The 55,416-nt window shown below is 70.4% G+C and carries 55 protein-coding genes and 2 pseudogenes (1 of these 57 only partly in view); 30 read left to right on the plus strand and 27 right to left on the minus strand.

Annotated features, from left to right (window positions below):
• Both AB0E02_RS15035 and AB0E02_RS15040 read right to left on the minus strand, forming a co-directional pair.
• Nucleotides 1–274: pseudogene (locus tag AB0E02_RS15035) on the minus strand (hypothetical protein); the annotation flags it as partial.
• Nucleotides 271–804 (minus strand): sigma-70 family RNA polymerase sigma factor, encoded by a 534-nt coding sequence (locus AB0E02_RS15040; protein WP_362139078.1) that lies wholly within the window; start codon nt 802–804, stop codon nt 271–273. The gene AB0E02_RS15040 and the pseudogene AB0E02_RS15035, both read right to left, overlap by 4 nt.
• A 279-nt stretch (nt 805–1,083) precedes the next feature.
• Here AB0E02_RS15040 and AB0E02_RS15045 point away from each other — a divergent pair, with 279 nt between their 5' ends.
• From AB0E02_RS15045 to AB0E02_RS15055, 3 genes are read left to right on the plus strand one after another with little or no spacing between them, the layout of a single operon-like run.
• The gene (locus AB0E02_RS15045; protein WP_362139080.1) at nt 1,084–2,526 is read left to right on the plus strand and encodes a family 2B encapsulin nanocompartment shell protein; all 1,443 of its coding nucleotides are present in this window, start codon (nt 1,084–1,086) and stop codon (nt 2,524–2,526) included.
• Between the two features lie 17 nt (nt 2,527–2,543).
• A complete protein-coding gene (locus AB0E02_RS15050) occupies nt 2,544–3,602 on the plus strand; it encodes a family 2 encapsulin nanocompartment cargo protein terpene cyclase (RefSeq protein WP_362139082.1) in 1,059 nt (352 codons plus the stop codon).
• A 31-nt stretch (nt 3,603–3,633) separates the two neighbouring features.
• The gene (locus AB0E02_RS15055; protein WP_362139084.1) at nt 3,634–4,509 is read left to right on the plus strand and encodes a geranyl diphosphate 2-C-methyltransferase; all 876 of its coding nucleotides are present in this window, start codon (nt 3,634–3,636) and stop codon (nt 4,507–4,509) included.
• A gap of 55 nt (nt 4,510–4,564) precedes the next feature.
• Here the strand turns inward: AB0E02_RS15055 and AB0E02_RS15060 are convergent, their stop codons facing one another.
• Both AB0E02_RS15060 and AB0E02_RS15065 read right to left on the minus strand, forming a co-directional pair.
• The gene (locus AB0E02_RS15060) at nt 4,565–5,845 is read right to left on the minus strand and encodes an amidohydrolase (RefSeq protein WP_362139421.1); all 1,281 of its coding nucleotides are present in this window, start codon (nt 5,843–5,845) and stop codon (nt 4,565–4,567) included.
• 214 nt (nt 5,846–6,059) lie between these two features.
• Nucleotides 6,060–6,740 (minus strand): DUF899 family protein, encoded by a 681-nt coding sequence (locus AB0E02_RS15065; RefSeq protein WP_362139086.1) that lies wholly within the window; start codon nt 6,738–6,740, stop codon nt 6,060–6,062.
• A 262-nt stretch (nt 6,741–7,002) separates the two neighbouring features.
• On the opposite strand from AB0E02_RS15065, the gene argG reads away from it, so the two are divergent.
• The 3 genes from argG to AB0E02_RS15080 all read left to right on the plus strand — a co-directional run bounded on the left by argG (nt 7,003) and on the right by AB0E02_RS15080 (nt 9,752).
• A complete protein-coding gene (argG, locus tag AB0E02_RS15070) occupies nt 7,003–8,448 on the plus strand; it encodes an argininosuccinate synthase (RefSeq protein ID WP_362139089.1) in 1,446 nt (481 codons plus the stop codon).
• A 203-nt stretch (nt 8,449–8,651) separates the two neighbouring features.
• Entirely contained in the window at nt 8,652–9,281 is a 630-nt protein-coding gene (locus AB0E02_RS15075) for a dihydrofolate reductase family protein (RefSeq protein ID WP_362139091.1), read from the plus strand.
• A gap of 39 nt (nt 9,282–9,320) precedes the next feature.
• On the plus strand, nt 9,321–9,752 hold the full coding sequence (locus tag AB0E02_RS15080) for a GNAT family N-acetyltransferase (RefSeq protein WP_362139093.1): 432 nt from the start codon (nt 9,321–9,323) through the stop codon (nt 9,750–9,752).
• A 49-nt stretch (nt 9,753–9,801) separates the two neighbouring features.
• Here the strand turns inward: AB0E02_RS15080 and AB0E02_RS15085 are convergent, their stop codons facing one another.
• The 9 genes from AB0E02_RS15085 to AB0E02_RS15125 all read right to left on the minus strand — a co-directional run bounded on the left by AB0E02_RS15085 (nt 9,802) and on the right by AB0E02_RS15125 (nt 17,630).
• Complete coding sequence (locus AB0E02_RS15085) at nt 9,802–10,926, minus strand: hypothetical protein (protein ID WP_362139096.1); 1,125 nt, start codon at nt 10,924–10,926, stop codon at nt 9,802–9,804.
• Nucleotides 10,927–11,030: 104 nt separating this feature from the next.
• Nucleotides 11,031–11,579 (minus strand): FABP family protein, encoded by a 549-nt coding sequence (locus tag AB0E02_RS15090; RefSeq protein WP_362139098.1) that lies wholly within the window; start codon nt 11,577–11,579, stop codon nt 11,031–11,033.
• Between the two features lie 102 nt (nt 11,580–11,681).
• Entirely contained in the window at nt 11,682–12,464 is a 783-nt protein-coding gene (locus tag AB0E02_RS15095; protein WP_362139100.1) for an aminotransferase class IV family protein, read from the minus strand.
• A 95-nt stretch (nt 12,465–12,559) separates the two neighbouring features.
• On the minus strand, nt 12,560–13,447 hold the full coding sequence (locus tag AB0E02_RS15100; protein WP_362139102.1) for a GNAT family N-acetyltransferase: 888 nt from the start codon (nt 13,445–13,447) through the stop codon (nt 12,560–12,562).
• A gap of 104 nt (nt 13,448–13,551) precedes the next feature.
• Entirely contained in the window at nt 13,552–14,403 is an 852-nt protein-coding gene (locus AB0E02_RS15105; RefSeq protein WP_362139105.1) for an RNA polymerase sigma-70 factor, read from the minus strand.
• Nucleotides 14,400–14,978: a carboxymuconolactone decarboxylase family protein gene (locus AB0E02_RS15110; RefSeq protein WP_362139107.1), complete on the minus strand. Its 579-nt coding sequence runs from the start codon at nt 14,976–14,978 to the stop codon at nt 14,400–14,402. The genes AB0E02_RS15105 and AB0E02_RS15110 overlap by 4 nt, the downstream gene beginning before the upstream one ends.
• 166 nt (nt 14,979–15,144) lie before the next feature.
• Entirely contained in the window at nt 15,145–16,143 is a 999-nt protein-coding gene (locus tag AB0E02_RS15115) for a TIGR03620 family F420-dependent LLM class oxidoreductase (RefSeq protein WP_362139109.1), read from the minus strand.
• Between the two features lie 475 nt (nt 16,144–16,618).
• Complete coding sequence (locus AB0E02_RS15120) at nt 16,619–16,966, minus strand: DUF1330 domain-containing protein (protein WP_362139423.1); 348 nt, start codon at nt 16,964–16,966, stop codon at nt 16,619–16,621.
• Nucleotides 16,967–17,213: 247 nt separating this feature from the next.
• On the minus strand, nt 17,214–17,630 hold the full coding sequence (locus AB0E02_RS15125; RefSeq protein WP_362139112.1) for a Fur family transcriptional regulator: 417 nt from the start codon (nt 17,628–17,630) through the stop codon (nt 17,214–17,216).
• Nucleotides 17,631–17,795: 165 nt separating this feature from the next.
• Between AB0E02_RS15125 and AB0E02_RS15130 the strand changes: the two genes are divergently transcribed.
• From AB0E02_RS15130 to AB0E02_RS15165, 8 genes are all read left to right on the plus strand, one after another.
• Nucleotides 17,796–18,131, plus strand: coding sequence for a hypothetical protein (locus tag AB0E02_RS15130; protein ID WP_362139455.1), 336 nt, complete (start codon nt 17,796–17,798; stop codon nt 18,129–18,131).
• Between the two features lie 176 nt (nt 18,132–18,307).
• Nucleotides 18,308–20,530 (plus strand): catalase/peroxidase HPI, encoded by a 2,223-nt coding sequence (katG, locus tag AB0E02_RS15135; RefSeq protein WP_362139114.1) that lies wholly within the window; start codon nt 18,308–18,310, stop codon nt 20,528–20,530.
• Nucleotides 20,531–20,762: 232 nt separating this feature from the next.
• Nucleotides 20,763–20,846, plus strand: a complete 84-nt coding sequence (locus tag AB0E02_RS15140) for a putative leader peptide (protein WP_362139425.1) — start codon at nt 20,763–20,765, stop codon at nt 20,844–20,846.
• A gap of 236 nt (nt 20,847–21,082) precedes the next feature.
• A complete protein-coding gene (locus AB0E02_RS15145; RefSeq protein ID WP_362139116.1) occupies nt 21,083–22,195 on the plus strand; it encodes an ABC transporter substrate-binding protein in 1,113 nt (370 codons plus the stop codon).
• A 2-nt stretch (nt 22,196–22,197) separates the two neighbouring features.
• Entirely contained in the window at nt 22,198–23,064 is an 867-nt protein-coding gene (locus AB0E02_RS15150) for an ABC transporter ATP-binding protein (protein WP_362139118.1), read from the plus strand.
• A gap of 32 nt (nt 23,065–23,096) precedes the next feature.
• On the plus strand, nt 23,097–24,032 hold the full coding sequence (locus AB0E02_RS15155; protein ID WP_362139428.1) for an ABC transporter permease: 936 nt from the start codon (nt 23,097–23,099) through the stop codon (nt 24,030–24,032).
• Between the two features lie 42 nt (nt 24,033–24,074).
• Nucleotides 24,075–25,454: an LLM class flavin-dependent oxidoreductase gene (locus AB0E02_RS15160; protein WP_362139120.1), complete on the plus strand. Its 1,380-nt coding sequence runs from the start codon at nt 24,075–24,077 to the stop codon at nt 25,452–25,454.
• Nucleotides 25,455–25,542: 88 nt separating this feature from the next.
• Nucleotides 25,543–26,475 (plus strand): TauD/TfdA family dioxygenase, encoded by a 933-nt coding sequence (locus AB0E02_RS15165; RefSeq protein WP_362139122.1) that lies wholly within the window; start codon nt 25,543–25,545, stop codon nt 26,473–26,475.
• Between the two features lie 69 nt (nt 26,476–26,544).
• Here AB0E02_RS15165 and AB0E02_RS15170 read toward each other — a convergent pair whose 3' ends face one another.
• A complete protein-coding gene (locus tag AB0E02_RS15170; protein ID WP_362139125.1) occupies nt 26,545–27,171 on the minus strand; it encodes a hypothetical protein in 627 nt (208 codons plus the stop codon).
• Between the two features lie 270 nt (nt 27,172–27,441).
• On the opposite strand from AB0E02_RS15170, the gene AB0E02_RS15175 reads away from it, so the two are divergent.
• Both AB0E02_RS15175 and AB0E02_RS15180 read left to right on the plus strand, forming a co-directional pair.
• On the plus strand, nt 27,442–28,632 hold the full coding sequence (locus tag AB0E02_RS15175; protein WP_362139128.1) for a histidine kinase: 1,191 nt from the start codon (nt 27,442–27,444) through the stop codon (nt 28,630–28,632).
• Nucleotides 28,629–29,333, plus strand: a complete 705-nt coding sequence (locus tag AB0E02_RS15180) for a response regulator transcription factor (RefSeq protein WP_362139130.1) — start codon at nt 28,629–28,631, stop codon at nt 29,331–29,333. The genes AB0E02_RS15175 and AB0E02_RS15180 overlap by 4 nt, the downstream gene beginning before the upstream one ends.
• A 5-nt stretch (nt 29,334–29,338) precedes the next feature.
• On the opposite strand, the gene AB0E02_RS15185 is transcribed toward AB0E02_RS15180, so the two are convergent.
• A complete protein-coding gene (locus AB0E02_RS15185) occupies nt 29,339–30,256 on the minus strand; it encodes an SMP-30/gluconolactonase/LRE family protein (protein ID WP_362139132.1) in 918 nt (305 codons plus the stop codon).
• Nucleotides 30,257–30,356: 100 nt separating this feature from the next.
• On the opposite strand from AB0E02_RS15185, the gene AB0E02_RS15190 reads away from it, so the two are divergent.
• A complete protein-coding gene (locus tag AB0E02_RS15190; protein ID WP_362139430.1) occupies nt 30,357–30,794 on the plus strand; it encodes an Lrp/AsnC family transcriptional regulator in 438 nt (145 codons plus the stop codon).
• 55 nt (nt 30,795–30,849) lie between these two features.
• Here AB0E02_RS15190 and AB0E02_RS15195 read toward each other — a convergent pair whose 3' ends face one another.
• Nucleotides 30,850–31,332 carry a hypothetical protein gene (locus AB0E02_RS15195; protein ID WP_362139134.1) on the minus strand — a complete coding sequence of 161 codons (483 nt, stop codon included), beginning with the start codon at nt 31,330–31,332 and terminating at the stop codon, nt 30,850–30,852.
• A 162-nt stretch (nt 31,333–31,494) separates the two neighbouring features.
• On the opposite strand from AB0E02_RS15195, the gene AB0E02_RS15200 reads away from it, so the two are divergent.
• Nucleotides 31,495–32,076 (plus strand): hypothetical protein, encoded by a 582-nt coding sequence (locus AB0E02_RS15200; protein WP_362139136.1) that lies wholly within the window; start codon nt 31,495–31,497, stop codon nt 32,074–32,076.
• Between the two features lie 52 nt (nt 32,077–32,128).
• Here the strand turns inward: AB0E02_RS15200 and AB0E02_RS15205 are convergent, their stop codons facing one another.
• Complete coding sequence (locus AB0E02_RS15205; RefSeq protein ID WP_362139138.1) at nt 32,129–33,355, minus strand: cytochrome P450; 1,227 nt, start codon at nt 33,353–33,355, stop codon at nt 32,129–32,131.
• 203 nt (nt 33,356–33,558) lie between these two features.
• Nucleotides 33,559–33,737, minus strand: a pseudogene (locus AB0E02_RS15210) (amidohydrolase); the annotation flags it as partial.
• Between the two features lie 117 nt (nt 33,738–33,854).
• On the opposite strand from AB0E02_RS15210, the gene AB0E02_RS15215 reads away from it, so the two are divergent.
• Nucleotides 33,855–35,048 (plus strand): lycopene cyclase family protein, encoded by a 1,194-nt coding sequence (locus AB0E02_RS15215; RefSeq protein ID WP_362139140.1) that lies wholly within the window; start codon nt 33,855–33,857, stop codon nt 35,046–35,048.
• A gap of 28 nt (nt 35,049–35,076) precedes the next feature.
• Nucleotides 35,077–36,645 carry an FAD-dependent oxidoreductase gene (locus tag AB0E02_RS15220; RefSeq protein WP_362139142.1) on the plus strand — a complete coding sequence of 523 codons (1,569 nt, stop codon included), beginning with the start codon at nt 35,077–35,079 and terminating at the stop codon, nt 36,643–36,645.
• Nucleotides 36,646–36,692: 47 nt separating this feature from the next.
• Here AB0E02_RS15220 and AB0E02_RS15225 read toward each other — a convergent pair whose 3' ends face one another.
• The 4 genes from AB0E02_RS15225 to AB0E02_RS15240 all read right to left on the minus strand — a co-directional run bounded on the left by AB0E02_RS15225 (nt 36,693) and on the right by AB0E02_RS15240 (nt 40,974).
• Entirely contained in the window at nt 36,693–37,706 is a 1,014-nt protein-coding gene (locus tag AB0E02_RS15225; protein ID WP_362139144.1) for a DUF5914 domain-containing protein, read from the minus strand.
• Nucleotides 37,703–38,692, minus strand: coding sequence for a phytoene/squalene synthase family protein (locus AB0E02_RS15230; protein WP_362139146.1), 990 nt, complete (start codon nt 38,690–38,692; stop codon nt 37,703–37,705). The genes AB0E02_RS15225 and AB0E02_RS15230 overlap by 4 nt, the downstream gene beginning before the upstream one ends.
• The gene (gene crtI, locus AB0E02_RS15235) at nt 38,689–40,221 is read right to left on the minus strand and encodes a phytoene desaturase family protein (RefSeq protein ID WP_362139148.1); all 1,533 of its coding nucleotides are present in this window, start codon (nt 40,219–40,221) and stop codon (nt 38,689–38,691) included. Before crtI ends, AB0E02_RS15230 begins: the two co-directional genes overlap by 4 nt.
• Before the next feature lie 519 nt (nt 40,222–40,740).
• Nucleotides 40,741–40,974, minus strand: a complete 234-nt coding sequence (locus AB0E02_RS15240; protein WP_362139150.1) for a hypothetical protein — start codon at nt 40,972–40,974, stop codon at nt 40,741–40,743.
• Nucleotides 40,975–41,452: 478 nt separating this feature from the next.
• Here AB0E02_RS15240 and AB0E02_RS15245 point away from each other — a divergent pair, with 478 nt between their 5' ends.
• Nucleotides 41,453–42,229, plus strand: a complete 777-nt coding sequence (locus tag AB0E02_RS15245) for an alpha/beta hydrolase (RefSeq protein WP_362139152.1) — start codon at nt 41,453–41,455, stop codon at nt 42,227–42,229.
• Nucleotides 42,230–42,331: 102 nt separating this feature from the next.
• Here AB0E02_RS15245 and AB0E02_RS15250 read toward each other — a convergent pair whose 3' ends face one another.
• Nucleotides 42,332–43,234 carry a hypothetical protein gene (locus AB0E02_RS15250; RefSeq protein ID WP_362139154.1) on the minus strand — a complete coding sequence of 301 codons (903 nt, stop codon included), beginning with the start codon at nt 43,232–43,234 and terminating at the stop codon, nt 42,332–42,334.
• A 670-nt stretch (nt 43,235–43,904) separates the two neighbouring features.
• Between AB0E02_RS15250 and AB0E02_RS15255 the strand changes: the two genes are divergently transcribed.
• The 3 genes from AB0E02_RS15255 (at nt 43,905) to AB0E02_RS15265 (ending at nt 47,185) form a co-directional block, all read left to right on the plus strand.
• On the plus strand, nt 43,905–44,774 hold the full coding sequence (locus AB0E02_RS15255; RefSeq protein WP_362139157.1) for an MBL fold metallo-hydrolase: 870 nt from the start codon (nt 43,905–43,907) through the stop codon (nt 44,772–44,774).
• Between the two features lie 243 nt (nt 44,775–45,017).
• A complete protein-coding gene (locus AB0E02_RS15260) occupies nt 45,018–45,713 on the plus strand; it encodes a helix-turn-helix domain-containing protein (RefSeq protein ID WP_362139159.1) in 696 nt (231 codons plus the stop codon).
• Nucleotides 45,714–45,739: 26 nt separating this feature from the next.
• Nucleotides 45,740–47,185, plus strand: a complete 1,446-nt coding sequence (locus tag AB0E02_RS15265; protein WP_362139433.1) for an MFS transporter — start codon at nt 45,740–45,742, stop codon at nt 47,183–47,185.
• A 71-nt stretch (nt 47,186–47,256) separates the two neighbouring features.
• Here the strand turns inward: AB0E02_RS15265 and AB0E02_RS15270 are convergent, their stop codons facing one another.
• Complete coding sequence (locus tag AB0E02_RS15270; protein WP_362139161.1) at nt 47,257–48,348, minus strand: zinc-binding dehydrogenase; 1,092 nt, start codon at nt 48,346–48,348, stop codon at nt 47,257–47,259.
• Nucleotides 48,349–48,675: 327 nt separating this feature from the next.
• Between AB0E02_RS15270 and AB0E02_RS15275 the strand changes: the two genes are divergently transcribed.
• The 4 genes from AB0E02_RS15275 (at nt 48,676) to AB0E02_RS15290 (ending at nt 52,202) form a co-directional block, all read left to right on the plus strand.
• Nucleotides 48,676–49,146 carry a DUF5959 family protein gene (locus AB0E02_RS15275; RefSeq protein WP_362139163.1) on the plus strand — a complete coding sequence of 157 codons (471 nt, stop codon included), beginning with the start codon at nt 48,676–48,678 and terminating at the stop codon, nt 49,144–49,146.
• 25 nt (nt 49,147–49,171) lie between these two features.
• Nucleotides 49,172–49,474, plus strand: coding sequence for a hypothetical protein (locus AB0E02_RS15280; protein WP_362139165.1), 303 nt, complete (start codon nt 49,172–49,174; stop codon nt 49,472–49,474).
• Between the two features lie 656 nt (nt 49,475–50,130).
• Nucleotides 50,131–51,255: a hypothetical protein gene (locus tag AB0E02_RS15285; RefSeq protein ID WP_362139168.1), complete on the plus strand. Its 1,125-nt coding sequence runs from the start codon at nt 50,131–50,133 to the stop codon at nt 51,253–51,255.
• 101 nt (nt 51,256–51,356) lie between these two features.
• Nucleotides 51,357–52,202, plus strand: coding sequence for a barstar family protein (locus AB0E02_RS15290; protein ID WP_362139171.1), 846 nt, complete (start codon nt 51,357–51,359; stop codon nt 52,200–52,202).
• A gap of 190 nt (nt 52,203–52,392) precedes the next feature.
• Here AB0E02_RS15290 and AB0E02_RS15295 read toward each other — a convergent pair whose 3' ends face one another.
• A complete protein-coding gene (locus tag AB0E02_RS15295) occupies nt 52,393–52,695 on the minus strand; it encodes a hypothetical protein (RefSeq protein ID WP_362139173.1) in 303 nt (100 codons plus the stop codon).
• Between the two features lie 289 nt (nt 52,696–52,984).
• On the opposite strand from AB0E02_RS15295, the gene AB0E02_RS15300 reads away from it, so the two are divergent.
• On the plus strand, nt 52,985–53,656 hold the full coding sequence (locus AB0E02_RS15300) for an AAA family ATPase (RefSeq protein ID WP_362139175.1): 672 nt from the start codon (nt 52,985–52,987) through the stop codon (nt 53,654–53,656).
• A 168-nt stretch (nt 53,657–53,824) separates the two neighbouring features.
• Here AB0E02_RS15300 and AB0E02_RS15305 read toward each other — a convergent pair whose 3' ends face one another.
• The gene (locus tag AB0E02_RS15305) at nt 53,825–54,535 is read right to left on the minus strand and encodes a hypothetical protein (protein WP_362139177.1); all 711 of its coding nucleotides are present in this window, start codon (nt 54,533–54,535) and stop codon (nt 53,825–53,827) included.
• 260 nt (nt 54,536–54,795) lie between these two features.
• Here AB0E02_RS15305 and AB0E02_RS15310 point away from each other — a divergent pair, with 260 nt between their 5' ends.
• Nucleotides 54,796–55,197: a VOC family protein gene (locus AB0E02_RS15310; RefSeq protein ID WP_362139179.1), complete on the plus strand. Its 402-nt coding sequence runs from the start codon at nt 54,796–54,798 to the stop codon at nt 55,195–55,197.
• A gap of 60 nt (nt 55,198–55,257) precedes the next feature.
• Here the strand turns inward: AB0E02_RS15310 and AB0E02_RS15315 are convergent, their stop codons facing one another.
• Nucleotides 55,258–55,416 carry the end of a resolvase gene (locus tag AB0E02_RS15315; RefSeq protein WP_362139181.1) on the minus strand. It continues 264 nt past the right edge of the window, so only the last 159 of its 423 coding nucleotides appear in the window; its start codon lies beyond the right edge, outside the window; its stop codon occupies nt 55,258–55,260.

The raw sequence follows: 55,416 nt of genomic DNA on the forward strand, positions 1-55,416 counted from the left end.
ACCCAATCAGCCACCATCCGGTGCTCAGCCGCACGTCTACGGGGCCGCGCCGGCCGAGGACGTCCTCGGCCTGCGCCGCTTTGTGCTCGCTGTCTCCGGGCGGGACCCTGAACTCCCGGACGAAGGAGATCAGATGGGGCAGCTCGCCCTCCAGGTCGGCGATGACCGCCCACACCCGGTCGAAGGGCAGGGCGATCCGGGCCTCGGCGTACAGCGGGGCGCGCAGTCCGGCGGCCAGTACGCGCAGCCGGGCGACCTGGTCGGGGGCGGTCACCGCGTCCACGCCTTCCGGAATGCGGAACGGGCCCTGCTCAGCCGTGACTTCACAGTGCCGTGCGGTACGCCGATCAGCGCGGCCGTCGTCCGCTCGTCCAGGCCTTCCAGCTCCCGCAGTACGAGTACGGTGCGGTGCTGGACGGGCAGTCGGGCAAGCAAGTCCCGTACCTCCGTGGTCAGTTCGCCGTCGACACCAGGGAGCAGGTCCCGCAGCCGGCCGATCTCCTGGGGATCGGCGGGCGTCTCGCCGGCGGTGCGGCGGGCCACCCGGGCGGCCTCCCGCACCGTGACCGCACGCACCCACCCGTAGAACGCCTGGGGGTCCCGCAGCCCGCGCAGCCCCCGGAACACCGCGAGGAGGGATTCCTGCACGGCGTCCGCGGTGTCGCGCGGGGCGATCGAGCCGCACAACCGCGTGACGTACGGCGTCACCAGCTTGAGCAGGTCGTCCATGGCGAGCGCATCGCCGCGCTGCGCGGCCCGTACGAGCGGCGCCGCCGCGTCCCAGGGCCGCACGTCGTCATCCATCGCGGGACACCGTACCGCGAGGCTGCGGGCGGGGCGGTGGGGGGAGGTGACCGGTCCCGGCGCGGGTATTCCTGGATCATGCAGCGGACGGAGGGCGTGCGGAGGCAGGAATGCGCTCCGATTGCCTCGTTTTGGGGTTTGTGACTCCTGAATGCGGAGGTCGCCCCCTTTCGCGCCGTACCCACCTGTTCTTCCTCCTGTTTGGCTTGATCCCGCACACGGCCATCCCGCTCACCACCGGCCGTTCTGCTCACTTCTGTTCACGTCCCGGGAGGGAAAGTGTCCGTACCGGACAGCGTCACCGGTCCCGCTACCGAAGAGCCCGATCTCGAACCACCCGCGGACGGTGCGCTCACCAGCCTGAGCACACAGGCCGCGCGCCAACTGGCGACCACCACCAAGTCCGAGCCCCAGATGCAGGCCATCACCTCGCGGTGGCTGCTGAAGATGCTGCCGTGGGTGGACGTCAAGGGCGGCACCTACCGGGTCAACCGGCGTCTGCAACTCCGGGTGGGCCGGGGCCGTGTGCAGTTCGAGCAGAACGGCGCGGACGACATCAAGGTGATCCCCCAGACCCTCACCGAGCTGCCCGTCCTGCGCGGTTACGACGACATCGAGGTCCTCAAGGAGATCGCCGGCCGCTTCCACGTCCGGGAGGTCCGGGCCGGTCAGACCCTCTTCGAGGCAGGACAGCCGGCCACCGAGGCGTATCTCGTCGTCCACGGCCGGTTCGTCCGCCACACCGCCGGCAAGTACGGCGAGGAGGAGGTCCTCGGCGTCGTCACGGACGGCGACCAGATGGGCGACGAGGCGGTCGGCCGGCCCGATCCGCGCTGGCAGAGCTCGGTCCGGGCCGAAACGGCCGGCGTGCTGATGGCGCTTCCCTGGGACGTGATCCGGGAGTTCACCGACCGGGTGCCGTCCCTGGCCGCACATCTGACGGCGTACGCGGAGCGGCAGCAGCGCCCCACGAACCGCAAGGGCGAGGCGGATGTGCCGGTACAGGCGGGGCACGTCGGCGAGCCGACGCTGTCCGGCGGCTTCGTCGACTACGACCTCGCCCCGCGCGAGTACGAACTCTCGCTGACCCAGACCGTCCTCAGGGTCCACAGCCGGGTCGCCGATCTCTACAACGACCCGATGGACCAGACGCAGCAGCAGATCCGGCTCACCGTGGAGGAGATCCGCGAGCGCCAGGAGTGGGAACTGGTCAACAACCGGGAGTTCGGACTGCTGCACAACACCGACTACGGCCAGCGCATCAGTACCTACACCGGCCCGCCCACCCCCGACGACATGGACGACCTGCTGGCCATGCGCCGTAAGACCCGGCTGTTCCTGGCCCACCCGAAGGCGATCGCCGCCTTCTTCCGGCAGTGCAACAAACGCGGCCTGGTACCGGGGACGGCGGACGTCAACGGGCACCAGGTTCCCGCCTGGCGCGGCGTCCCGATCTTCCCGTGCGGCAAGATCCCGATCAGTGACACCAACACCAGCAGCATCATCGCTCTGCGCACGGGAGAGGCGGACCAGGGAGTCGTCGGCCTGTACCAGACCGGCATCCCCGAGGAGTTCCAGCCCGGGCTGAACGTCCGTTTCATGGGCGTCGACCAGGCTGCCGTCATCCGTTACCTCATCACCGCCTACTACTCGGTGGCCATCCTCGTGCCCGACGCAGCCGGAGTCCTGGAGAACGTCCAGATCGGCCGGAGCACCGACTGACCAGGTGGAGTACGACCATGAGCACGCCCCCCAGCACCACCGCCGCCTTCTCGTTGCCCGGTCCGCCGAGCCTCGTCGGCTCCTCGCGGGCCCGACGCGGCGGAGCCGTCCCCGGGCTGCGGTACCAACCCGCCACCCCCGCGGACCCGGAAAAGGTCAAGGAGGTCGACCGCAGACTGGAGGCATGGGCCCGCGGACTGGACCTCTTCCCCGCGCAGTGGACGGGGGACTTCGCGCAGTTCCAGTTCGGCCGGGCCGTCGTCCTCCAGCATCCCGGGGCGGCCGATCTCGAACGCCTCACCGTCGCGGGCGAGTTGCTGTTGGCCGAGAACCTCGTCGACAGCTGCTACTGCGAGGAGGACGAAGGCAGGGGCGGTGCGCGCCGCGGCCTGGGCGGACGGCTGATCATGGCCCAGTCGGCCCTCGACCCGTTCCACGGCACCGCCGAAACGGAGGCGGAGTGGCGCAGCGGTGTGCAGGCCGACGGCCCGTTGCGCTCGTACCACTGGGCCCTGAAGGACTACGCGGCCTTCGCCACCCCCAGTCAGACCGACCGGTTCGTGCATGACATGGCCCGGTTGCACCTCGGTTATCTCGCCGAGGCGTCCTGGGCCGAGACGCGGCACGTACCGCAGGTCTGGGAGTACCTGGTGATGCGGCAGTTCAACAACTTCCGGCCCTGTCTGTCCATCGTGGACGCCGTGGACGGCTACGAACTGCCCGAAGCGCTCTACGCCCGCCCCGAGGTCCAGCGGGTCACCGCGCTGGCCTGCAACGCCACGACCATCGTCAACGACCTGTACTCCTTCACCAAGGAACTGGCCAGTGACCCGACACATCTGAACCTGCCGCAGGTCGTGGCCGCGAACGACAAGCGCGGGCTCAAGTCCGCCTACCTCAAGAGCGTCGAGATCCACAACCAGATCATGGAGGCGTTCGAGACGGAGTCGGCCCCGCTGGCCGCCCTCTCGCCCCTCCTCGAACGGTACGTCCGGAGCCTGGCCGACTGGGTCTCCGGCAACCACGAGTGGCACGCCACCAACACCGACCGCTATCACCTGCCGAATTACTGGTAGACCGATCCGCGCACCCTCGCAAGGAGCCACGTTGACCATCGCTCACGCCGATACCGCACGCACGCCGGTGCCGACCCAGTCCACGTACCAGTCCCGGGTCGCGGACTACTGGAACGCCGAGGAAAACCCGGTCAACCTCGAACTCGGCAAGATCGACGACCTGTACCACCACCACTACGGCATCGGGGACGCCGACCGGTCGGTACTGGAGGAATCGGAGCCCGACCTCCGCCGCGAGCGGATCACCGGCGAACTGCACCGGCTGGAACACGCCCAGGCGGAACTCCTCGCCTCCCACCTCGGCGACCTCTCCCCCACCGACCGCGTCTTCGACGCCGGCTGCGGGCGCGGCGGCGGCAGCGTGGTGGCCCACCTCCGCTACGGGTGCCACACGGACGGGGCCACCATCTCCGCCAAGCAGGCCGACTTCGCCAACGGGCAGGCCCGTAAGCGCGGTATCGACGACCGGGTGCGCTACCACCACCGCAACATGCTCGACACCGGCTTCACCTCCGGCGCGTACGCGGCGTCCTGGAACAACGAGTCGAGCATGTACGTCGAACTGGACCTGCTCTTCGCGGAGCACGCACGGCTGCTGCGGCGTGGTGGACGCTACGTCGTGATCACCGGCTGCTACAACGACGCCTATGGGCGGGCCTCCCGTGAGGTGTCCCTCATCAACGCCCACTACATCTGCGACATCCATCCTCGTTCGGCGTACTTCCGCGCCATGGCCCGCAACCGGCTGGTCCCCGTGCACGTCCAGGACCTCACGGAGGCCGCACTCCCGTATTGGGAACTGCGCCGCCAGGCCGACCACTTGGTCACCGGCATCGAGGACACCTTCCTCAACGCCTACCGCAACGGCAGCTTCCAGTACTTGCTGATCGCCGCCGACCGCGTGTGAGTCCCGGGGGGCTGCACCGCACGGTGCAGCCCCCACCGGTGCGCCCGGGCGGGCCTTACGCCCCTCGGGTCCGCCGGGCGAGCCAGCCCGCCATCGCCCGTACGCCGACGCCGATGGCGCGCTCGTCCGGGGTGAAATCGGCGTAGTGGGGATAGCCGGCCGTGATGGGCGCGCCGGGGGTCCGGACGCCGAGGAAGGTGTAGGTGCCGGGGATGCGGTCCAGATAGAGGGCGAAGTCCTCGCCGTTGAAGGGGAAGGCGGCGTGGAGCTCGGTGACCGCGTCGCGGCCCAGTGTGCGGCGAAGATGGTGGGCGAGCGTGCGGGTCTCGCGTTCCGGGCAGACCAGGGCCGGGAACGGCTCGGTGGGGAAGGTCACGCCGGCTCCCGTGTACGGCTTGGCCAGCCGCCGGATGTCCTCGCGGATCTCCACGTAGCGCTCCTGCGGCCAGCACCGGTAGGAGACGCTCACCTTGGCCTCCTGGGCTCCGGTTTCCTGAGCTTTGGCCCGGACGGCCACGAACCGGGCGAGCGGTCCGTCGGGCGTCTGGACATCGGCGACCATCCGCTCCAGCTCCGCGGGCGTCTGCGGCGGAGTCACCGTGGCAAGCGCACCGATCTCGGCCGCCAGTCTCCGTGCGGCATCGGGCGCGTCCGGCCCGGAAACGCTCACCTCCGCGTGGTCCTGACCCGGCAGCCCGTATCCCGGCGTCACCGCGAACTGCCCCACCGGGAACGGCCCGCAGTGCAGCGCGTGGATCTCCTGAATGCGGGGGCGCTCCAGCACTCCGGCGTCGATCAGTGCGCGGGCCCCGGCCAACGCCTCCTCGGCGGGCTGGAAGAGGAACACCACCGTTCCCGCCAACTGCTGTCGCAGCCGCGCCAGGACCTGTGCCACACCGATCGCCACCGTGGTGTGGATGTCGTGGCCGCAGGCGTGGGCCACCGCCGACCCGCCCCCGACGATGCCCTCGGGCGGCACCGCGTCCATGTCCGCCCGGTACGCGACGGTCCGGCCCGGACGTGAGCCCCGCAGGACGCCGACGACGCCGTGGCCGCCCAGTCCCGTGGTGACGGTCAACCCGGCCGCCCGCAGCTCCCGCGCCACCACACCGGCGGTGCGCTGCTCCTGACCCGGCGCCTCGGGGTGCCGGTGGATGTCCCGTCGCAGCTCGACCAGCGCACGCTCCCGGTGCGCCACCTCGGCATCCACCGCAGGCTGCCCCAACGGGCCTCCGCCGCCCTCGGCGACGGCCCGCCCCCCGGTCCCCCACGCGATTCCCGCACCGGCTGCCGCCGCTCCGGCCAGCAGCGTACGCCGCGCGAGTGCGCGCTCCATGGGACGGTCCACGGTCGTCACTGTTCCCCCTCTGTCCTCTGCAAGAAGATCCGTTGACCCAACGATCGCCGCCCACAGGTGCGTTGCCCATCCTGCGGACCACCGCCGAGGAGTGGGGGTAGCCCCACCATGGGGCCGGGACCGGAGGAGCGAACGCGTGCCGTGCCGTGGGCCTGGGGCCTCGGCGAGAGCGACAAGCCGGACGGCGCCCGGCCTAGTAGCTGAGTGCGGCGAACCAGTCGCCCCGGCCGTGCCGGGTGAGGTCGAGGAAGTGCCACACCGGGCAGAGCAGGTCGATACCGCGCTGGTCGATGTCCTCGGACATCCGGGGGTGGGCCGAGTAGAAGTGGCGCACGTCCCCGTTGCCGTCCCGGGTGAAGACCGACACCGTCGAGTCCTGGTTGCCCTCGGCGTCCTCGCTGCCGAGGTCGTATTTGAAGGAGCTGGCACCGGCAGTCAGCAGCCGCAGGTTCGTCCACTGCCGGTTGCGGGCGTGCGCGCGGAGTGTGGGCAGGTCGGCCGCGGCGACCACGGCGAGGTCGATGTTCTGCCCGAGGTGGCGGGCGATGCCGTTGAACCCGTCGATCCACATCGTGCACATGGGACACGGCTCGGTCTGCCGCTTGCCGTACATGAAGTGGTAGATGACGAGGTCCCGCCCGGGCCGGGTGAACAGCTCGCTCAGCCGGACGGTCTGCCCGGGTGCGTCGTCGGCGTGCAGGTCGGCGGGGCCTTCCTCGAAGGCGTAGTCCTCGACGACCGGCCCGGGCGGCAGCCGGCGGCGCAGCTCGGCGACGCGTTCGCGGTGGCGCATCAGCTCGATCTCGGCCTGCCGCAGCTCCTCACGTGCGTCGGTGTAGGCCTCCGACTCCGCGGTCAGATGGGTGTGACGCATCGCTGCCTCCTCCGCGACCGGCAGGGAGCTGCTGCCCCGGCCACCATTGTCCGCTCCCGCGCGGGGGCCCGCGAGGCAGCCGATGGCCACCGGACGGGGGGCGTGGCTGTCGACGGGCTTGGCCCCGCAGGACGCAGGCTTCACTCTGTGTGATCACGCCGTGTCCCCCGCGACCGCCCGCGCCAGGCCGATTTCCTCGTCCCGGAGACACGGCCGACCACACCCCTTTGCATGACCATGCGAGATGCTGCATACTCTTTCCATGTCCAAGGTCCTCACCTCCCTTCCCGCCGGCGAGCGCGTCGGCATCGCCTTCTCGGGCGGTCTCGACACCTCCGTCGCAGTCGCGTGGATGCGTGACAAGGGCGCCGTCCCGTGCACCTACACCGCCGACATCGGCCAGTACGACGAGCCCGACATCGCCTCGGTGCCCGGCCGCGCGAAGACCTACGGCGCCGAGATCGCGCGCCTGGTGGACTGCCGCGCGGCGCTGGTCGAGGAGGGTCTGGCCGCCCTGACCTGCGGGGCGTTCCACATCCGCTCGGGCGGGCGGGCCTACTTCAACACCACGCCGCTCGGCCGCGCCGTCACCGGCACCCTCCTGGTCCGGGCGATGCTGGAGGACGACGTCCAGATCTGGGGCGACGGCTCGACCTTCAAGGGCAACGACATCGAGCGGTTCTACCGCTACGGTCTGCTCGCCAATCCCCACCTGCGGATCTACAAGCCCTGGCTGGACGCGAACTTCGTGACCGAGCTCGGCGGCCGCAAGGAAATGTCGGAGTGGCTGCTCGCCCACGACCTGCCGTACCGCGACAGCACGGAGAAGGCGTACTCCACCGACGCCAACATCTGGGGCGCCACCCACGAGGCGAAGACGCTGGAGCACCTGGACACCGGCGTGGAGACCGTGGATCCGATCATGGGCGTGCGGTTCTGGGACCCGTCGGTCGAGATCCTCACCGAGGACGTGACGATCGGCTTCGACCAGGGCCGGCCGGTGACGATCAACGGCAAGGAGTTCGCCTCCGCCGTCGACCTGGTGATGGAGGCCAACGCCATCGGCGGCCGCCACGGCATGGGCATGTCCGACCAGATCGAGAACCGGATCATCGAGGCCAAGAGCCGCGGCATCTACGAGGCGCCCGGCATGGCCCTGCTGCACGCCGCGTACGAGCGCCTGGTCAACGCGATCCACAACGAGGACACCCTCGCCCAGTACCACAACGAGGGCCGGCGGCTCGGGCGCCTCATGTACGAGGGCCGGTGGCTGGACCCGCAGGCGCTGATGGTGCGCGAGTCGATCCAGCGGTGGGTCGGCACGGCCGTCACCGGCGAGGTGACGCTGCGGCTGCGGCGCGGCGAGGACTACTCGATCCTCGACACGACCGGCCCGGCCTTCAGCTACCACCCGGACAAGCTGTCCATGGAGCGCACCGAGGACTCCGCGTTCGGCCCGGTGGACCGGATCGGCCAGCTCACCATGCGCAACCTCGACATCGCCGACTCGCGCGCCAAGCTGGAGCAGTACGCGGGACTCGGCCTGATCGGCACCGCCAACCCCGCCGTCGGCGCCGCGCAGGCGGCCGCGACCGGACTGATCGGCAGCCTGCCGGAGGGCGGCGCCGAGGCCATCGCCTCCCGCGGCGAGGTCTCCGGCGACGACGAGTGGCTGGACCGCGCCGCGATGGAGTCCGGCACGGACTGATCGGACGGAACGGCCCGCCCGGCCCGGACGGCGAGCAGAACGCTCGCCGACGCCCGCGGCAGACGCAGCACCGAAGCGGCCGGCTCAGCGCCCATGTCGCCGAGCCGGCCGCTGTTGTCTGCGTCAAGGTGGTAGGTGATGAGGCTCGCCGGCCCGGGAGGCATTCCGGGTGCACGCGGCTTCCGTACCGGAAAGGCAGCAGCATGAGCAGACTGATCGTCACCGCGTTCGTCACTCTGGACGGCGTGATGCAGGCCCCCGGCGGACCGAACGAGGACGTCGACAAAGGCTTCGCGCACGGCGGCTGGCAGGTCCCCTACGTCGACGAGGACTTCATGGGCCTCATGACGGGGATCTTCGAGCGGACCGCCGACCATCTCCTGCTGGGCCGGAAGACCTACGACATCTTCGCCGCCCACTGGCCCCGCGTCACCGACCGGAACGACCCGATCGCCGTAAAGCTCAACTCCATGCCCAAGTACGTCGCCTCACGCACTCGCGACAGCCTGGAGTGGCACAACTCCCACCTGCTGAAGGGCGAGGCCGCACAGTCCGTCGCGCAGCTCAAGGAACAGCTCGACGGCGTGATCATGACACAGGGCAGCAGCGAGCTGATCCACACCCTGCAGCAGCACGACCTCGTCGACGAGTACCGGCTGCTCGTCAACCCCGTGGTCCTCGGCACCGGCAAGCGGCTCTTCGGCGAGGGCGCCACGCCTGTCGCCTGGACGCTCACCGAGTGCCGCACCACCAGCGCGGGAGTGCAGTACTGCGCCTACGAACGAGCGGGCACCCCGGAGTACGGCTCCTTCATGCTGGAAGAGCAGGGGTGAGGACGCCCACGGCACCCGAGCACCACTACCATGTAAGGCATGGACAGCATAAGCGACCCTTACGAGCTGCGCGCGGGCGTGCCCTCCGTCGAGGTCTTCCGCCGCCTGCGGACCGATGCCGGCCTCTCCGACCGGGCCCCCGACGCCGTCGCGCTCGCCCTGCCCCACACCTGGTACGGCGTCGTCCTCCACCACGAGGGCGAGCCCATCGGCATGGGTCGGATCATCGGGGACGGGGGTACCGCGTTCCAGATCGTCGACATCTGCGTGCACCCCGCGCACCAGGGGCAAGGCCTCGGCAAGCGCATCATGGCCGCGCTCACCGAGGAGCTGGAAAACCGGGCACCGGCCACGGCGTACGTCTCTTTGATCGCGGACGGTCCCGCGCGCTTCCTCTACGAGAAGTTCGGTTTCGCCGACACCGCCGCGCACGATTCGGTGGGCATGTACCGCTTCATGGACGGGAGTTGACAGCCGGTGGCCCGCCGGACGCACCGCCGGACCACCACGACCCCCGCGCCTACCGAGCCGTCACGATCACATAGCCGACCTTCTTGACGCGGCCGTGGTGGGCGACGACCGTCACCGGATAGCGGCCCGGCTTGATGTCGGTACGGATGGTGGCCGTGTTGACGAAGCGCGGGTTGTCGCCGTCGGCGGACTTGCTGTCGTCGGAACGGAGGCGGACGGCGTGGGTGAACGCCGGGGAGGTGGCGGTGAGCCGCAGCTCCTCGCCCGGGTCGGGGGTCACGTCGTGCCACATGACCTCGACCTTTCCTCCGCGGGCGACCCGGAGGCTGTGCTTGTGCGGGCTGTCGGCGTAGCCGACGCCCGGGTCGTACAGGTCGGGGCCGTACGCCTTGCCGAGGTAATCGGGGTCACCGGGGCGGGACGCGCGGACGGTCAGGCGCTTCTTCACGAGGTGCCGGCCGTGCGGGCCGAGCAGCTCGAAGGTGTAGGTGCCGTCCGCCAGGCCGAGCTTGAGCTGCGGCCGGGCCTGGAACGTGCGGGGGTTGTAGAAGTCGAAGTGCTTGTCGTGGACGAGACGTACCGGCCGCGGCAGGGCTGCGGACCGCACGGTGAAGTGGGTGCCCCGCTCACCGGGGTACAGGTCGTCGAAGAACAGCCACACCGGCGCGCCCGGGCGGGCCTCATCCGACGCCTGATTGAGCTCGAACGACGGGCGCTTGGAGCGCACCACGTGAATCTTGTCGTGGGCGAGGGTGCGGGCTGCGACGGTGACCGACAGCGGGTGCCGGCCCGGCTTGGCCGTCATCGGGAGGGAGACCGTGGCCCCGAAGGAGCCGTCCTGCCGGCGCAGCCGTACGGGGCCGTGGAACGCGGACGACCGGGCCACCACCGGGGCGTCCACCGACTCGCAGTTGACGCCGTCGAGCTCCAGGGTGACCAGTTGCCCGGGCCGGGCGTCGAGATTGCCGCCCACGATCAACGTGGGCTTGCCGGTGGGGGTCGTACACCGACTGTTGACGTCGCCGTGGCCCGCGGTGTGGTGGGCATCGGTCTTGTGTGTGTGGTGCGCGGACGCCGCCGGACTCCGCGCCGCTTCGGTCGTGCTCGCCGACGTGCCGCACCCGCCCAGCACAAGGCCGGCTGCCAGCACGCCCATCAGCCTGGACCAGTTCATCGTCTCCCCCACTCGGTCGGTCACACGGAGAGATGTCCGCTTGACGATGTTGGTTGCCTGCGGTCAACGGGCGGGAATCCGCTGCTGATCGGAGGATCAATGGTCTAGCCCTTGCCCGCTCGCCGGAGCTCGGCCGCAAGGTGGTGTTGCAGCGGCTGACCGACCGCTGCGAGGTCGTGGACGAAGGTGAGGGTGTCCTGGTCCGTCAGGTCGTAGCGGCGGCGGGTGGCGGTGACCTCCTTCGCGGTCGGCGTGCGCGCCATCTGATGGGTGCTCAGTTCCACCGTGCCCTCGCCGGCGCGGCCGACCAGGATCTCGGCGATCCCGGTGGGCTGGGTGATCAACGCCTCCACCCGGCCCTCCGGCTGCAGCCGCCACCAGCCGCTCTCGCGGGCGGCGGGCCGTAGCGGGGCGTCGTCCGTGTCGAGGAGCCAGGCGCGTGCCTCGTAGTGGAGGAACGGACGCCCGTCGTGGCTGAAGGTGACCTCCTGCGCGTACCCGAACTCCTCGGCCAGCGTCGGGTACCCGCCACGCCCCCGGCCGACCCAGGTGCCCAGGAGCCCGGTCAGCGGCGCGAGCAGTGCGTGGGGCGCAGGCGCTTCGTCCGGCCGGAACGCATCGGGGTACGGGTGCTTCGGGGCGGGGTCGGACATGAGGTGCGCTCCTGAGACGTAGGAAGGTCAGTGCTGGTGGAAGCCTAGGGCCGGTGAGCCGGACGTCGGCCGGACATCGAGGGTCACCTCGGGTCCGTGTCCCTACGGCTCCTCGCCAGGGATCGAGAGATACGCCTCGCGCAGCGTGCTCAGCACCGGGTCCTCAACGGCCAGCGGGGCATCGTCGATCGCCGTCAACGCCCGGACGCCGATACTGGTGTTGGTGGCGAATGCCGCCCGCATCCCCTTGGCCCGGGCCAGGGTGAGCGGGGTGATCCGGTGCTCGACCTGTTGTTGCAGGAGCTGCATGGTGATGCCGGGCAGCACGGGGGCCTGTGGCCACACCACGGTGCCGGCGTCGTCGATGAAGCCGACGTTCCAGGTGGCTCCCTCGCTGACGTGTCCGTCGGGCCCGACGAACAGGGCGTCGTCGAAGCCGGCGAGCTGTGCCGCGCGGCGGCCGTGCAGCGCGCCGAACAGTCCGCAGTGCTTGACCTGGGGGAGGTCGCGCTCGTAGGGGACGCTCCTCGCCCGCAGCGGCGGCGGGGGCATCGCCCCGGCCGGGCGTACGGTGACCAGCACCTGGGGCTGATCGGCGGCGGCCGGGTGACCGACGGCCACCGCGGGATCGTAGACCGTCACGCGGACCACGCACGGACCGCGCTGCCCCGCCAGTGCCTGGCGGACGAACCGCCGGACGCGGCCGGTGTCCAGAGCGGCGCCCCAGACGGTCCCGCAGTCCCGTACGAGGCGGTCCAGGTGCAGGGACAGACCACGGATCCGGTGGTCGGCGTCGGCACGCATGGTCGTGAAGTGTCCGTAGCCCGTCAGCGCCAGCGGGAGCAAGTCATCGGTGGTCACGGGCTTTCCGTCGAGATGCGCCATGCCGCACAGCATGTCAGGACGGTCGCCGCTCCGGGGTCCCGGAGCGGCGCTACTGACGGGCGCACACCGCACGAGGAGGCTTTCGGTCCGCGCGTTCAGGCTTCCAGGTCGAGCTGGTACTGGAGCACCTCGTGCGTGGGTTCATAACCGAGTTCCTCGTTGATGCGTCTCATGTGCGTATTGCCGGCGGCGGTGTCGGTCACGAGGCCGCCGAGGCGCGGGTGATGCCCGTGGGCATATCTGATCGACGCCGCCTTCATCCACCGGCCGAGACCGTGTCCGCGGTGGGCGGGCAGTACGGCGGTTCCATAGTGCTGGCCGTCGCCCGCACCGCTTCCGGGGACGACCAGTTCCGTGAAGCCGGCGATCGAGCCGTCGGACACGTCGACGGCGGCGACGGTGTGCAGCTGGTCGCCGCGCTCCGCGACCGTCCGGGCCGCGGCGCGGACCCGGTCCACGTCCCAGACGACGGTGCCGTGGTCGGTGTCCTCCATGGGCATGTCGTCCATGGCGCGGCGCGAGGCCGCGAAGGTCCGGGCGAGGTCGTCGGGGACGGTCCCGAGCCATGACACCAGCCGGTAGCCGGGGTGCGGACGTGCGACGGCATCGGCCAGGGCGGCGCTGTCCACGTCGGCCAGGGACAAGCGGGTGAACCGCAGCGTGAGGACCTTGCGGAAGCCCCGGGCCGACAGGAAGGAATCGCCGGGCGATCCGGCGTCGGCCTGGGCGATGACGCTGCGTCTGGCGTTCTCCCGAGCCGCTGCCACCGCGACGTCGAGCAGCCGGGAACCGACGTGGTGGCGTCGCTCCGCCGGATGCACCTGGACGGCGAGTTCGGCCAGGTGGTCCTGCCCGGCGGCGGTGAACAGGCGGAGGAAAGCCGTTCCGACGGGTATGGCGTCGGCGTCGGACGCCAGCCAGGCAAGACGCCGGCTGTACCGCCCGTCTTCGGGATCGGTCAGGGCGGTGAGATGAAGCGACAAGGGGTCTCCGTCGTGAGGGGGTGGGGGCAAGCTGTTGCGCGCATGGCTGTTCCGGGCGATTCTCACCGCCCGGAACACCCGTGCGCCACAAGAAAAACGGCGGCCTATCTGGCGAGTTCGGCCGGCTCGTCCAACCGCGTCAGCTTCTGCGGGTTGGCCACCGCGTGGATCCGGGTGACCCGCCCGTCCTCCACCACGAGGCTCACCGCGGCCAGCCGGCCGTCGATCTCGATCCGGCCCGCGGGTGCGCCGTTGAGCCACACGGCCGACACCGCACGGCCGGGCCGCGCGAGCAGCGTCGCCACCAGCTCGGCCCCGTGGATCGGGGCCCGAGCGGCGGCGGCGAGCCCGCCACCGTCGGCGATCAGGACCACGTCCGGCGCCATGACCTCCAGCAACTCCCGGACCTGCCCGGTGCGCAAGGCGGCCAGGAACCGCTCCACCACGGCCTGCTGCTCCGACCGGCTCACCTGGACCCGCGGCCGCCGGGCCGCCACGTGCTCGCGGGCCCGCCGGGCGATCTGCCGCACCGCCGCCGCGGACTTCCCGACGGCCTCGGCGATCTCGCCGTACGGCAGGTCGAAGACCTCCCGCAGCACGAACACCGCCCGCTCCGCCGGCCCGAGCGTTTCCAGCACGGTCAGCATCGCGATCGAGACGCTCTCCGCGAGTTCGACGTCCTCGGCGACATCTGGGCTGGTCAGCAGCGGTTCCGGCAGCCACTCGCCGACGTATTCCTCCCGGCGGCGGGACAGCGTCCGCAGACGGTTGAGCGCCTGCCGGGTGACGACCCGGACGAGGTACCCCCGCGGGTCGTTCACCTGTGACTGGTCGACGCCGGCCCACCGCAGCCAGGAATCCTGCAGTACGTCCTCCGCATCGGCCGCCGACCCGAGCATCTCGTAGGCGACCGTGAAGAGCAGGGTGCGGTGGGCGACGAACGGGTCCTCGGTCATGCCGTCGATGCCGCGCCGGAGCGCACCGGACGCGTGGCCAACGGAACCTCGCAGGCCTCGGAGAAGCCCTGCGAGGACACCCCGTTCGCGTTGTTGTTCCTGGTCGCCATGTTGACGAAGGCGATGTACGCGGTGAGTTCGACCATCGCCGCCGGGCCGAGCCGGTCCAGCAGGCCCGCGTACAGCTCATCGGTGACGGTCGGCGGCGTGCTCGTCATGGCCTCGGCATACTCAAGGACGTCCCGCTCCAGCGGCGTGAACACCTCCGACTCCCGCCAGCGCGGCACCTGGCTCGCCTTGGTCAGGTCCAGGTTCTGGTTCTGCGCCTGGAAGTAGCCGACATCGAGGCACCAGCTGCAGCCGACCTGTGCCGCGACGGCCATGTGCGCGAACGACTTGAGGCCCTCATCGGCCGCATCCCACTCAGCCAGCTTGGCCGAGAACTCCAGGTTGGACGTGGCGACCTTGGGACTGTGCCACACCACCTCGACGGGCTCGGGCACGGCACCGAGCTGCTTGATCATGTTCTCGCGGAGCTCGGCGGGAAGCTCCGCCTTCGGAACGCGTAGCGACATGGTGTTCTCCCTGTAGGTGTGTATGTCTGCCGGTACGCCATGAAGACACCGCCGCATCCGCGGATGTGACAACGGGGGTTGAGCAGTGAGCCGGGGTTCCGCTGCGTCGGCTGTCCACGAACGCCCTCGGCGGGCGGCCACAGGGTTGGGCCGGAGTGGGTGATCATCAGCAGGGCAAGTGTGCGGCGAGTTGCTCCCATTGCAGCCGTAGTTGCTCCCACTGTCCTACGGGCGTGGCGCCGGGTGGGGCGGTCACCAGGTGGAGGCTGACGTGGTCGGCCCCGGCGTCGAGGTGCGCCTGGATGCGGTGGGCGATGTGCTCGGCACGGCCGTGGGCCACCAGTGCGTCGACCAGCCGGTCGTCGAGCAGTTCCGGGTCCGCGTGCCCCAGTTCGCGCAGCAGCTCGCGGCGGTTGGGCACGGCGGCTTGGGCCGTGGCGCGAGCCAGGCCGGCGGTGTCTGCCGGGTCGTGGGTGAGCACGCACAGCTGGGTGACGGCCAGCAGGCGGTCGTCCCCGAGGACGGCCCTGGCGGTGCGGGTGTGCTCGACGGGCATGCCCAGGACCATTGCGCCGTGGGCGCGTTCGGCGGCGAGGGCCAGCATGCCGGGATCCAGGGCGGCCAGGATGTGGGGCAGTGCGGCGGCCCCGCCGGGTGGCCCGAACGGGGCGGTCTCCAGCGCGTCGAGATAGCAGCGCATGGTGTCCAGGGGCGGGCCGAAGCGGTGACCGCGGACGTCCTCCGCCAGGCTCGGGTGGCTCTCCCACAGGCCGAGCAGGAACCGTCCGGGGAACGCCTCGTCCAAGGTGCGCTGCGCGGCGGCGGCCGTGACCGCGTCGCGGGCGTAGATGTCGGTCATGCCGGCGGCCACGGTGAGGTGCCCGGTGGCCGCCAGGAGTATCGCGGCCTGGGCCATGACCTCGCGTCCCCCGGTCTCGGGGATCCACAGGGTGCCGTAGCCGAGTTCTTCGACCGCGGCGGCGGCCTCGCGGGCCGTGGCTGCGGACAGGTGGTCGAAGTCCCCGGCCCAGATCCCGACGCGTCCAAGCCTGTGGGCGCGGGTGTGGGTGTGGGTGTGGGTGTGGGTGTGGGTGTGGGTGTGGGTGTGGGTGTGGGTGTGGGTAGTGGTGCCGGTGCCCCTGCTGGTGCCGGTGTCGGTGCTCATGCGTCCTGACCTGAGGTCGGGGCGGCGTCGGGGGCGGAGTTCAGGAACGTGGTGATCAGGGACCCGCCGGTGCGCTTCAGCCATCTGCCGAAGTCCATCGCCTCCGGGTGGATCCTCCGGGTGGCGGCGATGTCCGCGCGGTAGCCGTACGTGTTGAGCCACTCGTTGGCGACGGCGTACGCGCACGCTTACGACCGAGCAGCGGATTGAAGCGCTTCCGGGGCACTCTCGGGGTGCCCTCAGGGCTTTCTCAGGACTCTCTCAGGAGCCTCTCGGGGCGCTTGGGGAAGGTCGGTCGATGAGGTCGGTCGATGAGGTCCATCGATGAGTCGGCAGGCTAAGGCGCCTTGGCGACGGCGACCGATGAAGGCCGTGGCGCCGCGGGCCGCGGCCGGTGGCTCGCGGCGTGGTGATCCGTTGAGCCGGTGGCCCGAGGGCCCGCGGCCCGCGGCCCGCGGCACGGTGCAACTCACCGTCATTCAGCGGGAATCGACTCCCGCAGGGCCTTTGCGGTCGCGCCCGGGTCGTACCCCTCGGGCACGCCCTCGACCAGGATGATGTCGCCCTCGATGTGCCGCGAACGCAGCGGTGCGATCTCCTGGTAGGCGGGCGAGTCCCACCAGGCCCGCGCCTCGGCCGTGCCGGGAAAGCTGATCACCACAACGTGCCCGGGCCAGCTGCCCTCCTTCACCTCGTGCTGCGCCGCGTGCACGAGAAAGCGACCGCCGTACGGTTCGAAGGTCGCGGTGATCCGCTCGATGTACTCAGCGACCTCCGCATGCGGTACCGCCTCCTGGAGATGGCCTATGACGTAAGCAGGCATGAAAACCTTCCCGTTGGTATGGCTGAGATACGCCGCGATCATGGCACGCAGCCGGTGGACGTCGAAGGCGTTTTCGAGAAGCCGTCCGGCCGGGCCGCCCGAGCACGACGGCCGTGGCGACAACTCCCCGCCGTGTGGCGGCTGTTCGGCCATCGCGTGCCGCCGTGCCGTCCGGCGCCCGAACGGTCACCGCTTGATCAGGCACCGCCCGATCAGACACCGCCCGCGCCCGACGGCTACCAGCCGCTCACGCCTGGTTGCAGTCAGGGCACAGGCCGCGGTAGGTCATCTCGACCTCGGAGACGGTGAAGCCGAAGCGTTCGGAGGCGGGCAGGTCGGCCAAGGGGTCGCCGGCGGGGTGGACGTCCCGGATGGCGCCGCAGTCCGAGCAGACCAAGTGCTGGTGGGGGCGGTGGGCATTGGGGTCGTAGCGCTTGGCGCGGCCGTCGGTGGCCACCTCGGCCACCTCGCCGAGCGAGACGAGCTCGCCGAGGGTGTTGTAGACGGTTGCGCGGGAGATCTCCGGCAGCCGGACTGTGGCGCGGGCGAGCACCTCGTCCGCGGTGAGGTGGACGTGCTCGCCGTCGAGTACCTCGGCGACTACCCGGCGCTGGGCAGTCATCCGCCAGCCTCGTCGGCGGAGCCGGTCCAGCAGGTCGCTCATGACCACCAGCCTTACTGTGCGTCTTCCGGACAGCGCATCTCCGGACAGTGCTTCTTCCGGCGAATGAATCCGTACGGGTCTGGCTGTTGTATTGACTTGGACTTGGTCCATCGTAGGATCGGTTCCGGCGACAGCCAAGGGACAGGACAACAGCAGGGAAAGCCCGTGACGGTTGATGGGACGGGTCCGCTCACCACCGCCTCCGGTGCCCTGGCCGCGGACAGCCAGGACAGCGAGCAGGCGGACGCCGGCGGCCCGGCGCTGGTCGAGGAGCAGGTCCTGCTGGAGCAGCTCTTGCTGAAGCAGCTCCCGCAGGAGCAGGTCGCCCCTTTCAAGCGGGAGTGCGGCGTTCGCGTACGCGCCGTCGGTGCCGGTGCGGGTGCCCTGCCCAGGCAGAGGTCGTCCTGGCGTCGGGGCGGTCGGCCGGCCGGTCCGGTGCGGGGGATCCGTGCGCGACGGCCGCCACCACGGCGCGTGCCGGTCCTGCGGTGTCGCCGCTGATGTCCACCACGCGGTCGGTATGGCGTTGTGGCTGACCGTGTCCGACGACCACGGCCTCTCGTCCGTCGAGGCCGGTCATCTCCCGGGGCCCGCCGCCCCGGCTGTTTTCCCATCCGTAGTTCCTGAGCACCGTGATCTGCCCAGTTCGGTGATCTGCCCAGTTCGGAAGGATTCCCATGTCTGAGAACCACGACGCGATCGTCACGGACCCGAAGTCCGAGGAGGCAGGCGGCTGCCCGGTTGCGCACGGGCGCGCCCTGCACCCGACCCAGGGCGGTGGCAACGCCCAGTGGTGGCCGGAGCGGCTCAACCTGAAGATCCTCGCCAAGAATCCCGCCGTGGCCAACCCGCTGGGCGAGGACTTCGACTATGCCGCGGCGTTCAAGAGCCTCGACCTCCCGGCCGTGAAACAGGACATCGCCGAGTTGCTGACGGACTCCAAGGACTGGTGGCCGGCCGACTTCGGTCACTACGGCCCGTTCATGATCCGTATGGCCTGGCACAGCGCGGGCACCTACCGCATCAGCGACGGCCGCGGCGGCGCCGGCGCCGGCCAGCAGCGCTTCGCCCCGCTCAACAGCTGGCCGGACAACGGCAACCTCGACAAGGCCCGCCGTCTGCTGTGGCCGGTCAAGAAGAAGTACGGCAAGAACCTGTCCTGGGCCGACCTCATGATCCTCGCCGGCAACGTCGCCCTGGAGTCCATGGGCTTTACGACCTTCGGCTTCGCCGGCGGCCGCGAGGACGTGTGGGAGTCCGAGGAGGACGTGTACTGGGGTCCCGAGAAGGTCTGGCTCGACGACCAGCGCTACACCGGCGACCGTGAGCTGGAGAACCCGCTCGGCGCGGTCCAGATGGGGCTGATCTACGTCAACCCCGAGGGCCCGAACGGCACCCCGGACCCGATCGCCGCGGCCCGCGACATCCGTGAGACGTTCCGCCGGATGGCGATGAACGACGAGGAGACCGTCGCCCTGATCGCCGGTGGTCACACCTTCGGCAAGACCCACGGCGCCGGCCCGGCCGAGAACGTCGGCCCCGACCCGGAGGCCGCCCCGATAGAGGCGCAGGGCCTGGGCTGGGCGAACACCTACGGCACCGGCAAGGGCGGCGACGCGATCACCAGTGGCCTGGAGGTCACCTGGACCGCGACGCCGACCCAGTGGGGCAACGGCTTCTTCAAGAACCTCTTCGAGTACGAGTACGAGCTGACCAAGAGCCCGGCCGGCGCCCACCAGTGGGTGGCGAAGAACGCCGAGGCGATCATCCCCGACGCGCACGACCCGTCGAAGAAGAAGCTCCCGACGATGCTCACCACCGACCTGTCGCTGCGCTTCGACCCGGTCTACGAGCAGATCTCGCGGCGCTTCTACGAGAACCCGGACGAGTTCGCGGACGCCTTCGCCCGCGCCTGGTACAAGCTGACCCACCGCGACCTGGGCCCGAAGTCGCTGTACCTCGGTCCGGAGGTCCCGCAGGAGACCCTGCTGTGGCAGGACCCGCTGCCGGAGGCCGAGGGCGAGGTCATCGACGCCGCGGACGTCACGGCGCTCAAGGCCAAGCTGCTCGACTCGGGTCTGTCCGTGGGCCAGCTGGTGTCCACCGCGTGGGCGTCGGCCTCGACCTTCCGTGCCAGCGACAAGCGCGGCGGCGCCAACGGTGGCCGCATCCGCCTGGAGCCGCAGCGCGGCTGGGAGGCCAACGACCCCGACCAGCTGGCGCTGGTGCTGCGTACCCTTGAGGGCATCCAGCGGGAGTTCCATGCCTCGTCCGGCGCCAAGAAGGTCTCGCTGGCCGACCTGATCGTCCTCGGTGGCGCCGCCGCCGTGGAGAAGGCCGCCAAGGACGCCGGTTACGACGTCGAGGTGCCCTTCGCGCCGGGCCGCGTGGACGCGACGGAGGAGCACACCGACGCGGAGTCCTTCGCGGCGCTGGAGCCCACCGCCGACGGCTTCCGCAACTACCTGGGCAAGGGCAACCGCCTGCCGGCCGAATACCTCCTGCTCGACAAGGCGAACCTGCTGGGCCTGAGCGCCCCCGAGCTGACCGTCCTCGTCGGCGGCCTGCGCGTCCTGGGCGCGAACCACCAGCAGACCTCGCACGGCGTCTTCACCGACACCCCGGGCAACCTGACGAACGACTTCTTCGTCAACCTGCTAGACCTGGGCACGACGTGGCAGGCGACCTCCGAGGACCAGAACACCTTCGAGGGCCGCGACGACGCGACCGGCGAGGTCAAGTGGACCGGCACCCGCGCCGACCTCGTCTTCGGCTCGAACTCCGAGCTGCGCGCGCTCGCCGAGGTCTACGCGAGCGACGACGCGAAGGAGAAGTTCGTGCACGACTTCGTCGCGGCATGGGTCAAGGTGTCGAACCTGGACCGGTTCGATCTGGCCTGAACACGCATCGAGTGACCTGAGGTGACGTCCGGGTCGGCCCGCGGGGGCCGGCCCGGACGTCCTGCATTTCCGGGGAACGTGTATTTCCGGGGACGTACATTTCGGGAGAATGGGCTCCTTGGCAGCCACACTGTGAACGCCGTGCTTCGCGCGCGTGACAGCGAATTCGGTATGTGAGACACCTTCGGAAGAGCCGTTGACGTGGCTGGATTTCGCTGTCAACCTCTCGGGTGTGAGCCAGTCCGAGGAATTCGCCGCGCGCCTGCACGTCGATCTGCGACGTCAGGCCAGCGCCATCTGTGCCGCTGGTCGCTAGCCGGCCCCGTCGACCGGGCCTGGGCTCTCTCCTGACTCGTTCCATGAATCCCAGGGCGTTGCCCTGCCCTGTTTCTCGCGGCTTCCGTGGATGACGGATCTGCCGCTGTGCATGGTGGGTTGACCACGGTCAATTCGTGACGAGGTTTCTTTTCCCCTGACCGGTGTTTGTGCTGCGCACCCGCGCACATCGCCGCGCACTGTAGGCGTTTTCCCCTCCCGAAACAGGAATTTCCCATGACCACGTGGAACGCATCGACCCGACGACAATTCCTCACTCTGCTCGGAATGTCGGCGGCCGCGGTGAGTTGCGGCACGACGGCGACCGGTGCGTCGTCCGGCCGGGGGCAGACCAGGACGCTCCGGTACCAGGGCTGGGCCGGCCAGGTCACCTTGCCGGAACTGGCCGCGGACCTCGGCTATCTGGAAGACGTCAAGCTGAAGTGGATCGGCAACACCACCAGCGGCCCGCAGGACATCCAGTCCGCGGCCACCGGCCAGATCGACTTCGGCGGGGCATTCAACGGCGCGGTCGTCAAACTGGCCGCGAACAAGGCCCCCATCAAGGCCGTCATCAGCTATTACGGCGCAGACAAGGACGCGTACAACGGGTACTACGTACTCGACGACAGCCCGATCCGCTCGGCCCGTGACCTGATCGGCAAGAAGGTCGGGATGAACACCCTCGGCGCCCATGCCGAGGCGTTGCTCGACATCTATTTGGAGCGGGGCGGTCTGTCCCGGGAGCAGACGGGCAAGGTCGAACCGCTGGTGGTGCCGCCTGTCAACACCGAGCAGAGCCTGCGTCAGCACCAGATCGAGGTGGCCGTGCTCGGCGGCATTCTGCGTGACAAGGCCCTGACGAAGGGCGGAATTCGCCAGTTGTTCAGTGACTACGGCCTGCTCGGCGCCTTCAGCGCCGGCACGTATGTGATGACGGACCGCTTCCTCCAGCAGAACCCGGACACCGCCCGGGTCTTCGTCACCGGGGTGGGGCGGGCCATCGAGTGGTCCCGCGCCACCCCGCGCAAGGAAGTCGTCGCCCGCATGACGGACATCGTGCGGAAGCGCGGGCGCAATGAGGACGTCGCTCCCCTGCAGTACTGGAGATCGTGGGGCGTGGCCGAGACGGCCGGCCGCATCACCGGTAAGGAACTCCAGCTCTGGGTCGATTGGCTGGCCAAGCGCGGCGACATCCAGAAGGGCCAGGTGACGGTGTCCGAGCTCTACACGAACGAGTTCAACGCCAATGGGTCCAAGGCCCATAAGGGGGGCGGCTCCGGGGCTCCTTCGCCGTCTCCTTCCCCCTCAAATTCCCCCTCGAATTCCCCTTCGAAGAGCGGGAGTTGACCATGACGGAATCAAGCACACCCAAGATCGCGTTCGAGGGCGTACGGAAGGACTTCACCGTCAAGGACCGGGCGCGGAAGGGCCGGGCGGGTGCGGACCCCGCGGGGGCACGGCGGGTGACCCGGTTCACCGCCCTCGACGGGATCGACCTGGAGATAGCGGCGGGTGAGTTCGTCGTCCTGGTCGGGCCCAGTGGTTGCGGGAAGTCGACCTTGCTGGATCTGCTCGGCGGTCTCGCCCGCCCGACCAGCGGACGGATTCTGCTGGACGGCCGGCCCGTCACCGGACCGGGCCTGGACCGCGGCATCGTCTTCCAGCAGTACGCGCTGCTGCCCTGGCGCACGGCGCTCGGCAATGTCGAGTTCGGCCTGGAGGCCACCGGGGTGCCACGGCGCCAACGCGGCGCACAGGCCAGGGAGTTCCTGGACCTGGTCGGTCTGTCCGGGTTCGAGAACCGCCATCCGCACGAGCTGTCGGGCGGGATGCGGCAGCGGGTCGCGATCGCCCGCAGCCTCGCCTACGACCCCGACGTGCTGCTGATGGACGAGCCGTTCGCCGCGCTGGACGCCCAGACCAGGGAGTCGCTGCAGGACGAACTGCTGCGGATCTGGCAGCGCACCGGAAAGACGGTCGTCTTCATCACGCACGGGATCGAGGAGGCCGTCTATCTGGGGCAGCGGGTCGCCGTCATGACCTCCCGGCCCGGCCGGATCAAGCAGGTCGTGCCGATCGCCTTGGACGCGCGCACGGAGACGGACGACCTGCGGTCCAGCCCCGAGTTCGCGCGGTACCGGCACGAGATCTGGTCGCTGTTGCACGACGAGGTCGCCAGGGCCCAGCAGTTGGAGAAGGAGGCGGTTTTCGTATGAGCCCCGCACTCGGCACGAACGCCGCAACCAGCATGAACACCGCAACCAGCGCCGGCACCAGCACCAGCACCAGCACGACGCGAGCCCCCGCTCTCCCGGCGCCGGTGCGCTCCCCCGAACCGCCGCCAGGCGTGCCACCCCGATCCCGATCCCGATCTCGCTCCCGCTCGACGGCGGGCCTCCGCCGGGCGGTGGGCCGACTGCCGTCCCTCCTGCTGAAGGGCGCCACCAAATCCGCGGCGGTCGTCGCCCTGCTGCTTCTGTGGGAGGTCGCGCCTCGGCTCGGTCTGGTCGACCGGACGTTCCTGCCGCCGTTCAGCGAGGTCGCCGGCGCCTGGTGGGAGCTGGCGGCCGACGGTCAGCTGGCCGACCACACGGGCGCCAGCCTGGCGCGGTCGTTCAGCGGATTCGGGCTGGCGGTGGCCGTCGCCGTGCCCCTGGGTCTGCTGATCGGCTGGTACCGGCCGGTCGCCGACCTGCTCGGTCCGCTGCTGGAGGTCTTCCGCAACACGGCCGCGCTGGCCCTGCTGCCGGTCTTCGTCCTGCTGCTGGGGATCGGCGAGACCTCGAAGATCTCCATCGTGGTGTACGCGTGCACCTGGCCGGTCCTGCTCAACACCATCAGCGCCGTACGCAACGTCGACCCGACCCTGCTCCGGCTGGCCAGGTCGATGGACCTGTCCGCGCCGCGCCTGTTCCAGAAGGTCATCCTGCCGTCCTCGGTGCCGGTCATGTTCACCGGCATCCGGCTGGCCGGAGCGGCATCGATCCTGGTGCTGGTCGCCGCCGAGATGATCGGCGCCAAGGCGGGTCTGGGCTATCTGATCAACTCGTCGCAGTACAACTTCGCGATCCCGCAGATGTACGCCGGGATCCTCACCATCTCCGCCATCGGCGTGGCCTTCAACCAGGTCCTGGTGACCGTGGAGCGGCGGCTCAGCTCCTGGCGCGTCCCCGCCGCCGGCTGACCCGGCCGTACTCCGGCACCCATCCCGCTCCGAGGAGCCCCTATGCCCCCCGTCGCCCATTCCACCACTCACCGCCGGCTGCACCTCAACGCGTTCCTGATGAACGCCGGCCACCACGACGCCGCCTGGCGGCACCCGCGTACGCAGCCGGAACGCGTCACGGACCTGCGCTACTTCCAACAGCTCGCGCAGACCGCCGAGCGCGGCCGGCTCGACTCGATCTTCTTCGCCGACGGCCTGGCCCTGTGGGGAAAGGTCCGCCACAACGCCCTCGGCGGCTTCGAACCGCTCACCCTGCTGTCCGCACTGGCCGCGGTCACCGAGCACATCGGGTTGATCGCCACGGTGTCGACCACCTTCAACGAGCCGTTCCACACCGCCCGCAAGTTCGCCTCCCTGGACCACATCAGCGGCGGCCGGGCCGGCTGGAACATCGTCACCTCCGGCACCGTCAACGAGGCCCGCAACTTCGGACAGGACGAGCACCTGGAACACCGGCTGCGCTACGCGCGGGCGCGGGAGTTCGTCGAGGTCGCGACCAAGCTGTGGGACAGCTGGGAGGACGACGCGATCCTGCTCGACCGTGAGCGCGGCGTCTACGCCGACACCGACCGGGTGCGGGAGATCAACCACCGTGGGGCGTACTTCGGGGTGCAGGGCCCGCTGAACGTACCGCGCAGTCCGCAGGGCCACCCACTGCTGGTGCAGGCCGGTTCGTCGGAGGACGGGAGGGAGTTCGCGGCCGAGTACGCGGAGGCCGTGTTCACGGCCCAGCAGACCCTCGCCGATGCCCAGTCGTTCTACAAGGACCTCAAGTCCCGGCTGGCGCGTCACGGCCGGTCCGAGAACGAGCTGAAGGTCCTGCCCGGCATCTGCCCGGTCATCGGATCGACCGAGGCCGAGGCGCAGGCGCTGGACCGCGAGCTGACGGAGCTTCAGATGCCCGAGTACGGGCTCGCCCAGCTGTCCGGGATGCTCGGCACCGATCTGACCGGACTGCCGCTGGACGGGCCGCTGCCCGAACTGCCCGCGGAACGGGACATCAACGGGAACAAGAGCCGTTTCACGCTCGTCGCCGAACTCGCCCGCCGCGACGGCCTCACCCTCCGCGAACTCATCGCCCGCCTCGGCGGCGGACGCGGCCACCGGGTCGTCGTCGGCACGCCCGAGCAGATCACCGACCAGCTCCAGGAATGGTTCACCCAAGGCGCTGCCGACGGCTTCAACATCATGCCGCCCCATCTGCCGGACGGCCTGGCGGACTTCGTCGACCACGTCGTGCCCATCCTCCAGCGGCGCGGTCTGTTCCGTACCGAATACACCGGACGCACCCTGCGCGACCACTACGGCCTGCCCCGCCCCGCCAACCGGACCGCCCACCGCCCGTCCACCGCGGCAACCCCGACGCGCCACGCGCCGTGAACCAGCCCGTCAACTCCCCTACGACCCAGGTGAGTTCCAGCAATCTCCCCACCCAACCCATCACCTCCTGGACGGAGAACCGCCAAACATGACCACCAACACAAACCCCAACGGCAAGAGCAACGGCAACAGCACAGGCTTCGACATCCGCCGGATCGGGGGACGCATCGGCGCCGAGATCACCGGTGTGGACCTCGCCGCCGACCTTGAACCCGCCCTCGTCACCGAGATCAACTCCGCGCTCCTGGAACACAAGGCGCTGGTCTTCCGCGATCAGCGGCTCGACGACGCCGGTCAGCTCCGCTTCGCCGCCCTCTTCGGCGAGCTCACCACCGCGCACCCCACCGTTCCCTCCGTCGACGGGCAGCCGAACATCCTCCCCGTCAACGGCGACGAGGGCATCCGCGCCAACCGGTGGCACACCGATGTCACCTTCGTCCGTACGCCCCCGAAGGCGTCCACGCTGCGCAGCATCGTGGTCCCGCCCTACGGCGGCAACACGCTCATCGCCAACACGGCGGCCGCGTACCAAGATCTGCCCGAGCCGCTGCGCGAGCTGGCCGACAAGCTGTGGGCGGTCCACACCAACGACTACGACTACGCCGCCCCGAAGAACGACCAGGCCGCCGAGCACCGCCGGCAGTTCGTCTCACGGAAGTACCGCACCGCACATCCCCTGGTGCGTGTGCACCCCGAGTCCGGGGAGCGGGGCCTGTTCATCGGCGGCTTCGCGCAGAGCATCGTGGGCCTCGGCCCGTCCGATTCCCGCGACCTGCTGCGCCTGTTCCAGTCCTACGTCACCCGCCCCGAGAACATCGTGCGGGTGGCCTGGACCCCCGGCGACCTCGTCCTCTTCGACAACCGCATCACCCAGCACTACGCCCCCGACGACTACGGCGACCTGCCGCGTCTGCTGCACCGGGTGACCGTCGCCGGTGATGTCCCGGCCGGCATCGACGGCACGCTCAGCCACACGCTCGAAGGCGACGACGCCACCCACTACACGCCCGCCGCGGCCTGAGTCCACCGAGCCCGCCCGCCGGGGCGCACACCGCGACATGCGGTGTGCGCCCCGGCGTCCGCACCCCAGTCACCCTCGCTTCGAAGGCAACGGCGGCAGTTCCCGGTGCTGCACGGTGAAGGCGCCCTTGACGACCGGTGCGAAGGGAGCGGGAGCCATGCAGGTGCCGGTAGGGGACTCCAGGTCCTTCTTGTCCTTGGCACGGGGTTCGAAGTTCACGAGGTCCCAGCCGAAGCCGAGGCGATCCGGTCCGGCGCCGCGCCCCTGCTGGATGCTGAGACCGATCCGCTTGCCTTTCGTCCCGACGTTCGACTCCTCCACGACCGCGGTGAGCGTCGCCGTACCGCCCCCGGTGACCAGGCAGTCGACCTTCGCCTTCGACCAGCCGGTGACGTGGTGGGCCGGTGAGTAGTGCCTGATGGTCACGGTGCCCTTGGCGTCGGTGGGCAGTCCGGGCAGCGGCAGTCCCGGCATGCGACGGGTGAAGGGCGCTGCCTCGGCGTCGATGGTGAAGCGGATGTCGTCGTGGGGCGAGTAGACGTACGCGATGCGTCCTGCTCCGTGGACGCTCGCGACCTTGCTGGACTCCTTCGCGGGTGTCGGGGCGACGGACGCATCGCCGGTCGCGGGCCCCGCCGCGGTGATCCCGGCGAGCACTGCGGCGGCGCCCACGGCACCGAGCGAGACACAACGCATAGCGAACTCCCCTTGATGATTAAGCGAGTTGGTGGACTACTGGTCGGCCTGGACCGAACGAGAACCAGCCTCGCCCGCACCCACCACCCCCGCCCATCGGCCGACCGGCAGATAAATGCGGACCTCCCGTGGCGTGGCTCTGCCGTTCGGCAGAGATGCCAGGCAGAACGCGAACAGCACGGTCACGGACAGTACGAACGCGCGGACAGCACGCTGCTGGAACACCTGCCGAACGCGGGCCGGATGATCACGCCTCGTAGGCTGATCACCATGGGGGAGACGACACCAGCCGTGCCGCAGCTGCTACTTGGCTGCCTGCCGGCACTCGCGGCAGCAGCCACCGTGACCTGGACCCTGGCCCGCCGTCACACCGCCGCGCACACTCGACTGGCCCGCCCCACGGTGGTCTGCGCGCTGCTGTCCCTGGGGAGCACCGCGGCTGCCACCACGCATACCGGCTCGGCCCTGAAGCTCGTGGACGCGGTCCTGCTGCTGCCCCTCATCGCGGCGGTCGCCCGCTGGTCGCCCCGACGGGAACTGCGCATCGCGATTCCCCTCGCAGCCCTCGCGGTAGCCGCCTGGCCGGTACCGCTGGTCCATGCCGGTTTCCTCGAACGTGCCGGCGCGGCGTCGTTCTGGCTGCTCCCGGCGCTCGCCGCGGCAGCCCTCGGCGCCTATCCGCGCCATGTGGAGCAGCGCCGGCGTACCGCGGTCGCTGCGGCCCGGCGCGCCCAGCGGCTACAGCTCTCCCGTGACCTCCACGACTTCGTGGCGCACGACGTCAGCGGCATCGTCGTACAGGCCCAGGCGGCCCGTTTCCTGGCCCCGACCGATCCCGGCCAGGCCGTGCTGGCCCTGGAGCGGATCGAGAAGGCGGGTCTGAACGCCCTGGAGGCGATGGACCGCACGATGCATTTGCTGGACGGCGACCAGGAACCGGCGAGTACGTCGTACCAACCACCGGGAATCGCGCAACTCACCACCCTGCTGGACGACTTCACTGCGCTGAGCGGTACGGAAGTCCGCCTCCAGCTGCCGCCGAGCGCAGCGGACGACCTCGCTCTCGCCGCCCCGGAGGCGGGGGCGTTGGCCTACCGCATCGTGGCCGAGGCGCTCACCAACATCCACCGGCACGCCCCCCGGACGCCCCGCGCGGAGGTCCGGTTATCACCCACCCCCACAGGTGTGGAACTGTGCGTGACCAACGAGCCGTCGGGCACGCCCTCCAGTCACCGCCCCACCGGCTTGCGCCGGCGCGGCGGACGCGGGATCGCTGCCCTCACCGAAGACGTCCGGGCACGCGGCGGCAGCCTCACCGCCGGACCGCTCGACGAGGGCGGCTGGTGCCTCACGGCTGTCCTGCCGCTGCCGGCCGGCATGTCCGCCCCCGCGAAGGAGTCCAGGGAGCCGAAGGAGCCCAAGGGGCCGAAGGTGCCCGAGGAATCGAAGGAGCCGAAGTGACCACCCCGCCCACCAACGCACCCGCCCCCGGCCGCACCCCCGGCATCGCCCGCATTCTCCTCGCCGACGATCAGGCCGACGTACGCAGCGGATTCCGGCTGATCCTCGACTCGCAGCCGGACATGACCGTCGTCGGCGAGGCGGCGGACGGTGCCACGGCCGTCGACCTGGCCCACGAGCTCCGGCCCGACCTGGTCATCGCCGACATCCGCATGCCGGTCCTGGACGGCTTGGAGGTAACCCGCCGCCTGACCGGCCCGGCCACGCCCGATCCGCCCCGCGTCCTGGTGGTCACCACTTTCGACCACGACGACTACGTCCGTACGGCTCTGCGCGACGGCGCCTGCGGCTTCCTCCTCAAACGCTCGGGCCCCGGCCTACTGATCGAGGGCGTACGAGCCGCCATGGCCGGTGACCTCCTCATCAGCCCGCAACTCACCGTCCGCCTCCTCCAGTCCCTGGCCACCCCCGCCCCTCCCCCGGCGCGCGGGCCCTCGCCCCTCACCTCGCGCGAGGCGGAGATCGCCCGCCTTGTGGCGGAGGGGCTGACGAACGCCGAGATCGCCGCGCGCCTCTTCATCTCCGCGGGCACGGCGAAGACGCATATCGCCAATATCCATGCCAAGTTGAAGGTACGGAACCGCGTGGGCATCGCGGCCTGGTCCTGGGAGACGCGCAACCCCCCGTACGCCGGGCCGTAGGGCCGTCACAGCACCCGGGGCAGGCCCGTCACCGCCATCACGAGCGAGTACAGCGAGGTGGTGGCCGTGATGAACAGCCGGTTGTTCTTGGGGCCGCCGAAGGCGATGTTGGAGACCGGTTCGGGTACGCGGAGCCTTCCGATGAGGGTGCCGTCGGGGTCGTAGCAGTGCACGCCGTCGTCGAGCGCGGCGGCCCACAGCCGCCCCTGGTCGTCGAAGCGGATGTTGTCGAAGCCGCCGTCGGTGCGCTCCGCGAAGACCTTGCCGTCCGAGAGGGTGCCGTCCTCGCGGACGTCGAAGACGCGGATGTGCCGGGCCAGCGTGTCGGCGACGTACAGCTGCCGCTCGTCCGGCGAGAAGACCAGGCCGTTCGGTCCGCCGAAACCGTCCGCGACCCGGCGGACCCCGCCCGTGACGGGGTCGATCCGGTAGACGTCGCAGCTGCCGAGCTCGCTCTCGGCGCGGTGCCCCTCGTAGTCACTGGTGATCCCGAAGTCCGGGTCGCTGAACCAGACCGAGCCGTCGGAGCGTACGACGGCGTCGTTCGGGCTGTTGAGGCGCTTGCCCTCGAAGCGGTCGGCGAGCACGGTGACGCGGCCGTCGGGTTCGGTGCGGGTGACCCGGCGGTTGCCCTGCTCGCAGCTCACCAGCCGGCCCTCGCGGTCGAGGGTGTTGCCGTTGATGTGTCCGGCCGGGGAGCGGAAGACCCCGATCGCACCGGTCGACTCGTCCCAGCGCAGCAGCCGGTCGTTGGGAATGTCGCTCCAGATCAACTGCCGCCAGGCAGGCAGATAGAGCGGTCCCTCGGCCCAGCGGCAGTCCGCGTGCAACTGCTCAAGCCGTGCGTCGCCGTTGGCGCACCTCCCGGCACGAAAGCGCTCGTCCAGAATCTCATACGGAGTGGTGAACAATTCACCAGACATGGTCGTCCCCTCGATGCATACAGCCGAATCACATTCGGAGTGATAGTAGTACCTCCGAACCAGATATGGTGGCGACATGGGAATGGTTCAGCAGGGGATCGTGGACGACATCGACCGGGCGCTGATCGGGGAGCTTCAGCGCGATGCCGGCCAGGCCTACGCCGCGCTCGGCAAGGCGGTCGGACTGTCGGCCGGTGCGGCTCACGAGCGCGTACGCAAGCTTCGCGAGCGGGGCGTCATCCGCCACACCACCGTGGACGTCGACCCGGCCGCCCTCGGGCGGGGCGTGCTCGCCTTCGTCATGGTCGACTCGTCGGCCTGGATGGGGGACGCGGCCGCATCCTTCGCGGCCATTCCCGAGATTCAGGAAGCGCACATCATCGCGGGCGCCGCCTCCGTCCTGGTCAAGGTGCGCACGGCCACCACGGAGCAGTTGCAGCACGTGCTGCGGCGGCTCTACGCGATCGAGGGCGTGAGCGGGACTCAGGCGACGGTCGTGCTGGAGACCTTCTTCGAACGGCCGGTCAGCGCCGATTGATGCCTGGGGCCGGGCGGTTGCTCGTGGGTGAGGGGCGCCCGACCCGCGTCCGGCCTCACCCGGGGCCGGCCTCCACCTCCAGGTGGCGGCGGCCGCCCGGACCGCGGACTTCCAGGGCCTCGAAGCCCCAGTCACGCAGTACCTGCCGGCACCGCAGCAGGCTCTCCCGCTCCTGGTAGCGGGCGCCACTGCCCCGCGGCCCGACCCACCGCACCACCACCAGCCCCGCCCGCTCCCCGTCATCCGTGCGGTAGCCGGTCCGTGCCGGTTCGCCGTCCTCGCCGACGGCCGACGGCGCCATGCCCGCGGCCTCCAGGAGCAGGCTCACCGTGCGCAGCAGCCGGCGCCGCTCCCACTCGGCGGGACGCGCCTGCGGCTCGGGGCCGGAGTTGGTCAGACCGCGGATGCTCCGGATGCCGTCGAGCGCCACGCGCAGTTCGGCCGCCCGCGCACCGGTCTCCCCCGCTTCCACGGCGTCGTGACGTTCGGCACCTGTGCGTACGCGCAGGCCGTCCGCCTGACTGTCCCGCTCGTTCATCGATCGCCACCTGGCCCGGTTCGTTCGGTTCCCACCGGCACGAACGGTACGCATGACCGGGCTGAGACGCAGAGCGATCGGCCGGGAGGCGGGCCCTTACCCGGCTGGCAGTACGCGGCCTGGTTCCTGCGCGAGCTGGCGGCGTCGGAACTCCCGCACCCCGTGGGCGGTGCGGAGCCGGGCAGCGTGCTCCACGGCGCGGTGGCGGAGTTGCTCGCCGCGATGGGCACGCCGGACGGCGGCTGCGATACCCTGCCGGACCACGACCTGCCGGCCCTGCAGCGGCTGCGCACCCTGGTGACCCCGAGCTCGAACCAGACCGAGCGGCCCGAGCTGCTCGCGGCGCTCGCCGGTCAACTGGCGGCGGAACCCTTGCTCGTGGCCGAACGCGCCGATCTGCTGCGCAGACTGGTCGACCGCACCGCCGAGCCGGCCGCACTGCTCCCCCGCCTGCGGGACCTGGCGGAGGCCCTTCAGGACGCCGGAGTGACCGTCACCCTGCACAAAGCGGGACGGCTCCACACCCCCGGGCAGCCGGCGCGTCCCCGCAGCGCACCGGCGCCCTGCTGGCCGCGGCCACCGAGCTGGCACACGACGGCGACGCTGTCACCGGCCTGCTGGCCGCCGAACTGGCAACCGGAACCGGCCGAAGCCTCGGCTGGCCCGAGGAGTGACGGTCACTCCTGCGCTCCCTGCGCCGGCACCCGCACCCTGACGCACGCCACCAAGCGCACTGGACGGTGACCGAAACGGAATGACTGGGGTGCGCGGCTGTCGTGGCGGGTGAGGCTGCCTTCTACCGGGCCGTTTCCGTCCAGCTGACGGGCAGTTCGTGGACGCCGTAGATGTTCATGTCGGTCCGGAGTTTCACCTCGCCCGCGGGAACGGCGAGTTCGAGGGTCGGGAAGCGACGCAGCAGTCCGTCGAAACCGGCGCGCATCTCGATGCGGGCCAGTTGCTGGCCGAGGCACTGGTGGACGCCGTGGCCGAAGGACAGGTGACCGCGGGCCTTGCGGTGGACGTCCAGGGTGTCGGGGTCGTCGAAGCGCCGGGGGTCGCGGTTGGCGGCCAGCAGCGAGACAACGACGGTCGAGCCCTTGCCGATGGTTTCCCCGCCGAGCTCGATGTCCTCCGTGGCGTAACGGTAGAAGATGTCGGCGACGGACAGGTACCGCAGGAGTTCCTCGACGGCATCGGGGATCCGGCCCGGGTCGGCGCGCAGTTCGGCCTGCTGCTCGGGGTGCTCCAGGAGCGCGAAGGTGCCCAGTGCCAGCATGTTGGCGGTGGTCTCGTGGCCCGCGAGCAGCAGCAGGAAGGCGATGCCGGTCAGCTCCTCGATGGTGAGGTCGTCGTCGCGGGCCAGGTCGGACAGGATGTCGTCGCCGGGCTCGGCGCGTTTGCGGGTGACCAGTTCGGCGAGGTATGTGGTCAGACCGGTGTACGCGGCCATTTTCTCGTCGAGCGCCACCTCCTTCTCCATGAACTTCGCCGAGTTGGCCTGGAAGCTCGCCCGGTCCTCGTAGGGGACACCGAGCAGTTCGCAGATCACCAGCGAGGGCACCGGCAGCGCGAACTCCTTGACCAGGTCGACCGGCGGGGCGAGGCGCGCCATCTCGTCCAGCTGCCGCTCGACGATGTCGATGATGTGCTCTTCGAGCGTCTTCATGCGCTTGACGGTGAAGGCGCCGGTGAGCTTGCGCCGCAGCCGGGTCTGGTCCGGCGGGTCCATGGCGATGAACAGGCCCGGTATCTCCGGGGACGGTTCGGTGGGGGTGGGCATGCCGGGGGTCTCGTACGGCACGTGGACGATGTCGAGGTCATGGCGGGAGCTGAACCGGGTGTCGGCCATGAGCCGGCGGACCGCGTCGTAGCCGGTGACGAGCCAGCCCTCGTGACCGTCGGGGAAGACCAGCGGACTGACCGGGCGGGCCGCGCGCAGCCGGGTGATGTCGCGGGGCGGGTCGAAGGGACCCGCATCGCGCTCCATGGGGAGACCGTGCGGGACGGGAACCGGCTGACTCATCGGAGGTCCTTTCGTGGCGGTTGCTCCGGCCACATTCTCCGACGGACCTGACACCCGCATCGACGTAAGGCCGCGCGGTCGCGCGGACTCCTGATCGCCCTCGCGCTCAAGCCGGGTCAACGTGCCGACCACCCACCCGTCCCCGAGTGCCGCGCTGCACGGTTGTGGCCTCACAGGCTTGTGTCGCGGTGGGTGGGGTGGCCGGCCTGGTACGCCTCGCCCGCGGCCCGGGCGGCGTTGACGGTCATTCCCCGCAGGGCCTCCAGGGCGTGAGTGCCTGGTCGGGGCCGTGCGGGGGCCGGGTCGGGTCGCGGCTGGGGCGGCGGTGGCGGGCGCCCGCCATGACGCCCAGCGGCGGGTAGCGGGCGAGGGGCCAGTCCGCCGCCATTCCCCCGCCTCGCCGCGCGTGGCGGCCGTCGTCCCCGCCCCGGCTGCGGAAGGATCGTCGTGGGCGCCGGCGGGCGTCATGGGTGCTGGGGCGGCCGGCGGAAGGACGGGTGTGCGGGACGCGGATGTGGTCATCGTCGGGGCGGGAGCGGCGGGGCTGTCGCTGGCCTACCGGCTGTGCGACGCACCGGGTGCCGGGGCAGGTCGGCCGACCGTGGTGTTGGTGGACGCGCCGCCGGGACCGCGTAGACCGCCGGAACGGACCTGGTGTTTCTGGGAGGCGCCGGGCGGGGAGTTCGACCGGGCGCTGACCGCCGGGTGGGACGCCCTGCGGGTGTACGGACCTGACGGTACGGAGCGGGTGGGGCGGCCCGCGCCGCTGCGTTACAAGATGCTGCGGTCGGGCGACTTCGCCGCCGCCGTCGAGGCCCGGCTGGCCGGGAACCCCGCCGTGCGGCGCGTCGAGGCGACGGTGGCGGCGGTGCGCGACACCGCCGACGGCGCCGAGGTCCGGGGGTGTGATGTTGCGGGGCGCCCGGTGACGCTGCGGGCCCGCTGGGCCTTCGACTCCCGCCCCGGGCAACTGCTTCCGCCCGCCCGCACCACACTGCGGCAGCACTTCCGCGGCTGGTTCGTCCGTACCCGCAGAGCGGTGTTCGACCCGGAGGTGGCGGACTGGATGGACTTCCGCGTTCCGCAGCCGGCCCACGGCCTGGCCTTCGGGTACGTCCTTCCGCTGGACCCGCACACGGCGCTGGTGGAGTACACCCAATTCTCCCGGCGGCCGCTGGCCGTCGCCGACTACGAAAGGGCGTTGCGCCACTACACCGAAGAGGTGTGCAAGCTCGGGCAGTTCGAGATCACGGGTGCGGAACAGGGCGTCATCCCGATGACCGACGGCCGGTTTCCGTACCGGGCGGGGCGCTCGGTGTTCCGCATCGGGACCGCCGGCGGCGCCACCCGCCCCTCGACCGGGTACACCTTCGCCGCGGTGCAGCGTCAGACCGCGGCCCTCGCCGCCGCGCTCCGGCGGCCCGGGGCGCCCCTGCCGCCGCCGGTGCACAGCCGTTGGGCCCGCGCACTGGACGCCGTGCTGCTGCGCGGTCTGGACAGCGGGCGGGTGGACGGAGCCGCGTTCTTCAGCGACCTGTTCGGCTCGGTGCCGACCGAGCGTCTGCTGCGGTTCCTGGACGGTCGTTCCCGGCTCTGGGAGGACCTGACCATCGGGTTGCGCACGCCCGTGCTCCCCATGCTCCGTACCGTCGCCGAACTCCCGCTGCTGGCCCGAAAGTCCGCCCCGTGGTGACCGGGGCGGCCCGTCACCGGGAGGAACCATGAACGCTCGGTACGTTCCGTCGTCCACCACCGCCGCCCGGCGGGGCCGCGACCGCCGCGCGCGGATGCTGCCGGGGCCGCCGGGTGCCGCACGGGCGGCGGCCGACGGACCGCCCGCGGTGGCGGTGATCGGCGGCGGCATCGCCGGCCTGGCGGCCGCGACGGCGCTGGCCGAGCGCGGGGTGCGGGTGACGCTGTACGAGCGCGAACGCGTCCTCGGGGGCCGGCTGGCGGGCCGGCCGGTGCGGCTCGCCGACGGCTCGGCGGCGACCATGAGCCGGGGATTCCACGCCTTCTTCCCCCAGTACTACAACCTGCGGGGGCTGCTGCGGCGCATCGACCCGGCGCTGCGAGTACTGCGACGGCTCCCGGACTATCCGCTGCTGCACCGCTCGGGCACCCGCGACAGCTTCGCCCGCGTACCGCGCACACCGCCCTGGAGCGCCCTCGGCTTCATGGCCCTCAGCCCGACCTTCGCCTGGCGGGACCTGGCCCGGATGCGCCCCGGCGCGGCACTGCCGCTGCTCGACGTCCGGGTGCCGGAGATCTACCAACGGCTCGACGGGACCAGCGCCTGGGACCTGCTGGCCCGCATCGGCTTCCCCCAGGCCGCGCGCCACCTCGCGTTCGAGGTGTTCTCCCGGAGTTTCTTCGCCGATCCTCGCCAACTGTCCGCGGCGGAAATGGCGTTGATGTTCCACATCTACTTCCTCGGGTCCAGCGAGGGGCTGCTGTTCGACGTGCCCGCGGAGCCGTACCCGCAGGCGCTGTGGGCTCCGCTCGCCCGGTACCTGGAAGGGCACGGCGTACGGCTGCGGACGGGCACGCCGGTGGACCGCGTCGAGCCGGGGGCGGGCGGCAGGGTGCGCGTGGCCACGGGAAACGGGGCGCACCCGTACGACGCCGTGGTGCTCGCGCTCGACACCGCCGGTCTGCGGCGGCTCGTGGCGGCATCCGACGGACTGGGGGACGCCGCCTGGCGGGCGCGCATCGGGCGGCTGCGCACCGCGCCGCCGTTCCTGGTGTCCCGGCTGTGGCTGGAACGGCGGGTGTCCCCCGACCGCCCCGGTTTCCTGGGCACCAGCGGCTTCGGTTCGCTGGACAACATCAGCGTGCTGGAACGCTGGGAGGGCGAGGCCGCCCGCTGGTCCGGCCGCACCGGCGGTTCCGTCCTCGAACTGCACGCCTACGCGGTGCGGCCGGACGCCGACCGGACACACGAACAGCGCCGTCTGGTCGAGCAGTTGCACACCGTCTACCCGGAGACCCGCGGGGTACGGATCGTCGACCAGCGCCACGAGTGGCGGGCCGACTGTCCGCTGTTCGCGGTGGGCGGCTACGCCGACCGGCCCACCGTCCACACTCCCGACCCCCGGGTGGTGATCGCCGGCGACCTGGTGCGCACGGCGCTGCCGGTGGCGCTGATGGAGCGCGCGGCGACCACCGGATTCCTGGCGGCCAACGCCCTGTTGGCCCGCTGGGGCGTGCGCGGTCACCCGCTGTGGACCGTGCCGGACAAGGGCCGGGTGGCGGCGCTGCGGTGGGCGGCCGGACGCGCCGGACGCTGACCGCCCCGCCCTTCCTGCCCCGGCCCGGTCAGCCCGGACAGCGGCCGTCAGCCCGGCCGGCGGCCGCTGTGGCGCAGCTGCCAACGGCGCTCGGCGTACGCGAGGTCGTCCCGCCACAGCCGGCCGGCGGCCGCCCGCATCAACCGGCGCACGAGCGGAGCCGCGGCGCGGGCCAGCGCGAACCCGGGCCGGTCGGAGCGGGCCAGCACCGCTTCGACCACCGCGGTGCGCGGCCGGCCGCGGTCGTCCGGGGCCAGTGGCGTGGCATGGGTCTCGACCACCGACCCCGCCCCCTCGCCGTCGACGAGGTGCATCACCACCGTGCGCGGCTCCGGCGCGGTGAAACGTGCCGTCACCGGAACCACCGCGCGCCCGGCGACCTTGAAGGAGACCTCGACCAGGAACTCGTCCGGGCCCTCGGTACCGGCCTCCGCCGGTGCGCCGACCACCTTGAGGTCCACGAACGAATAGGGGTGGAACCACGCCCCGTGCCAGGGGTCCAGCCGGTTGGCCACCACGTCCTCCGGTTCGCACCCGCCCACGGCCGTGTGCACGGCGACGAGCGTGCCGGCCGGTCCGGGCCGGGGCGGGAGCACCGGCCGCGGCAGGGGCCGTTCGCCGCCGGCCGCGTCCAGCCGGACCCAGGCGAGCACTCCGTCGTCGTGGGCGGGGAACGGTTCCCAGCCGGCGAACGCGGCACCGTCCAGGGCCAGCCCGTGCCAGCGGCAGCGGAGCGTGCCGCAGTGCACGGCGCCCTCCGCGAGCGGCGCCCCGAGGTGCGGGCAGGCCCCCGGCCCGGCCACCAGACGCCCGGTGGCATCGCGCCAGGCGACCACCTCCACGCCGGCCACCGTCCGGCCGAACGGCTTCCGGGGCCCGATGTCACGGGCCGCGCCGAGCACGAACCAGTTGCCCGACGGCCGGGCGAGCGCCCTCTTCAGCGCCCCGTCGATGACCGCGGGCCGGGCCTCCCGCCAGGTGGGCCGCTGCCGCTCCCACCGCTCGGGCCTGCGCCGCAGCCGCAGCGGGACTCGTGGCCGGTGACGGGCGCGCGGGCTCATGCGCTCTCCTTCTGCGCCGGCTGCGGCATCCGTTCCCGCGGCACGGCGGGCGACGGGGCGGTCAGACGGGCCGCGACGGCCCGGGCCAGCCCGCCCAGTGCGGTGGCCGCGCGGCGCCGGCGGGAGACCACCGCACGCCGGTGCAGCACGGCGTACCCGTCCTCACGCACCGCGTCGAGGATGGCTCCGTAGAGCACGAAGGCGGTGCGCATGCACGGGCGCGACACCGGGTCGAGCATGGCGAGGCCGGGGGCCGCCTCCCGGTAGACGCCACGGGTGAGCTCGGCCGCGGCGGCCAGCGCCTCGGCGATACGCGGGTCCGGGCGGCCGGTGTCCCGGCTCCACCGCAGCAGCGCGCGGTCGACCCCGTGCGCCGCCAGCAGATCGGCAGGCAGATAGACGCGCCCCCGATCGAGGTCCTCCCCTACGTCCCGCAGGAAGTTGGTCAGCTGGAAGGCGACGCCGAGCGCGGCGGCGTGCGGGGCGGCTTCCTCGCGGGGGACGACGGTGCCCAGCACGGGCAGTATCTGCAGGCCGATCACCGCCGCCGAGCCGTGCATGTAGGACCGCAGGTCCGCGTAGGTCGGGTAGTCCGTGACGACCAGGTCCATCCGCATCGACGTCAGGAAGTCGGCGAAGTGGGCGTGGTCGATGCCGTACGCGGCGGCGGTGTGCGCCACCGCCCGGACGACCGGCTCCGGGCTCGGTTCGCCGCGCAGACCGTTTTGCAGGGTCCGGTGCAGCACGGAGAGGGCCCGCGCGCGGTCGGCGGTGCTGCTGCCGGTTGCCGGATCGTCGACGAGGTCGTCGGCGTGCCGGGCGAATCCGTAGAGCGCGTGCACGGCCGGCCGCCGGTCGGCCGGCAGCAGCCGGGTGGCCAGGAAGTACGTTCTGCCGTGCCGGGCGTTGAGCCGGCGGCAGTGGGCGTAGTCGGCGCGCAGCCGGGGGTCGGTGATGCCCGCCGCGGTCAGTTCGCGCTCCGTCATGCCGGTACGGTCCGTTCCCCGGTCCGGGGCGCGCCGGCGCGGGAACGCGGCGGGCGGAGCCCGGTCACCCGCGCGGCGGCCAGCTTGCCCGAGATCAGCACGGTGGGGACACCGACGCCGGGGGTCGTGCCGCATCCGGCCAGCACGGCGTTCTCGGTACCGCGTACGAGGTTGCGCGGCCGGAACGGGCCGGTCTGCGCGAAGGTGTGCGCGGCCGAGAACGGCGTACCGGCGGCCAGTCCCTGCGCCGCCCAGTCGGCCGGCGTCACCGTGCCCAGGTCCTCGGCGGTGGCGAGCCCGGTGAACCCGCGGCGCTCCAGCAGCGACAGCAGACCGTCCCGGTACCGGGGAGCGAGCGCCGACCAGCCCTCCGCGCCCGGTCCGGTCTCGGTGTTGGGGCACGGCGCCAGGACGTAGTGCAGATGCCGACCGGGCGGTGCGAGTGCCGGGTCCGAGGTGGTGGGGCGGGTCACGAGCAGCGAGGGGTCGCTCATCAGGTCTCCGCGACGGGTGAGTTCGTCGAAGGTGCGCTCCCAGGCCGCGCCGAACGAGAGCGTGTGGTGCGCGGTGCCCGGCCAGGTCCGCGCACCGCCCGCGTGCAGGACCACGGCGGACGGCGCGTGGCGCAGCCGGACCGGACGCCGGGGCCGTCGGCCGAGCAGGCGGTAGGCGATCGGGAGGTCCGGGGTGAGCACCACCGCGTCGCAGGTGATCCGCTCGTCCGCGGTGACCACCGCGCTGATCCGGCCGCCGGCGCGTTCCAGCCGGGTGACCGGTGTGCCGTAGCGGAACGCGGCACCGGCAGCAGCGGCGGCGTCGGCCATCGCCCGCGGCAGCGCATGCATACCGCCGCGCGGGAAGTACACCCCGGCGACCGTGTCCATGTAGGCGATGACGGCGTACGCGGCCAGGGCCCGGGCGGGCGGCACCCCCGCGTACAGCGCCTGGAACGAGAAGACCCTGCGCAGTCGCGGGTCGGTCAGGAACCGGCCGATGCGGTCGTCGAGCCGGCCGAACCCGCCGAGCGCGGCCAGCCGCGCCAGGTCCGGGTGCAGCAGTTGCAGCGGCGAGTCGAAGTTGCTGTCGATGAAGCGGCGGTGCTGGGCCTGGTACACCTGCTCCAGCCAGCGCCGCAGCCGCCGGTAGCCGTCCGCCGCGCGGGGGCCGGCGAACCGTTCCACCTCGGCCTCCATGGCCCGAGGGTCGGTGTGCACGTCCAGCTCGCTGCCGTCGGCGAACCGGGCGCGGTACGCCGGGTGCAGCTGCTGCAGCACCAGCCGGTCCGAAAGCCGCTCACCGACGGCGGCGAACGCCTCCTCGATCAGGTCCGGCATGGTCAGCACGGTGGGTCCGGTGTCGATCCGGTAGCCGCCACGCTCGATCCGCCCGGCCCGCCCGCCCGGCAGCCCGGCCCGCTCGACGACGGTCACCCGGCGGCCCGCACCGAGCAGATGCAGCGCGGCGGACAATCCGGAAAGCCCGGCCCCGACCACCACCACATGATCGGTGGGCCCTGGCAGCGTCCTCACCGGACTCCGCCTCCGCCCTCACCGTCGCCGTCATCGTCACCATCACCGCCGTCAGCCCGCGAAGCACAGGCTGGGGCGCAGGGTGCGGTCCCGCCACTACGGCGCATCGCACCTCCTCACGGTCTCGCTCTCGCCGGCCAAGGGGCAGACGCACCGCGTTCCGGCACGTCACAGCCCCGCCTGCGCCCCTGGACGCGCCACGGGGGCGTGGCCGGGGCCAGCCTTCACTTGACCACGCCCCACGCCGAAATCGCCGTAACCGCCCGCGGACACACCAGCAAAGCCGCCGGTCGGCACGGCAGCGGCGTCGTCCGGTCGGGGTGGCGGCAGCGCTGTCTGTTCGCACTGGCGGCAGCGCTGTGCGGTCAACGGGGCGGCAGCGCTGGCCGGTCACCAGGGCTGCAGCGCCCTTTTGCACCTCGCTCGGGGCGAAGGCTGGCGGCCTCCGGGCTCAGTCCCGCGGCTCCCGCGGCGCTCGCGGCTCCCGCGGCGCTCGCGGTCCCATTGCTCCTACCGCTCCTACCGCTCCCGCTGCTCCTGCTCGTCGAGCGGCCAGTTCCGCTTCTCGCACAGCCGCGCCACCCTGCTGGCCAGGTCCTCGGGCACCGGAACCCCCAATCGGCGGGCGGCCCCGAGCCGGTGCCGGACCAGACCCAGGGTCCAGTCCAACTGCTCGTCACTGCGCGCCGCGAATTCCTGGAGCGCCTCCACCATCAGCTGCTGCCGGTCGATGTCCGCGACGTCCTCTGTCATGTGCGCTGAACCTACCTGGGCCTCCTGCCCCGGTACACCGCTGAACGCAGAAGTTATCCGACTGCTACCGCAGTGACAGACACCAGCAATGCGGACAACGGCCCGGCTCACGGCGAGCCGCCACGGTCACGTCACGGAGCACCCGCGCTCCAGGCAGTGGGCCGGGCCGGCGTCGCTGCCGGATTCATCACGTTGCTTGATGAGTGCAGAAGCCAAGTGCCCCTTGGTCACACCCGCCTCCCACGGTGAACTGGTCCTGCTCATCGCCGCGGCCCACGGGCGGCTGATGCGGACCGGACACGACACGACGCACCCAGCCGACGCACCCAGCCGACACGCGTCGCGACGACGCGACCCGTGACGCGATGAGACGCGACTCGACGAGACGACAGGCGACGAGCCAAGCCGTGCCGAGCCGAGCCGAGCCGAGCCGAACCAAGCCGAGTTAAGGCGAGACGAGACGACAAGGAGCGTGACGATGCCGTACGCCACAGTGAACGGAGTCCGACTGTTCTACACGGACAGCGGATCCGGCATACCGGTGCTTTTCCTCCACGGCTGGGGAACCAGCGGACGGGTGTGGGACGCCCAGGTCGCCGACCTGGCCGCCGATCACCGGGTGGTGACCGTGGACTGGCGCGGCTGCGGCCGAAGCGACCACCCGGCCACCGGGAACACCACCGCCACCAACGTCACAGACACCCTGGCCCTGATGGACCAACTGACCCTGGAACACCCGTTGTTGGTGGGCAGCTCGATAGGTGCCACCTTCGCCCTGGAGGCGGCACTCAGGGCACCCGAGCGGGTGGCCGGCGTGGTGTCGATCAACGGCCCCGGCTACTGGCCGAGCCAGGGCATGGCGGGCGCGCTCCACTCGCTGTGCGCGGCACTGGCCGCCGATCGCCCCGCTGCCCTGGCCGAGTGGGTCCCGCGCTGGTTCGCCCCGGCGGCCGACCCGGCCCTGGCGGAGCAGACCGTGCGGCAGATCCTGCAATCCGGCGCGTTCATTGACGAGTTGTTCGCGGAGAGCAACCTCCAAGACCCGCGCGCGGCCATCGGCCGACTGAGCGTCCCGGCGGTCTTCGTACACGGCCGACTCGATACCGAGATCCCGCCGGAAGTGTCCCGGGACCTGGCCGCGCTGGCCCCGCACGGCGAGTTCGACGCGATCGAGCAGGCGGGCCACATGCCGCATCAGGAGCAGCCTGCCCTCGTCAACGCCCTGCTCCGCACCACCCTGTTCGCCAAGCCCTGATCGCACCGCCCTGATGCGCACCGCCCTCGCCCGGCAGGCCGCCGGCACACTGCCGACGGCCACCGGGCCGAGCTGACGCACGGAAGTTACGTGCGCCGGACGCTACTTGGCGCGAATCTCGAACGGCAGCGTCCGGTAGAAGAACGACGTGTCACCGGTGCCCACCGACACACCCGCATCAACCTTGACCACCGGGGCGGAGTCCGCGACCGCCAGGCGCAGCCGGTAGACGGCGGTGGCACCCGGCGCCAGCGGCGTCTTGGCGGTCGGGATGAGCTGGGCGCCCATACCGGGGTCGCAGCCACCGGGCAGCAGCGAGACACGCTGCCAGCCGTGACCGGGCACGTACTGCTGGAGCACCAGGTCCTTCGGCTCCACGGCACGCTCGCTGCCCTGGCCGTAGGCGAAGTAGCCGGCGTTCAGTGCCGGGTAGGCCCGCTTGGTGGTGTTCTTGACCGCGAGGGTGAACTCCTTCGCCGCACCACCACGGGCCAGTGCGGCGCCGCCCGGCCAGCCCGTGATCGTGGTCGTCGGCCGGTCGACAACGGCGCTCCTGGCCGGCGCACGGTAGGTGTGGCCGTGCCCGTCGTTGACCGAGGCGGCCACGGTCAGGCGGCCGGGCCGGTCGATGTCCTGTACGCGCAGGGCCACCGTGGCGGGGCGGCCGGCACTCGCCGCCACCGAAACGGGGAAGGTGAACGTCCCCTTCTCCGGATGGTCGCTACCGACCGGCCGTTGGTCCAGATCGACCCAGCGGTGGGTCTTGGGAACGTAACGCTGGATCATGAGAGAGGCGGCGCTGAAGCCGTGCGTGGTGACGTCCAGACGGACGGTGCCCTTCGAGATCGGCGTACGCAGCGTCACCCCGGAAGACGTCCACAACCCGACCGGCGCCTCCGAGGCGAGGCTGTACGAGATCTTCTCCCCCGCTCTACCGGTGGTGGCGCCGGCAACCGGGGCAGCCGCTTCCGCCCGCCCCGCGGACACCATCCGTTCTGCGGACACACTCCGCACTGCGGACGTCATCCGTTCTGCGGACGCACTCCGCGCTGCGGACGTCGTCCCGACTGCGGACGTCGTCCCGGCCGCAGGGGCGCTCTTGGACGCTGTCACCGCAGCGCCGCAGCTCGCCACGGACGCGGACCGTGCTCCGCCGGCCACCTGAACGGGCGCGGCCTGCCCGGGAGCCGCTACCCCCACCACCAGGGCCAGTCCGGCCGCAGCCGCCACCGTCGTACCTACTGCCGCCCGCCGCGCCCCCACGGCCCGTTGCGCTGCACGTGTCATATCTCGCCCCCACATCGAACGCGGACGCATCAGCTATGCGTCTCTGAGGAAGAGGAGGCGCCCCGGCGGGACAGGGTTCCCGCAACCCCCGCCAACCCCCGGAAATTCACTGACATGGGTGCCCGACCGAAAGGATCCGCCCCACCACACCCACCGCAGCCACCACCCCGAAGGCCGGGAAGCCGCCAAAGATCAACATAAACACTAAACTCCACAAACAACACAAACAATACCAAACCGCCCACCCTGACCGAGTCGTGAGAGCGGTTCGGATCCAGAAGTACAAGATCGGCGGGACCTACCGATATCGGCTGCACACGGTCATCCTGAAAAGGCGGCCCGGTTCGAGTCCGCTTCCCGTTTCCCGTTCCCCAAAAGGAGCCTTGCCATGGATGGCTGGTACGTCGACGACCGCTGCACCAACTGCGACGTCGCCCGACAGTTCGCGCCCGACCTGATCACCGAAGCCGACGGCACGTCGCAGATCATCCGCCAGCCCCGCGACGAGGCAGAGACCCGACGCTTACACGCCGCCGTCTTCGCCTGCCCCACCCGCTCGATCCGCCCGAGGTCCGGGCGGGCCGACCAGTCCCTCGACCCGTTCCCGATGGCCCTGGACGACGGCGTCCTGATCTGCGGCCACAACTCCCAGCACACCGCCGGCGCCAACTCCTACCTCCTCCTGCGGCCCTCCGGCTCGGTCATGATGATCGACACCCCTCGCTGGAGCCGTGAACTCGCGGCTCGCTACGCGGCGTTGGGCCCCCTCACCGACGTACTGCTCACCCACCGCGACCACGTCGCCCACGGTCGCCGCTACGCGGACCACTTCGGCGCCCGGCTGTGGATCCACGAGGGCGACCTCGACGCGGCACCGGACGCCGACCAGGTGATCCGCGGCCTCGAACCCGTCGAAATCGGCGAGGGGGTCACCGCCCACCCCCTGCCCGGCCACACCCGAGGCAGCGTGCTCTACCTCGCCGACGACCGGTACTGCTTCAGCGGAGACAGCTTCTACTGGTCCCGCACCACCGGCGATCTGGAGGTGGCCGAGAGCGTGACCTGGTACTCCATCGAGGAATTGGCCAACTCCCTTGCCAGGACGACCCCACAGCTGCGATTCGAATGGGTCCTCCCCGGCCACGGAGACCGCCACCACCTCCCCGCCGACGAAATGTCCCAGCGCCTACAAGCACTCACGGAACGCACCCGCCTACTCAGCCCCCAGCCGATCGACTTCACCGCCGTCCGCTGGTAGGAAACCGCACGACCAACGGACCGCGGGGCAGAAGGAGCCAGCCAGGGCTCACCTCCGTACCGCAAGGCGTTGCCTCCGCGCCCCGTAAGGCATTGCTTCCACTGCCGCCATCACTTCCATAGCGCCGCACGATGCCTTCGCTCGGCTCGGCTGAACCCCGAGGCTCACCCTCCACCAACATCGCCAACGTCTCTTCGCGAAGAAGTCTTTGCAAATAGTTGTTGGCGGTCTACGGTGCTCAACATGTCTGACTCAGGCGCAAGTTCAGGTTCGAGCTCGGTCCAGGGCCCGTACGGCCTCCCTCCAGAGGCTGAAGCAGACGCTGCGGTTCTGGACGCGAAGGGGCTACGCGCATTGGCGCATCCGGTGCGTGTGCAGTTGGTGGGGCTGTTGCGCAAGAACGGACCGTCGACGGCCACTCGGCTCGCCGAGCGGCTGGGCGTCAACTCCGGTACGGCCAGCTATCACCTGCGTCAGCTCGCCGCGGCAGGGTTCGTCGAGGAAGAGGAAGAGCGCGGGAACGCACGGGAACGGTGGTGGCGTTCGGTCCATCAGTCGACCTGGTTCAACGACCCTGACCTGGCCGCCCGGGAGCCTGAGGCGGCGATGACCTATCTGCAGTCGGTGGCGGGCACGTACGCGTTGCGTGCCCAGCGAGTGCTCAACGAGCTGCAGACCATGCCCCGTACCTGGCGCGAGACGTTCGACATGAGCGACTGGCCCCTGCGGCTCACTCCCGCGGAAGCTGCGGCCCTGCACGAGGAGCTGCGGGCGGTGGTCACCCGCTATCGACGGGATACGCCGCAGGAAGCGGCCCGCGCTCCCGAGGGCGCCGAGCGGGTCTCCGTCATCCTGCACCTCCTCCCCGAGCTGGACTCACCCGCCGCCCCGACAGGTAATCCCGGTTCCGAGGGGCCGACGGGAGCCGAGACGCCGTGACCGAAGAACTCGTGGGTGCCCAGGAGATGTCGGGCAGACATGGCGACGCATCCAGCGGGCCAGGCCACACATCCAGCAAACGGAACTTACGGCCGCTGGGCGGGCTACTCGCGGCGATGGCGGTGTCGTTGACCGGCACCCGGATCTCGGCCATCGCGCTCCCCTGGTTCGTACTCGTCACCACCGGCAGCGCCACCCAGACCGGACTGGTGGCCTTCTGCGAGATGACGCCCTACGTCCTGGTCAAGGCACTGGCCGGGCCGCTGATCGACCGGGCCGGGCCACGGACCGTCTCCTGGACCACCGACCTGGCCAGCGCGACCGCCGCCGCTGCGGTACCACTTCTGCACGCCCTGGATCTCCTCTCCCTCCCCTTGCTCCTCGGCCTCGTCGCGCTGATCGGCTCCGCGCGTGGACCGGGTGACCTGGCCAAGGAGGTCATGGTTCCGCAGGCGGCCGAACACAGCCGGATACCGTTGGAACGGGCCACTGGCCTCACCGGCGTGACCGAGCGGCTCGCCGCCACCATAGGTCCCGCCGCCGGCGGTTCCCTGGTCGCACTGTTCAGCCCCCTGATGGGTCTCGCCCTCAACGCCGCCTGCTTCACGCTCGGCTCACTGATCATCGCCCTCGCGCTGCCCCGCGGAATTGGGCTCGCTGTCGACAACGCCCCGCCGACTCACGAGAACTCGCAGGCCGGCGCCTCGCAAGCCGGATTCCCGCAAGCTCAGGGTTCGCAGGCCAGAGACTTGCAAGCGGAGGAACCGCAAACCGAGGACTCTCGGCCCGGCTACTGGCGGCGGTTCGGTGAAGGCTTCGCCTTCCTACGCAGCCAACCGCTGCTCCTGACCATCATCGTCATGGTCTCGATCACCAACCTCCTGGACTCGGCGTTCACCACAGTTCTCCTGCCGGTGTGGGCAAGGGAGTCCGGCAACGGCCCGGCGGTCATCGGTCTGAACAGCAGCGTCGGAGGAGCCGCCGCCATCGTCGGGAGCCTGGTGGCCGCGACGATCGCGCACAGAATGCGGCGCCGAATCGTCTTCTTCGCCGGATTCCTGCTCGCCGGGCCGCCGCGCTTCCTCGTCCTGGCCTCCCACGCACCGACGTGGGTAGTGCTGACCGTCTTCGCCGTCGGCGGGTTCGGGGCGGGCTTCCTCAACCCGATACTGGGCGCCATCTCCTTCGAACGGGTCCCCCGCCACCTCCTCGGCCGGGTCAGCGCACTGGGCGACGCTCTTGCCTGGGCCGGCATCCCCTTCGGTGGACTCATCGCCGGGGCAGCAGCAACCTCCATCGGTCTGGTACCGGCGCTGCTGATCGGCGGCGTAGCGTACTTCCTGACGACGACGCTCACCGCACTACGACCGGAATGGCGCGAGATGGACCGGTCGCGTAGGCAACACAACCCTCCGGACACACTGCCGGACTACTGCGAAGGCTCGCAGAAGTCGTGTGGCAGCCCGCCATGACGAAAGCCGGTCCAGAGCCAGTCCAGAGCCAGAGCCGGTCCAGTTCCTTGGCGAAGGTGATCCGACCGCACTCACCCTCCCCCACCCGGTCGAATGACCGTCAGGCTGAAGCGTCCACCCTCAGCGGCGGCGTGTTGCAAGGCCGCGTTGGCATCGGCAAGGTCGAAGGCGGTGACATCGAACTGTCGCAGGTCCAGTTGCCCGGACCTCGCCAGTTGGATGAGTTGGGGGTTGGCGTGGCGGGGGCACAGCCATTGGCCGCGGAGGGTGATGTTGTTCCTCATGAGCCACGGGTACGGCAGTGCGAGGTCGTCACCTCCCAGCATGCCGACGCCTCCCATGAGCACCACCGTCCCGTGCTCGCGGACCGTCATCACCGCCGCCCGTACCGCGGTCGTCGGGGCCGAGGGCGGCAGCAGATCCAGGACGACGTCGATCGGCCCGGGCGCCGCCGCGCGCATCCGCTCGCGGTCCGCCTCCTCATCGCCCGACAAGCGCACCGTCCTGATACGGGGCCCGAAGCGGCGCTCCAGCTCGTCGAGCATCTTCTCGTTCCGCCCCGGCGCGACGACGCTGCCCGCGCCCATGGCCAGCGCGACCGCAACAGCGGCGCTCCCAAAATTGCCGGTGGCACCGCTGATCAGTACGGTCTGGCCGGCCTGCAGCCCGGCGGCGAGCAGCCCGCCGTACGGCACGAGGAGGACCGGGAGTGCACACCACCGGCCCGCGTCCGCCGCATCGATCGCACCGAGGGGAAAGACGTTCTCGGTGGGGACCAGCAGTTGCTCGGCGAACGAGCCGTGCCCGTAGTGTTCCTGCAAGCGCAGGCCGCCCTCCCCGCGGGCACTCAGGCCCTGGAGTGTGATGTCTGGGGTCAACGCGTCGTCCCGCGCGCGAATGGTCGGATCACACAGCACCCAGTCACCCACGCGCAGCCGCGTCGAGTCCGGGCCCACGGTGCGCACCCGGCCCACCGCCCCGGTTCCGGGTATCACCGGCAACGTGAGCAGATACTTGCGCTCCCCGCGGAACACCTCCGCGGCGTAGGGCAACACACCCGCCGCCACGACATCAACCACGATCTCGCCAGTCCCCCTCACAGGGTCAGGCACGGTTTCGCTCACCAACGACGACCCGAACTCCTTCAGAACTGCGGCTCGCATTTCTTTGACGGCCTCGCTTCCCTCTCACCCTTGAAGAAGCCACCCGACGTGGCACCACGCCATCGTGAAAGGGCCGACGAACCGCAACCAGACCAGGCTTCATCCCATTACCGGGCGCACCACCTTCCTTCAGGCCAGGCATCACGCGGTCAGCAGGTGGCGCGTCGAGTCGGCGCCACGCCCGGGTCCCGTCCCTGAGTGCAGGGCAGGGCGAGGCAGTGCGGGGCGGGGCAGCGAACGGGTCGTGGGGGGCGCATCCGCTCGTACGTGCCCTGTGGGAGAGGATGCAGGCTACTCGCACCAACCAAGACCCTGCGGAGGCGCACTGTGGGAGAGCCGGAACCGGTTGACCTGATTCACCTGGCAGACGCCGACGGCGACCAGTGCATCGTTCGTATCACTGGACGTTCCCAGCCCGGCGTCCTGACTGGTCACGACACCTTGCGCGCCGACGTCCTGGTGTCCACCAGCTTCCTCGACGCACGTCTTGAACTTTGCCTCTTGCAGCAGGATCTCTCCACTTGGGAAGAGCAGCTCCAACGGCTGGTACCACGTGGCAACGCGGGACTGGGCGGCGGGCGAGGCCTTGAGCTTGGCTTTCAACTCAACGAGGACCAGTCCGTCGGGGTAACCCTCGACGACCCCGACCGGCTCTCCACGTTCTTCTGGATCCGGCCGCAGGATGACTGGCTCCAGGACCACCGAGCCCGACTGGACCGCGTGCGGCAGGTCTGGCCGAGCGAGGTCGTCGAGACGGCTCCCATGTCCTACGAGTGGAGCCCGACCCGTAGGAAGTGAACGTCTGGGGAGGATGATGATCTGCATGAGGAGAGAAACCGAGCGTGAAGCTGCCGTGGCCCGTTTGTGGCAGGAGCATCTGGGCGCGGATTTCCCCGCCCGACTGCGCGGTGTGGAACTGGCGGGAATCGACATGGTGTTGCTCGACGCGAACATCGCGGGATGCGTGTCCGCCTGGCGCAACGGCGAGGGTTCTCTCGATGCGGAGCGGCACCGGATCCTGCGCCTGTGCCTCGCGGACCTGAACACGGTCCTGCCTCTGCTCACCGGTGAAGACGACCACGAGTATTACGGTCGCCTGCACCGACTGGCCGCGCTCGTCTCATAAGCCGACTCACGGCAAGGCAGTGCACGCTGGCCGGCTGCTTGCCGCCGGTAGTGCGAGCTGGACGCCCGCCATTCTGCACCCTGCCTTCTTCGGGTTGCGTGCCCTCCGTAATCCCCTCGGCAGCCGCCACGCTGGTCTGCTGCCGGTGTGGCGCGCGGCGTCCCTGCACGGATCGGATCGACTGGTCCCCGATCCGAGATGCAAATGCTCGTATGGCGAGACACGCCATAGGGTCGTCGTCCCATCGTCGTCAGGCAGCCCCTACGCCTCCTCGGGGGAGCCCCAGCGCAGACCCGTCACAGCGGTGAGCGACCGCGACGGTGTCTTGCGAACACCGGCGGCAGCGTTCCGGCGAGTACTCCCCCATGTCGCAAGCACACTCTGGCGCCGGACAGTCAAAGGCAAGGAGCCTGGCAGTCGACAGGCGCCACCCGGAACCTCCAGGTGAAGTCCGCAGGCGCACAATGTGGGCAAGGCGACCGTTGAGGGCGCGTGGGGGCGGTACGAAGGGGGCGGTGGGGATGGGAAGCCGGATATCTCGGGAGTCACGCGCGTCACGGGAGTCAGGGGAGGCAGGGGAGGCAGGGGCCCGGCGCGGGTGGCGGGTCCTGCTGCCTGTCGGCTTCGGTCTGGTGCTCCTCCTGTTGTCTGCAGGGATGTTCGCCACCGTGCCGGTCGAGTTGGCGAAGAGGGACGCGTATGCCGCGGCGCCACCCTGCCCGGCTGGCTCCCGGTCGGATGCGTGCACGACGACGGTTCCGGCGACCGTCAAGGGCAAGGAGGACGAGCCCAGCGGCAAGACCGTCCACCGCTGGCTCCTCGTTACCGAACGAGGCACAGACACCGACCGGCGTGTGCGGCGAGTACGGATGGCCGGGTCGGAACCGGTCTACGACTCCGTGCGCGCCGGCGACGAAGTGAAGCTGACGTACTGGCGGGGTGAGATCCGCACCGTGCGATTCCGTACCGCCGCTCAGGAGACCTGGGAGTCTCCGGAGGGCGACTGGCGCTTCCCGCTGGGCGCCGGCCTCTTTCTGCTGCCGTTCGCGCTGATGGTGTGGTGGCTCGTCTGGTGGCACCGCTGCCGTTACGCCTCCACAACGCACCACAGGCTTTGGCAGCTCACCGTGGCTACGGTGACAGGGGTCGTCGTGGGTTGCGTGGGCATTTTTGCGAGCATGGTCGGCCGCGACGTACCGGATGCCCTCCTGATCACGGCGGCCGCTGTGCTGCCGGCCGCGGGCCTGGGGGCGTTGTGCGCCTGGTGCCAGCAGCGACGTACGAACCGCGCTGCCGCGACCGTCAGCGGCATCGTTCCGGTGCCGCCGACGGACAAGCGGTGCATGCGCGCGGCCGTGCTCGGAGACGTTCCCTACAGCGTGGACGGCTTCGACCACCTGGTGGTGGGAGACGGCCGGCCGGCGACCACACCGGATCCCGATGGGCGCGTCGCCCGCAGAACGCTTCCGGAGACGTTGGTCGTGCAGCAGGTCCGAGCGCTTCAGCCCGAGGACCCCCAGTTCTGGAAGCAGGCCTTCAAGTACGACGCAGCCGTCATCGAATGCGGGGACGGTGACCACACCGTCCTCATCGCCGTTGCCCGGCGTGACGCCCCCCATGCCCTCGGCGCGCTGGTCACCCCGTCCTCCTCTTCCCCCACCACGACCGGCTCCGGGCAGCACAAGCACCGCGACGAACGCCACGCCTGCGCGAACGAACGCCACGCCTGCGCGAACGAACACCACACCTCCGCAAACGCCGGGCGCACCGACGACGCATAGGGCTGCCCCGCTCTACGGCAGTTGGTCAGCTCGCCGGTCGTGTCTCGACGAGCTTGTAGGATCGGTCAATTGTGAGGAACTCAGGGTGGGGAGCGGGCCAGTTGACCCAAGGGAAGAATTACGCCCTCACCAACGAGGAAGACGAGAACGACTTCTGGGGCTTCGCGCAGGACGCCAGGGGGTTCTTTTCTCCCTTGGAGGAGGAGGGCTGGCGCCAGGTGGAATTCATGGGGAGCGCGCCGCAGGGTGGGCTATTGGCCTCGCTGGATCATGTCGGCGGGCGTCGCGCGGTGGCGGGAAACGCATATCTGGATGTGCTCGATGCCGAAGGCGTCAGCATGGGGTCCTACTTCGTGAACGATGTCACCGTGATCTCCGTCCGGCCTTCACCTTCGGATACGGATCTGGTCGATGTCACGATGCGCATGTGGTGCGACCAGGCCATGCCCGGTTCGGGCTGGGTCTGGGAGTTGATCCGTGCAGGTCGGCTGACCCGTGCCGGCCTGTGGCACGAACTCGATGCTGCTGGTCGACGCGCATGGCTGTCAGTTGCTCTGTGGTCGCACCGCTACCAACGCCGCGGAAATCCGGATGCCCCGGCGGGGACGGTATTCACGATGGACGGCCGGCACATCGTGGACGTAGACAGTTTCTATTGCGCGCTCGGTGAGGCGATCAACGGCCCGGGCGGCTATTTCGGGTGGAACCTCGACGCCGTGGACGACTGCCTCAGAGGCCGTTGGGGCGCCACTCCTCCGTTCACCCTGGAATGGCAGCACTCCACCGTCGCCCGGACCTGCCTGGTGAACCATCCCGCGGTTCAGGAGGACACCGCGGAGGACACCGCCGAGGATGCCGCGGAGGACGCTCCCGAGGGCGGCGCCACCCTGTTCGCACTTCTCTTGGACCTCTTCGAAGAGCGTGGTGTCGAGGTCATTCTGAAATGAGGACAGGCCAGAGGGATGACAGGCCAGAGGGAGAACAGGCTGCGGTGAGGACATGCCCCTGGTGACAACCGGGGGGCCTGGCGCTCGTCGTTCACGAATGGTGGTTGGGCAGGGGAACGGGCACCGGCACCGGCACGCACCACGTCCGTTACGTCCGCCAAGCCCCACCTGCGTTACAGCCCCGCCTCCGCTAGAACGGAGGGTGATCCGGCACGGGGGAGGCAGCGACCTCATCGTCAAGGATCTGCTCCCGCGCAGCGGTGGTCATCTTGTTGAGGGCAATGGCCTGGGCAAGAAGCTCACCGGCAGGGGGCGGATTCGCGAGCAGGTCGTCGGATTCGAGCGTGGGGAGAGCCTGCCTGATCAGACGCTGCGCCTCGGGAGTCCTGGGTACCGCGTCGGCCTTGAGGAGATTCAGCATCGTCTCCAATGCCTCGGCCAGTTCGCGGACCGCGTCCCGCAGTTCGCCCGTATCGGGGCATTCATCGTTCATGTCATAACGATCCCGGGTCGGCCGCAGATATGCCAGAGCGCCCACCGAATCCAGCCACGGCGCGTTGGCGATTCGCCTGGGAACACGTGCACGAGAGAGCACCGCCCGAGTGGACCAGTAACGGAAATGGCTGGGTGGGCCTGGTCGGGGGCCACGGGCCGACGGAGATGCGCTACCCGCGTCGGCGGCATGAGGCACATGCCATGATCGCACTCAGGCACACCACACGCTCCACGGCACGTACAGGCGCAAACCAGCTGAGGTCAACTCCACACGAGGGGACGACGACATGGGAGACCACAACAACGACAATGTGGCAACCGCCGCTCGCGAGGCCGCAACGGCAGCTACTGCAGCTACTGCAGCCACGGTCGACCCGGCCCATGCACGCATTCCCGACACCCCGGCCGGCGGCAAAGTCATCCTGCTCAACGGGACGTCCAGCTCAGGCAAGTCAAGCATCGCCCAGGCACTTCTGGACATGCTCGACGGCACGTGGTTCCACATGCCCGTTGACACCTTTCACGCGATGCGCTGCAAGGGCCCGATATCTGACGAGGACCTCCAGGCCGAGATCGACCGCACCTGTAAGGGCTTTCACCGTGCGGTCGCCGGCATGGCTGCCGGCGGCAACAACCTCGTCGTCGACTATCCGCTCAGCCGCCGCTGGCGGCTGCTGGACCTCCTCGATGTGCTGGTGCCCGAAGACACCATCCTGATCGCGGTGCGCTGTCCGCTGCCTGAGTTGGAGCGCCGCGAGCGCGACCGCGGCGACCGACAACTGGGACTGGCCGCCATGCAGTTCGACCAGGTGCACTCCCACGAACTGCACGACCTCGACGTGGACAGTGGCCTCCTCTCCCCCGAGGAATGCGCCCGTCGCATCCGTGACTTCGTTCCAGGGCGACTGCGGCCCACCGCTTTCGAGAGGCTTCGGCAGACACTGCGGAATCCCACCTGACCGGCGGCGGAAAGCGCGCCCAGTCTGGTCAAGCCCAGCCAAGGCCATAGGCCATCAAGGCAGCCAAGAACACCAGGGCACCACGGCCCCAGGCAACCAGGGCACCAGGGCACCAGGGCACCAGGGCACCAGGGCACCAGGGCACCAGGGCAATCGTCCGCCCGGGATTCAGTGCTGGTTCACCGGCCAGACCGCCGCCGGGTCGCAGTGGGCCGGGCAGGCCAGCAGATAGACCTCGTTCGCGAGGAAGAGGTTGTAGGTGTCGGCTCCCACGCTGTAGGGCTGCTCCGGTAGCCCGGGATGGACGGCGAATTCCATTCCTTCCGGTACCTGGCAGACATACACCAGGTCCGCTCCGCACGCGCACGTGTAGTACTCGGGGTACTGGGCCCAGGAGGGCGTACCACCCACCTTGAAGAACCCGGCTCCAGGTCCCTCCGCTTCGGGAGTGTCTGTGAACGGCTGGAGCATCAACGGGAGAGCACGCACGGATGGTTCGGCTTCCGCGGCCGGCAGGACAGCATGCCTCTGCAGCAGCACGCGCCAGAACGGACGCGGGAACGGCGGCTGCGGAGCGTCCCAGTACCTGGGTACGAGCCGGCCGTCGGACAGCTGGGGGTCGGACGCGTCATTGTGCGCCCGGCAGTGGAAAACCAGCAGATGGTCTCCGCCGAAATGCTCTACCTGGAAGGGGATGTCGAACTGGAAAAACAGGGCCATCCGCTCACCGCAAAAACACTCGGGCCACTCCTGGCCGTCGGCGAGGAAGGCCCAGCCACCCACGGAGTTCCGCATCGGCCGGTCCAGCGGCTCGGTTCCCACCTCAATCGCATAGGCAGGCAGCGCTGCCTGCACGCCCCTCACATCACGTTCGACCATGCGCTCACCTTAAGGGCTGTCCAGACCCTCCCCGCTGCCTGGTGCCTGGTGCTTGGTGCTTGGTACTTGGGGTTTGCTGCTTGGTGCTGCTCACGCGTTCCGACAGCGGGTGCGCTCATCCCCTCCTGCAGGAAGCGGAGGAGAGCAGCGCAGCCAGGCCAATCAGGACCCGGGACCCGGACCAGGATCAGGATCCAGGAGCCAGGACCGTATCCAATCTAGGACAGTAACCGTCCTGGATCCCCACCAGACTGAGCTGCATGACGACATTCCGTGGCCTTGCCACCATCCGCTATCACGCCGACCGCCTGGACGCCGCCCGTGACTGGTACACCGAAGTCCTCGGCGTGGAGCCGTACTTCGTGCGCGAGGAATACATCGAGTTCCGGCTCGGTGACCACCTGCAGGAGTTCGGCATCTCGCGTACTCCGTCTGCGCCTGCCGGCGTGGTCGCGTACTGGCATCTGGACGATGTCGACGCGGTGATGGCGCGCCTGCTGAAGCTCGGCGCAAAGGAACATGAGCCGTTGCGCGACTACGGCGACTTCCGGGCCGGCGCGGTACTCGACCCGTTCGGCAACATCCTCGGCGTGATGCACAACCCGCACTACGTGGAGATGCAGGCACTGGGCGAGAGCGGCCGCGCAGCTGCCGGCAGCTGATGGGCATGACCCAGAAACGCCAGACACCCGCCACGGGATGATCTTGAACGTCTGACGGGATCAGCGGCGGGTGTCGGTGGTGAGGGCGTTGACGCGATTCTCGTACTCGCGGCGGGCCTTGCGCTGTGCCGGGACCGCCGGGGCACCCTGGGCGACGTCGAGGGGCCGGCAGAGGTTGAGGAAAGCGCGATGGACCGCAGGCACGGCGCTCACGCGCAG

This window comes from Streptomyces sp. NPDC048196 (genome assembly GCF_040652715.1).
Classification (GTDB): Bacteria; Actinomycetota; Actinomycetes; order Streptomycetales; family Streptomycetaceae; genus Streptomyces; species Streptomyces siderophoricus.

Coding starts and splice junctions, on each gene's coding strand:
- AB0E02_RS15040 (WP_362139078.1), bottom strand. CDS start 804: ATGGATGACGACGTGCGGCCCTGGGACGCGGCGGCGCCGCTCGTACGG.
- AB0E02_RS15050 (WP_362139082.1), top strand. CDS start 2,544: ATGAGCACGCCCCCCAGCACCACCGCCGCCTTCTCGTTGCCCGGTCCG.
- AB0E02_RS15060 (WP_362139421.1), bottom strand. CDS start 5,845: ATGGAGCGCGCACTCGCGCGGCGTACGCTGCTGGCCGGAGCGGCGGCA.
- AB0E02_RS15065 (WP_362139086.1), bottom strand. CDS start 6,740: ATGCGTCACACCCATCTGACCGCGGAGTCGGAGGCCTACACCGACGCA.
- argG (WP_362139089.1), top strand. CDS start 7,003: ATGTCCAAGGTCCTCACCTCCCTTCCCGCCGGCGAGCGCGTCGGCATC.
- AB0E02_RS15075 (WP_362139091.1), top strand. CDS start 8,652: ATGAGCAGACTGATCGTCACCGCGTTCGTCACTCTGGACGGCGTGATG.
- AB0E02_RS15080 (WP_362139093.1), top strand. CDS start 9,321: ATGGACAGCATAAGCGACCCTTACGAGCTGCGCGCGGGCGTGCCCTCC.
- AB0E02_RS15085 (WP_362139096.1), bottom strand. CDS start 10,926: ATGAACTGGTCCAGGCTGATGGGCGTGCTGGCAGCCGGCCTTGTGCTG.
- AB0E02_RS15090 (WP_362139098.1), bottom strand. CDS start 11,579: ATGTCCGACCCCGCCCCGAAGCACCCGTACCCCGATGCGTTCCGGCCG.
- AB0E02_RS15095 (WP_362139100.1), bottom strand. CDS start 12,464: ATGGCGCATCTCGACGGAAAGCCCGTGACCACCGATGACTTGCTCCCG.
- AB0E02_RS15105 (WP_362139105.1), bottom strand. CDS start 14,403: ATGACCGAGGACCCGTTCGTCGCCCACCGCACCCTGCTCTTCACGGTC.
- AB0E02_RS15110 (WP_362139107.1), bottom strand. CDS start 14,978: ATGTCGCTACGCGTTCCGAAGGCGGAGCTTCCCGCCGAGCTCCGCGAG.
- AB0E02_RS15115 (WP_362139109.1), bottom strand. CDS start 16,143: ATGAGCACCGACACCGGCACCAGCAGGGGCACCGGCACCACTACCCAC.
- AB0E02_RS15120 (WP_362139423.1), bottom strand. CDS start 16,966: ATGCCTGCTTACGTCATAGGCCATCTCCAGGAGGCGGTACCGCATGCG.
- AB0E02_RS15125 (WP_362139112.1), bottom strand. CDS start 17,630: ATGAGCGACCTGCTGGACCGGCTCCGCCGACGAGGCTGGCGGATGACT.
- katG (WP_362139114.1), top strand. CDS start 18,308: ATGTCTGAGAACCACGACGCGATCGTCACGGACCCGAAGTCCGAGGAG.
- AB0E02_RS15145 (WP_362139116.1), top strand. CDS start 21,083: ATGACCACGTGGAACGCATCGACCCGACGACAATTCCTCACTCTGCTC.
- AB0E02_RS15150 (WP_362139118.1), top strand. CDS start 22,198: ATGACGGAATCAAGCACACCCAAGATCGCGTTCGAGGGCGTACGGAAG.
- AB0E02_RS15155 (WP_362139428.1), top strand. CDS start 23,097: ATGAACACCGCAACCAGCGCCGGCACCAGCACCAGCACCAGCACGACG.
- AB0E02_RS15160 (WP_362139120.1), top strand. CDS start 24,075: ATGCCCCCCGTCGCCCATTCCACCACTCACCGCCGGCTGCACCTCAAC.
- AB0E02_RS15165 (WP_362139122.1), top strand. CDS start 25,543: ATGACCACCAACACAAACCCCAACGGCAAGAGCAACGGCAACAGCACA.
- AB0E02_RS15170 (WP_362139125.1), bottom strand. CDS start 27,171: ATGCGTTGTGTCTCGCTCGGTGCCGTGGGCGCCGCCGCAGTGCTCGCC.
- AB0E02_RS15175 (WP_362139128.1), top strand. CDS start 27,442: ATGGGGGAGACGACACCAGCCGTGCCGCAGCTGCTACTTGGCTGCCTG.
- AB0E02_RS15185 (WP_362139132.1), bottom strand. CDS start 30,256: ATGTCTGGTGAATTGTTCACCACTCCGTATGAGATTCTGGACGAGCGC.
- AB0E02_RS15195 (WP_362139134.1), bottom strand. CDS start 31,332: ATGAACGAGCGGGACAGTCAGGCGGACGGCCTGCGCGTACGCACAGGT.
- AB0E02_RS15205 (WP_362139138.1), bottom strand. CDS start 33,355: ATGAGTCAGCCGGTTCCCGTCCCGCACGGTCTCCCCATGGAGCGCGAT.
- AB0E02_RS15220 (WP_362139142.1), top strand. CDS start 35,077: ATGAACGCTCGGTACGTTCCGTCGTCCACCACCGCCGCCCGGCGGGGC.
- AB0E02_RS15225 (WP_362139144.1), bottom strand. CDS start 37,706: ATGAGCCCGCGCGCCCGTCACCGGCCACGAGTCCCGCTGCGGCTGCGG.
- AB0E02_RS15230 (WP_362139146.1), bottom strand. CDS start 38,692: ATGACGGAGCGCGAACTGACCGCGGCGGGCATCACCGACCCCCGGCTG.
- AB0E02_RS15240 (WP_362139150.1), bottom strand. CDS start 40,974: ATGACAGAGGACGTCGCGGACATCGACCGGCAGCAGCTGATGGTGGAG.
- AB0E02_RS15245 (WP_362139152.1), top strand. CDS start 41,453: ATGCCGTACGCCACAGTGAACGGAGTCCGACTGTTCTACACGGACAGC.
- AB0E02_RS15255 (WP_362139157.1), top strand. CDS start 43,905: ATGGATGGCTGGTACGTCGACGACCGCTGCACCAACTGCGACGTCGCC.
- AB0E02_RS15260 (WP_362139159.1), top strand. CDS start 45,018: ATGTCTGACTCAGGCGCAAGTTCAGGTTCGAGCTCGGTCCAGGGCCCG.
- AB0E02_RS15265 (WP_362139433.1), top strand. CDS start 45,740: ATGTCGGGCAGACATGGCGACGCATCCAGCGGGCCAGGCCACACATCC.
- AB0E02_RS15270 (WP_362139161.1), bottom strand. CDS start 48,348: ATGCGAGCCGCAGTTCTGAAGGAGTTCGGGTCGTCGTTGGTGAGCGAA.
- AB0E02_RS15280 (WP_362139165.1), top strand. CDS start 49,172: ATGAGGAGAGAAACCGAGCGTGAAGCTGCCGTGGCCCGTTTGTGGCAG.
- AB0E02_RS15285 (WP_362139168.1), top strand. CDS start 50,131: ATGTTCGCCACCGTGCCGGTCGAGTTGGCGAAGAGGGACGCGTATGCC.
- AB0E02_RS15295 (WP_362139173.1), bottom strand. CDS start 52,695: ATGAACGATGAATGCCCCGATACGGGCGAACTGCGGGACGCGGTCCGC.
- AB0E02_RS15300 (WP_362139175.1), top strand. CDS start 52,985: ATGGGAGACCACAACAACGACAATGTGGCAACCGCCGCTCGCGAGGCC.
- AB0E02_RS15305 (WP_362139177.1), bottom strand. CDS start 54,535: ATGGTCGAACGTGATGTGAGGGGCGTGCAGGCAGCGCTGCCTGCCTAT.
- AB0E02_RS15310 (WP_362139179.1), top strand. CDS start 54,796: ATGACGACATTCCGTGGCCTTGCCACCATCCGCTATCACGCCGACCGC.